Source organism: Synechococcus sp. R55.4 (assembly GCF_047461935.1).
Classification (GTDB): domain Bacteria; phylum Cyanobacteriota; class Cyanobacteriia; order Thermostichales; family Thermostichaceae; genus Thermostichus.
The window spans coordinates 1-54,324 of the sequence record NZ_JANSIF010000015.1 but is presented as its reverse complement, the minus strand read 5'-3'; the positions used below and the strand labels follow the sequence as shown (position 1 = coordinate 54,324).

At 59.6% G+C, this 54,324-nt stretch carries 46 protein-coding genes and 2 tRNA genes; 30 read left to right on the top strand and 18 right to left on the bottom strand.

The genetic code is table 11. From position 1 onward, the window contains the following. Positions 1 to 310 precede the first annotated feature (310 nt). From NW842_RS05425 to NW842_RS05390, 8 genes are all read left to right on the top strand, one after another. On the top strand, positions 311 to 1,261 hold the full coding sequence (locus NW842_RS05425; RefSeq protein ID WP_414417623.1) for a LysR substrate-binding domain-containing protein: 951 nt from the start codon (positions 311 to 313) through the stop codon (positions 1,259 to 1,261). 184 nt (positions 1,262 to 1,445) lie between these two features. Next, on the top strand, positions 1,446 to 2,360 hold the full coding sequence (locus tag NW842_RS05420) for an alpha/beta fold hydrolase (RefSeq protein ID WP_414417622.1): 915 nt from the start codon (positions 1,446 to 1,448) through the stop codon (positions 2,358 to 2,360). Between the two features lie 163 nt (positions 2,361 to 2,523). Further along, positions 2,524 to 3,525, top strand: coding sequence for a zinc-dependent alcohol dehydrogenase family protein (locus tag NW842_RS05415; RefSeq protein ID WP_414357102.1), 1,002 nt, complete (start codon positions 2,524 to 2,526; stop codon positions 3,523 to 3,525). 33 nt (positions 3,526 to 3,558) lie between these two features. Continuing rightward, a complete protein-coding gene (locus NW842_RS05410; RefSeq protein ID WP_414406577.1) occupies positions 3,559 to 4,128 on the top strand; it encodes a hypothetical protein in 570 nt (189 codons plus the stop codon). A 75-nt stretch (positions 4,129 to 4,203) separates the two neighbouring features. Continuing rightward, on the top strand, positions 4,204 to 5,799 hold the full coding sequence (locus NW842_RS05405; RefSeq protein WP_414417625.1) for an AAA family ATPase: 1,596 nt from the start codon (positions 4,204 to 4,206) through the stop codon (positions 5,797 to 5,799). A gap of 46 nt (positions 5,800 to 5,845) precedes the next feature. After that, complete coding sequence (locus NW842_RS05400) at positions 5,846 to 5,977, top strand: hypothetical protein (RefSeq protein ID WP_414349832.1); 132 nt, start codon at positions 5,846 to 5,848, stop codon at positions 5,975 to 5,977. Between the two features lie 139 nt (positions 5,978 to 6,116). Next, positions 6,117 to 6,770, top strand: coding sequence for a Crp/Fnr family transcriptional regulator (locus tag NW842_RS05395; RefSeq protein WP_414417624.1), 654 nt, complete (start codon positions 6,117 to 6,119; stop codon positions 6,768 to 6,770). Between the two features lie 59 nt (positions 6,771 to 6,829). Next, positions 6,830 to 6,902 (top strand) — tRNA-Phe (locus NW842_RS05390). Positions 6,903 to 7,216: 314 nt separating this feature from the next. On the opposite strand, the gene NW842_RS05385 is transcribed toward NW842_RS05390, so the two are convergent. Beyond that, positions 7,217 to 8,326 carry an RpoD/SigA family RNA polymerase sigma factor gene (locus NW842_RS05385; protein WP_414417621.1) on the bottom strand — a complete coding sequence of 370 codons (1,110 nt, stop codon included), beginning with the start codon at positions 8,324 to 8,326 and terminating at the stop codon, positions 7,217 to 7,219. Positions 8,327 to 8,646: 320 nt separating this feature from the next. On the opposite strand from NW842_RS05385, the gene NW842_RS05380 reads away from it, so the two are divergent. Beyond that, on the top strand, positions 8,647 to 8,904 hold the full coding sequence (locus NW842_RS05380) for a helix-turn-helix domain-containing protein (RefSeq protein WP_041436246.1): 258 nt from the start codon (positions 8,647 to 8,649) through the stop codon (positions 8,902 to 8,904). A 324-nt stretch (positions 8,905 to 9,228) separates the two neighbouring features. Further along, positions 9,229 to 9,594, top strand: coding sequence for a hypothetical protein (locus NW842_RS05375; protein ID WP_414374207.1), 366 nt, complete (start codon positions 9,229 to 9,231; stop codon positions 9,592 to 9,594). A gap of 93 nt (positions 9,595 to 9,687) precedes the next feature. Here the strand turns inward: NW842_RS05375 and NW842_RS05370 are convergent, their stop codons facing one another. From NW842_RS05370 to NW842_RS05350, 5 genes are all read right to left on the bottom strand, one after another. Beyond that, on the bottom strand, positions 9,688 to 10,980 hold the full coding sequence (locus NW842_RS05370) for a Glu/Leu/Phe/Val family dehydrogenase (RefSeq protein ID WP_414417620.1): 1,293 nt from the start codon (positions 10,978 to 10,980) through the stop codon (positions 9,688 to 9,690). Positions 10,981 to 11,052: 72 nt separating this feature from the next. Next, entirely contained in the window at positions 11,053 to 11,724 is a 672-nt protein-coding gene (locus tag NW842_RS05365; protein WP_414374204.1) for a diacylglycerol/polyprenol kinase family protein, read from the bottom strand. A 9-nt stretch (positions 11,725 to 11,733) separates the two neighbouring features. Beyond that, complete coding sequence (locus NW842_RS05360) at positions 11,734 to 12,105, bottom strand: c-type cytochrome (RefSeq protein WP_414357447.1); 372 nt, start codon at positions 12,103 to 12,105, stop codon at positions 11,734 to 11,736. Between the two features lie 230 nt (positions 12,106 to 12,335). Further along, on the bottom strand, positions 12,336 to 14,171 hold the full coding sequence (locus NW842_RS05355) for a glycoside hydrolase family 3 N-terminal domain-containing protein (protein WP_414417619.1): 1,836 nt from the start codon (positions 14,169 to 14,171) through the stop codon (positions 12,336 to 12,338). Between the two features lie 147 nt (positions 14,172 to 14,318). Further along, positions 14,319 to 15,734, bottom strand: a complete 1,416-nt coding sequence (locus tag NW842_RS05350; protein WP_414417618.1) for a RecQ family ATP-dependent DNA helicase — start codon at positions 15,732 to 15,734, stop codon at positions 14,319 to 14,321. Between the two features lie 195 nt (positions 15,735 to 15,929). Between NW842_RS05350 and hisB the strand changes: the two genes are divergently transcribed. The 10 genes from hisB to NW842_RS05300 all read left to right on the top strand — a co-directional run bounded on the left by hisB (position 15,930) and on the right by NW842_RS05300 (position 29,837). Then, positions 15,930 to 16,550, top strand: coding sequence for an imidazoleglycerol-phosphate dehydratase HisB (gene hisB / locus NW842_RS05345; protein WP_414357444.1), 621 nt, complete (start codon positions 15,930 to 15,932; stop codon positions 16,548 to 16,550). Positions 16,551 to 16,552: 2 nt separating this feature from the next. Then, positions 16,553 to 18,265, top strand: a complete 1,713-nt coding sequence (locus NW842_RS05340) for an alpha/beta hydrolase (RefSeq protein WP_414417617.1) — start codon at positions 16,553 to 16,555, stop codon at positions 18,263 to 18,265. Positions 18,266 to 18,350: 85 nt separating this feature from the next. Continuing rightward, positions 18,351 to 20,189, top strand: a complete 1,839-nt coding sequence (locus tag NW842_RS05335; RefSeq protein WP_414417616.1) for an ABC transporter permease — start codon at positions 18,351 to 18,353, stop codon at positions 20,187 to 20,189. A gap of 46 nt (positions 20,190 to 20,235) precedes the next feature. Further along, positions 20,236 to 21,159: an ABC transporter permease gene (locus tag NW842_RS05330; RefSeq protein ID WP_414357441.1), complete on the top strand. Its 924-nt coding sequence runs from the start codon at positions 20,236 to 20,238 to the stop codon at positions 21,157 to 21,159. Positions 21,160 to 21,775: 616 nt separating this feature from the next. Next, positions 21,776 to 21,928, top strand: coding sequence for a photosystem II protein Y (locus NW842_RS05325; protein ID WP_414330801.1), 153 nt, complete (start codon positions 21,776 to 21,778; stop codon positions 21,926 to 21,928). Between the two features lie 34 nt (positions 21,929 to 21,962). Then, positions 21,963 to 23,063 (top strand): NAD(P)/FAD-dependent oxidoreductase, encoded by a 1,101-nt coding sequence (locus tag NW842_RS05320; RefSeq protein ID WP_414417615.1) that lies wholly within the window; start codon positions 21,963 to 21,965, stop codon positions 23,061 to 23,063. Between the two features lie 189 nt (positions 23,064 to 23,252). Continuing rightward, complete coding sequence (locus NW842_RS05315; RefSeq protein ID WP_414374196.1) at positions 23,253 to 24,158, top strand: 6-carboxytetrahydropterin synthase; 906 nt, start codon at positions 23,253 to 23,255, stop codon at positions 24,156 to 24,158. Beyond that, on the top strand, positions 24,112 to 25,479 hold the full coding sequence (locus NW842_RS05310) for a DNA double-strand break repair nuclease NurA (protein ID WP_414374194.1): 1,368 nt from the start codon (positions 24,112 to 24,114) through the stop codon (positions 25,477 to 25,479). The genes NW842_RS05315 and NW842_RS05310 overlap by 47 nt, the downstream gene beginning before the upstream one ends. Before the next feature lie 126 nt (positions 25,480 to 25,605). Beyond that, positions 25,606 to 29,028: a maltose alpha-D-glucosyltransferase gene (treS, locus tag NW842_RS05305; protein ID WP_414374192.1), complete on the top strand. Its 3,423-nt coding sequence runs from the start codon at positions 25,606 to 25,608 to the stop codon at positions 29,026 to 29,028. Positions 29,029 to 29,075: 47 nt separating this feature from the next. Then, the gene (locus NW842_RS05300; RefSeq protein ID WP_414374190.1) at positions 29,076 to 29,837 is read left to right on the top strand and encodes an SOS response-associated peptidase; all 762 of its coding nucleotides are present in this window, start codon (positions 29,076 to 29,078) and stop codon (positions 29,835 to 29,837) included. On the opposite strand, the gene dprA is transcribed toward NW842_RS05300, so the two are convergent. Further along, positions 29,776 to 30,933, bottom strand: a complete 1,158-nt coding sequence (gene dprA, locus NW842_RS05295) for a DNA-processing protein DprA (RefSeq protein WP_414374189.1) — start codon at positions 30,931 to 30,933, stop codon at positions 29,776 to 29,778. The two genes, NW842_RS05300 and dprA, sit on opposite strands and share 62 nt — an antisense overlap. Before the next feature lie 138 nt (positions 30,934 to 31,071). Here dprA and NW842_RS05290 point away from each other — a divergent pair, with 138 nt between their 5' ends. Beyond that, a complete protein-coding gene (locus NW842_RS05290) occupies positions 31,072 to 31,263 on the top strand; it encodes a hypothetical protein (protein WP_238376882.1) in 192 nt (63 codons plus the stop codon). Further along, entirely contained in the window at positions 31,256 to 32,710 is a 1,455-nt protein-coding gene (locus NW842_RS05285; protein ID WP_414374188.1) for a sodium:solute symporter family protein, read from the top strand. The genes NW842_RS05290 and NW842_RS05285 overlap by 8 nt, the downstream gene beginning before the upstream one ends. 24 nt (positions 32,711 to 32,734) lie before the next feature. Here the strand turns inward: NW842_RS05285 and NW842_RS05280 are convergent, their stop codons facing one another. Both NW842_RS05280 and clpS read right to left on the bottom strand, forming a co-directional pair. Continuing rightward, positions 32,735 to 33,559, bottom strand: a complete 825-nt coding sequence (locus NW842_RS05280) for a type II CAAX prenyl endopeptidase Rce1 family protein (protein WP_414417614.1) — start codon at positions 33,557 to 33,559, stop codon at positions 32,735 to 32,737. 15 nt (positions 33,560 to 33,574) lie between these two features. Then, positions 33,575 to 33,856 (bottom strand): ATP-dependent Clp protease adapter ClpS, encoded by a 282-nt coding sequence (gene clpS, locus NW842_RS05275; RefSeq protein WP_099812808.1) that lies wholly within the window; start codon positions 33,854 to 33,856, stop codon positions 33,575 to 33,577. A 283-nt stretch (positions 33,857 to 34,139) separates the two neighbouring features. Here clpS and NW842_RS05270 point away from each other — a divergent pair, with 283 nt between their 5' ends. Together NW842_RS05270 and NW842_RS05265 are read left to right on the top strand one after the other, a co-directional pair. Further along, the gene (locus NW842_RS05270) at positions 34,140 to 35,867 is read left to right on the top strand and encodes an alkaline phosphatase D family protein (RefSeq protein ID WP_414417613.1); all 1,728 of its coding nucleotides are present in this window, start codon (positions 34,140 to 34,142) and stop codon (positions 35,865 to 35,867) included. 244 nt (positions 35,868 to 36,111) lie between these two features. Continuing rightward, complete coding sequence (locus NW842_RS05265) at positions 36,112 to 36,471, top strand: hypothetical protein (RefSeq protein ID WP_414407935.1); 360 nt, start codon at positions 36,112 to 36,114, stop codon at positions 36,469 to 36,471. Positions 36,472 to 36,526: 55 nt separating this feature from the next. Here NW842_RS05265 and NW842_RS05260 read toward each other — a convergent pair whose 3' ends face one another. From NW842_RS05260 to NW842_RS05250, 3 genes are all read right to left on the bottom strand, one after another. Further along, positions 36,527 to 38,821, bottom strand: coding sequence for a glycosyltransferase family 2 protein (locus tag NW842_RS05260; protein WP_414417612.1), 2,295 nt, complete (start codon positions 38,819 to 38,821; stop codon positions 36,527 to 36,529). A 49-nt stretch (positions 38,822 to 38,870) separates the two neighbouring features. Continuing rightward, entirely contained in the window at positions 38,871 to 40,808 is a 1,938-nt protein-coding gene (locus tag NW842_RS05255) for a cellulose biosynthesis cyclic di-GMP-binding regulatory protein BcsB (protein WP_414417611.1), read from the bottom strand. A 147-nt stretch (positions 40,809 to 40,955) separates the two neighbouring features. Continuing rightward, entirely contained in the window at positions 40,956 to 41,357 is a 402-nt protein-coding gene (locus NW842_RS05250; protein ID WP_148202691.1) for a cupin domain-containing protein, read from the bottom strand. Between the two features lie 294 nt (positions 41,358 to 41,651). On the opposite strand from NW842_RS05250, the gene NW842_RS05245 reads away from it, so the two are divergent. From NW842_RS05245 to NW842_RS05230, 4 genes are all read left to right on the top strand, one after another. Continuing rightward, positions 41,652 to 43,292, top strand: coding sequence for a hypothetical protein (locus NW842_RS05245; protein ID WP_414417610.1), 1,641 nt, complete (start codon positions 41,652 to 41,654; stop codon positions 43,290 to 43,292). Continuing rightward, complete coding sequence (locus NW842_RS05240) at positions 43,289 to 44,419, top strand: hypothetical protein (protein ID WP_414417609.1); 1,131 nt, start codon at positions 43,289 to 43,291, stop codon at positions 44,417 to 44,419. Before NW842_RS05245 ends, NW842_RS05240 begins: the two co-directional genes overlap by 4 nt. 96 nt (positions 44,420 to 44,515) lie before the next feature. After that, a complete protein-coding gene (locus NW842_RS05235; protein WP_414417608.1) occupies positions 44,516 to 45,373 on the top strand; it encodes a hypothetical protein in 858 nt (285 codons plus the stop codon). Between the two features lie 101 nt (positions 45,374 to 45,474). Further along, complete coding sequence (locus NW842_RS05230; protein ID WP_414332210.1) at positions 45,475 to 46,311, top strand: universal stress protein; 837 nt, start codon at positions 45,475 to 45,477, stop codon at positions 46,309 to 46,311. Positions 46,312 to 46,335: 24 nt separating this feature from the next. Here NW842_RS05230 and NW842_RS05225 read toward each other — a convergent pair whose 3' ends face one another. The 4 genes from NW842_RS05225 to prmA all read right to left on the bottom strand — a co-directional run bounded on the left by NW842_RS05225 (position 46,336) and on the right by prmA (position 50,935). Next, positions 46,336 to 47,856 carry a hypothetical protein gene (locus NW842_RS05225; RefSeq protein WP_414374172.1) on the bottom strand — a complete coding sequence of 507 codons (1,521 nt, stop codon included), beginning with the start codon at positions 47,854 to 47,856 and terminating at the stop codon, positions 46,336 to 46,338. After that, positions 47,850 to 49,148, bottom strand: a complete 1,299-nt coding sequence (gene hisS / locus NW842_RS05220; RefSeq protein WP_414417607.1) for a histidine--tRNA ligase — start codon at positions 49,146 to 49,148, stop codon at positions 47,850 to 47,852. The genes NW842_RS05225 and hisS overlap by 7 nt, the downstream gene beginning before the upstream one ends. A gap of 90 nt (positions 49,149 to 49,238) precedes the next feature. Continuing rightward, positions 49,239 to 50,075 carry a 16S rRNA (uracil(1498)-N(3))-methyltransferase gene (locus NW842_RS05215; RefSeq protein ID WP_414416221.1) on the bottom strand — a complete coding sequence of 279 codons (837 nt, stop codon included), beginning with the start codon at positions 50,073 to 50,075 and terminating at the stop codon, positions 49,239 to 49,241. Beyond that, positions 50,045 to 50,935, bottom strand: coding sequence for a 50S ribosomal protein L11 methyltransferase (prmA, locus tag NW842_RS05210; protein WP_414414144.1), 891 nt, complete (start codon positions 50,933 to 50,935; stop codon positions 50,045 to 50,047). Before prmA ends, NW842_RS05215 begins: the two co-directional genes overlap by 31 nt. Before the next feature lie 473 nt (positions 50,936 to 51,408). Here prmA and NW842_RS05205 point away from each other — a divergent pair, with 473 nt between their 5' ends. Beyond that, complete coding sequence (locus NW842_RS05205) at positions 51,409 to 52,242, top strand: hypothetical protein (protein ID WP_414374166.1); 834 nt, start codon at positions 51,409 to 51,411, stop codon at positions 52,240 to 52,242. Here the strand turns inward: NW842_RS05205 and NW842_RS05200 are convergent. Beyond that, positions 52,239 to 52,988 (bottom strand): phycocyanobilin:ferredoxin oxidoreductase, encoded by a 750-nt coding sequence (locus NW842_RS05200; protein WP_414356673.1) that lies wholly within the window; start codon positions 52,986 to 52,988, stop codon positions 52,239 to 52,241. The genes NW842_RS05205 and NW842_RS05200 overlap by 4 nt on opposite strands. Before the next feature lie 165 nt (positions 52,989 to 53,153). Then, positions 53,154 to 53,240, bottom strand: a tRNA-Ser gene (locus NW842_RS05195). Between the two features lie 151 nt (positions 53,241 to 53,391). On the opposite strand from NW842_RS05195, the gene panB reads away from it, so the two are divergent. Next, a complete protein-coding gene (gene panB, locus NW842_RS05190; RefSeq protein WP_414417606.1) occupies positions 53,392 to 54,177 on the top strand; it encodes a 3-methyl-2-oxobutanoate hydroxymethyltransferase in 786 nt (261 codons plus the stop codon). Positions 54,178 to 54,324: the final 147 nt, after the last annotated feature.

Below are 54,324 nucleotides of genomic sequence, written 5' to 3'. Positions count from 1 at the left end.
GTTTGGAAACAAACAGAATGCTATCGCTGCATAGTTGAACAGTGATGTTCAGCAGTGTTCAGCGTAAATGTATCAGGTAGGTATTGTGGGCATAGCTGCTCCGAATGGCAGAGAAACAGCCCGAAGATTCTGAGCTCTCCTCTCCACTCTTGGCTGGTCACCCCCCAGAGCCGAGCTGCCGGGAAAGGGTTGAGCTGCTCTCTTGGGATTTCTCGCTTGTTTATGATGATCTCGTGTGGGTTTCCAAACGCGGGCTGCTCAGCTTTTCAGGGAAACGTAAGGGATCCCACTGTGGGGTTTGGAGTTCCCTATGGCGGATGAGTTGCCGTTCACTCTAGATCAGCTCCTCATCGTGCGGGCAATTGCCCAGCAGGGTAGTTTTCGCCGTGCTGCCGATAGCCTGTTTGTCTCCCAGCCTGCCGTCAGCTTGCAAGTGCAGAACTTGGAGCGACAGTTGGGAGTGGTGCTGTTCGACCGCAGTGGGCGCAAGGTGGAGCTGACGGATGCCGGGAAAGTGCTGCTGCAGTACAGCGAGCGCATCCTCAAGCTGTGCCGTGAAACCATCGAGGCGCTGGCGGATTTGCAAGAAATGGAGGGGGGGCATCTGGTTTTGGGGGCCAGCCAAACGGTGGGCACCTATGTCATGCCTTCTTTGATCGCCCAATATCACCGCCGCTATCCACAAATTTCCGTACAGCTCTTGGTGCAATCCACGCGGCGAATTGCCCAGAAATTGGTGGACGGCCAGTTGGACGTGGCCATTGTTGGCGGGGAGATCCCCTTTGAGCTGCAGCGGCACTTGAAGGTGATGGCTCTGGCGGAAGATGAATATGTGTTGGTCGGTGCTCCCGGGTGTGCCATCGACTCTCCGGCTCTTGTGGATCTGCTGGCTTTGCCCTTCATCACCTTGGATCCCCAGTCGTCCACCCGGCAAACCATCGATCGGGTGCTGAACCGCCACGGCATCAACCCTGCCCAATTGAACGTGCGGCTGGAACTCAGCTCGATTGAAGCGATCAAAAATGCTGTCCAGGCGGGGTTGGGGGTGGCCTTTCTGTCCATGGTGGCAGTGGGATCCGATGTGGAACAGGGACGGTTCCGGAAGCTGGTGGTGGAAGGGCTGCAGATACGGCGTACCCTCTGGCTGGCTTTTAACCCGGAGCGCTATCAATCGCAGGCAGCCACCCGCTTCCTCCAAGGGCTGCTGACCCGCCAAGACTGGCTGAAAACTCCCCCGCCCCATTTGCAGTTGATCGGCTAAGTTGCGATGCGTTACGGCCTTTTCCGAGTTGATGGGATCTCCAGTAGATTTCCGTGGGTTAAGTGGGATCCCTGTTCAAAGAAATACGAAAGATACATCTGTGTGGGTGCATTTGCTGTAGCCAATGCTGCCTTGGAAAAAGCTGCATCTGCTGAATCTGTCTGAGTCTACTAACCATAAGCCGATGACCACGCAAACGCTGTTGGAACGGCTGCCTTTGGCGCAGCGCTTGGCGGAGTTACAGGCCCGCGTTCAAGGGATCCCGCTGCACAGGGTGGAATTGAAAGGGCTGAGCATCGCAGGGGCAGAGTCCTGTTGGGCTGCCTATCGAGAGTGGGGAAGGGGGATCCCACTGCTGTTTCTGCATGGCTTTATGGCCACTCACGCCAACTGGTGGCCGCTGATGCAAGGGTTGGGAGACGAATATCGCTGCATTGCCTTAGATTTGCTGGGGTTCGGGCAGTCTGGCCAACCGGCCTTGCACTACGACATCGCTGCAGAAGTAGAGTTTGTGCGCGGATTTGTCCAAAGGCTGGGCCTAGCTGCTCCGGTTTTGGTGGGCCATTCCTTTGGGGGATGGGTGGCGGCAGCTTACGCCGTGCGGTATCCGCTGCGGGGGTTGGTTTTGTTGGCTCCTGCCGGGATCCGCGACGACAGCTTTGTGAGACGCTACAACCATTTGCGGCCCTTGCTCTGGGAAAGCGCTTGGGTGGATTGGCTGTTGCGGGCGATCGCTCCGCTGGCCCGCTGGTGGCATTGGGAAGACAAGCTGGCCCAGCTCTTGTGGTTGCGGGGATCCCTGCGTCAGCAGCCGGTCGCTCGGCAATTTCTCCGACAACGTCTGCGCCCACAAGCTGCTGTCGATACGGTTGAACGTTATCTCAACTACATTCAGGCCCCCACCCTGGTGATCGCCGCCGAACAGGACGACACCATTCCCCTCTGGCACTGCCAAACCTACGCAGAAGGGATCCCTGGGGCTCAGCTCAAGATCCTGGCCGGGGCCGGCCACGCCATCCCTGCCTTGCATGGGGAACAGGTGCTGCCCCTGATCCGGGAATTTCTCGACACAGCCCTTTCCGCCCAATGGGGGCTTTGAGCTGGGGGTGTAGCGTAACGCCTGACTCTAGAATGGACGGAGAGCGTCTGCAAGACTCCGCAGTGTTGCAAAGCAACACCGCCAATCTCCTCACCACTGGAACAAACTCTACCTTGCATCCTTTGAGCGGTTCAATCCAACTGGAACTGATCAACTTGAGCGCATGAAAGCCGTAGTCATGAGTGTGCCCGGCGGGCCAGAGGTTCTGCAGCTTCGAGAAGTACCTGAACCTCAGATTCGCGGTGAGCGGGAGCTGCGCATCCGCCTGAGAGCAGCCGGCGTCAACCCCATCGACACCAAGCTGCGGCGACGGGGCACCTTTTATCCAGAAGAGATGCCGGCCATTTTGGGGTGTGACGGTGCCGGCATTGTGGAAGCTGTGGGATCCGGAGTTAGGCACTTTGCGGTGGGAGACGAGGTGTACTTCTGCCACGGGGGTCTGGGCAAGCAGGCGGGGAATTACGCTGAGCTGATCGTGGTGGACGAGCGTTTTGTGGCCCCCAAGCCCAGAACTCTGAGCTTTGCAGAAGCTGCCGCTGCCCCGCTGGTGCTGATCACCGCCTGGGAAGCGCTGTACGACCGGGGACGTCTCCAGGCCGGCCAAAGTGTGCTCATCCACGGGGGAGCGGGTGGAGTTGGCCATGTGGCCATCCAACTGGCCCGTCTACGGGGATCCAAAGTGGCCACCACCGTGAGCACCCCGGAAAAGGCGGAGTTTGTCCGTTCCCTAGGCGCCGGCTTGCCCATCTTCTACCGGCAGACAGACTTTGTGCGCGCCGTTTTGGACTGGACAGGGGGAGAGGGGGTGGATCTTGCCCTAGATACCTTGGGCGGCAAGCTATTGGAGCAGACCTTCCCCGCAGTGCGCGTGTACGGAGATATCGTCACCCTGCTGGCCCCGGCCCCAGAGATCGACTGGCGGGTGGCTCGCGACCGCAACTTGCGGGTGGGATTTGAGCTGATGCTCACCCCGATGCTGAAAAGCCTGACCAACGCCCAACAAAATCAGGCGGAAATCCTCAGGCAATGTGCCCGCCTCATCGACCAAGGCCAACTGCGGATCCAGCTCAGCCACACCTTTCCTCTGGCCGAAGCGGCTGCCGCCCACCGGTTGCTGGAGCAGGGATCCGTTCTGGGCAAAATTGCCTTAACCATCCCCGAGTAGGCATGCTGGAGAAAGCCCGTTGAGGATCTGCCCATGGTTGCTCCTCTCACCCCCCACCTGCTGGAGAACGAGAGCTTCTACGAAAATGCCCTCTGCTGGCTAGGGCGACCCCAGACGGCCTATCGACTGTTGAGCGAAGCAGTTTTTCCTGCCATCTCCTCTTGGGTGCGGGGGGAGGTAGATAGCCACTCTTTTAACCACTGGCAACTGGAGGATGTGCGCACCTTTCTGTATCCGGTGGTGGCTCTGGGGGATCAAGAAACCCTTGTTCTCTCCAGTGAAGCCCTGCTCCTCTGCGGCATCGGCAACTACTACAACCCCTGTGACTTGGCCATTGTGGTGTTTGTGCAGCAGCCCCAAGAGCTGTTCAGCCAACTGATGCAGCGCATTCGCCGGGCCGAAGCCACTATCAGCCGCGGGCCAGACGTGCGCATGCTCTCGGAACAGGTAAACCTGGCCAAGCGCGGACAAGACTACATCAACACCAAATATCTGGTCTGGCCCTACGCCCTTTCCAGCGCTGCTCAAGATACGCTAATTCAGCAGGGGATCAGCCTCATCCGTCTTTCCCCCCAAGAAGCCGCCTTGCCCTTTAAGGAATAGGTGGAGGACAATCTGCTCTGTCGGCGGAAGATAGGGATCCCCGTCCAAGCCCTTTTTCCATCTCTATCGTTTTTCATGGTCGATACCCACCTGCCCCCCTTGATCCAAGCGATGCTGGATCCCGCCTTCTACCCTCATCCGGTACAGGATCCCATTCGGCTTATTCAAACCCACATTTCCTATATTCTGCTGACAGGCGACTATGCCTATAAAGTGAAAAAGCCTTTGGACTTTGGCTTTTTGAACTTCACCACCCTGGAGAGGCGGCGCCACTTTTGCCAAGAAGAGCTGCGCATGAACCAGCGCGGTGCTCCCGGCCTTTATCTGCAAGTGTTGCCCATTGTCCAGACCGATGGCCGATTTCAGTTCAACAGCAGCGGCGAGCCCATAGAATACGCCCTGCAAATGCGGCAATTTCCCCAAGAGCAACTGTTCAGCAACCTGTTTGAGCGGGGAGAGCTAACGCCGTCCTTGATGGAGGAGCTGGGGCGGGTGGTGGCGACGTTTCATGCCCAAACCGAGACCAACGACTACATCCGCAGCTTTGGCCGGCCAGAACGGGTGCGAGAAGCCTTTGACGAGAATTACGCCCAAACCCAGCGCTACGTCGGCGGCCCACAAACAGCTCAGCAATATCGAGAAACCCAAGCCTACACCGATCGCTTTTTTGCTGAGCGGCAGGAGCTGTTTCAACAAAGAATAGAACAAAACCGCATTCGTGAATGCCACGGAGACCTGCACCTAGGCAACATCTGTTTTTGGGAAGGGAAGATCCTGCTTTTTGATTGCATCGAGTTTAATGAAGCCTTCCGCTTTGTGGATGTCATGTACGACATATCCTATGGGGTGATGGATTTGGATGCCCGCCATCGCCCCGATCTGGGAAACGCCTATTTGAACACCTACCTGGAAGAAACCGGAGATTGGGAAGGGTTGAAGATCTTGCCTATTTACCTCAATCGGCAGGCCTACGTGCGGGCCAAGGTCACCTCTTTTTTGCTGGAGGATCCCACGGCAACAGAGGAAGCCAAGGCCACAGCCTTTAGCACCGCCGCCCGCTATTACCGTCTTGCCTGGGAATACACCCTCCCCAAGCGGGGGCAGTTGTTCCTGATGTCGGGATTGTCGGGATCCGGCAAAAGCACGGTAGCCCGCCACTTGGCCCGTCAGCGGGGAGCCATTCACATTCGCTCCGATGCGGTGCGCAAGCATTTGGCCGGGATCCCTCTGCGGCAACGGGGGGGGCCGGAGGTTTATACCCCGGAGATGACCGATAAAACCTACCGCCGCTTGGTGCAGTTGGGAGTAGAGCTGGCCCAGGAAGGCTACACCGTGATTCTGGACGCCAAGTTTGACCGGCAAGCCCTGCGGGGGATGGCCATTGATCAGGCCCAACGCCAAGGGATCCCACTGCGCATCCTCCACTGCTACGCCCCTGAACCTGTTTTGCGGGAGCGCCTACAACGCCGTAGCTCAGCTCCTCAGCCCCTCTTGGCCCCAGCCGGCTGCATCGATGGGGATCAGCAGCCCTCTGCCGACATTGCCGATGCCACCGCCGAGATGCTCTCCCAACAGCAGGCCCACTGGCAGGATTTTTCCGAGTCGGAACGGCCTTTTTTAAAGGTTTTGGATACCAGCCAAGATTGGCCATCTCAACTTCAGCAGGTCTAGATCTCGACTCAAACTGCACAAACTCGAGAAAATTGCTATCAGTAAGATGGATTTTGCCGTTTCTGGGCTAGAGGATGGCAGCAGCTTTTTTGGGCAGGGATCCCTTTCCAAAGTAGAGGTCAAAATTGGGTCTAAAGCTCTGTCCTATTGGTACGCAGTTCGCCTCGGCGGGCCATAGACCTGAGAGAGACGGTAGGCTGAGGGGCATGTTGACGTGTCTGTGCAGGCCCACCCTTTTCCCATCCCACTCGACCAGAACTGACCACGTGCAGGAGGATCCCACGGTGAGCGATGTAACTCCAGATGACCTTCGCCTGATGCTCCTGTTCGAGGGCTTTCCTCCTGAGAGGCTAGAGCCTCTGGCCGGGCAAATGTCGTTGCGCTCCCACCCGGTCAACCAGGCCATCTTGTTACAAAATGACTGGGGTAACGCCGTTTATTTCATCCTGGAAGGGTGGGTCAAGATTCGCACCCATGATCTCGAAGGCCGGGAGATCACCCTCACCATTCTTGGTCCAGGGGAAATCTTCGGGGAAATGGCTGCTTTGGATGAAGCACCTCGCTCTACCGACGTTGTAGCCCTAACAGCCACCAAAGTCAGTTGTCTGTCGGCCCAACACTTCCTGGCTTTTTTGGCTTCTGATCCTCAGGCCGGCATCCGCCTTGCTCAGCTCATGTCGCGCCGCTTACGGCAGATCAACCGTCGTCTGCAGTTGCGCGAGGCCAGCAGTACGGCCCGTGTTGCCGATATCCTGCTGTTCTTGGCCGAATCTCGTGGCCGGGTTAGCCGGAGTGGTGTAGAGATCCCCAACTTGCCCCATCGGGAGCTGAGCAGCCTCAGTGGCCTGGCTCGGGAAACGGTCACTCGCGTTCTGTCTAAGCTGGAGCAAGAGGAGCTGATCCGCCGGGATCGCACTCGAGATGTTCTCTGCATCCCCCAGATGGAGGCTTTGGAGAAATTGATTGGCTAAATTGGGGGCGCCACCAGTTGTCGAAAGCCCTCTCGGCATCGTAAGATAGTAGATCCAGAGCCGGGATAGCTCAGTTGGTAGAGCAGAGGACTGAAAATCCTCGTGTCACCAGTTCAAGTCTGGTTCCTGGCATCTGGTATGAGTATGCTGAGGCGGGCTTGGGTCAACGACCTGAGCCTTTTTACTATGCCGGTGATCAAGGGCAGAAATGCACAAAGGCCAAGGCGCTGGCAGTATCGTGCCTTAACACTGGAGAAAGCAGATCGTCCGAGTTAACAGCCAGAGAAGTTGCCCGCTAAAGTCGTCTTGACCAGATCTGGCCGTGGGGATAAGGGATCCCTTGATCGCCATTTCAAGGAGCTATGGTGTTCAACCCAAGAAGATTGAAAAAAGGCTATCCCTGGGCAGAGGCTGGCCAGGAAATCGGTCTGCCAGGCCTGTAGCCACTAGCGAATGTACTGGGCCAAAGCCCGCGAAGAATAGCCCACCCGCAACTTGCGCAGGGCATCCCGCTCGATCTGACGAATCCGTTCCCGCGTTAGGTTGAAGTGATCCCCCACCTCCCGCAGGGTTCTCGCCTGTTGCCCGTCTAACCCATAGCGCAACTCCAGCACTTGCCTCTCAATCGGCTTCAGGGTTTGCATGGCAGAACGCACATCCTGCTGCATCGATTGCACGAGGATCCCTTGAAAGGGCTGCTCTTGCCGCTCATCTTGCAGCAAATCTCCAAGGCGGCTTTCTCCTTCCTGGCCGACCGGCACATCCAGCGACAGGGGCAAAGCAGCAGCCTGTTGGATCATGCGCAGTTTCTTGACTTTAATGCCCAAGGCTTCTGCCAGCTCCGCTTCGGTGGGCCGCCTCCCCTGCAGCTTCATCAGCTCGCGGTTGGTGCGCTTGAGCAGGCGTACTTTGTCGACCATGTGTACCGGCAGGCGAATCGTCCGCGCTTGGTTGGCAATGCAGCGGGTAATGCCTTGGCGAATCCACCAATGGGCGTAGGTGCTGAAGCGAAACCCCCGTTCGGCGTTGAATTTTTCGGTGGCCCGGATCAACCCGATATTGCCCTCTTGGATCAGATCCAAAAACGGCACCCCCCGATTGAGGTATTTCTTGGCAACGCTGACCACCAGGCGCAGGTTGGCATTGATCAGCTTGCGTTGAGCTTGCTCCCCTTGTCGGATGCGGGAGCGTAGGGTGGATACGGAAATCTGCAGGGCCTCGGCCAAAGCCTCGTCACTGGGATCCTCCCCCCGCCGTTGCCGCCATTCCTGCCGGGCTTGATCGATGAGGAGCTTTTGCTGAATTTTGCGCGACAGCTCGATTTCCTCAGCGTGATCGATGCGGGGCACGCGACCGATGGTATTCAGGTAGTGATCGACAGCGTCCTCGTTCAACCGGGATCCGCCGGCAACCGGCTCTGGATCAACTTCTGCAAGAGCATCTTGGGGGGCAGACTCAGGGTCGAACCAGAGATCGTCGAACTCCTGAGGCGAAGAGACAGAGTGTTCAGGATGAGGACGAGAAAAAACCACAGCCAGGTGAGGAGAGAACTTCATCTCCCAGTCTAAAAAGGTTTCTGCTGCTGCTGCGAGCGAAAATCGATCATGCCCCTCTTTTTTGTCCGGAGATTTTTCCGCTTGGATGCGGGAACAGCAGGGATCCCATCCGTCAAGTCCTTGTAGGCAAGGGGTTGCCCGGCAAAAAGCGGTAAGCGATTTTCGATCTAGACCTTGAGATAAAATTGTTCCTGAGCCAGTCAGCTCAACGGCTGCCGGGTGGGATCCCAGGAAAAGGGAACCTTGCCAGCTCAGGCTACCATGTGAGGATCCCTCAACTTCCTCAGTCTGGAAAAGAATATTTACGGCTTTCTGCTCCTATGGAGTCTAACGACCGGCACCATCCATCGGCCAACTTGATTGGGGAACGGGTGCGCTGGGTACGGGAGAAGCTGCAACTCACCCAAGATCAACTGGCGGGTCGCTTGGCCAAGTACGGTGTGCAGTTGGACTACGTCAAAATTGGCCAGGTGGAAAAGGGAAAACGGCGCGTCATTGACAAAGAACTGGTGGCCTTTGCCAAGGCGTTGGGGGTATCGGTCACTTGGCTGCTGAGCGGAGATGAATCCCACCTGTAGCGGCCTGCGGGAAAGTACATCCGATACAGGGATCCCGAACAAAAGGACGTGAAGATACTTAAATACCTTGTACTCTCGGACGTGATCTCAGTCATTTTCCGTGTAAACACGGTAGGCTGGACTCATGAATAGATTGGCTTGAGGCCAAACCCCAGCTTTTCCTTGACCATCCGCGGGGGTGGGAAAAGCAGAGAGATACAGCGCCGCGCCGGAAGTACGGGTTTTTCCAAGAAGGATCGGGATCACAGGCTTCTTCACCTAAACTTGATATTGTTGACTTGGCGTTAAGCTCCCGCCGTTTATCTGTTTGTGTGAGGTTTGCCGATGCTCTCTTTCTTCTTCAATTCCAACAAGGCCAACAGCCGACAAACCGGAGGCCACCGTCTGCCTGCTGCCAGCAAAACCACAGGCACGCAACGGATCCCCAACTACAGCCGCCTGTCCGCTCCCCATGAAGTGCTCAAGCAGGAAAGGCAGATCAAGCGGGAGCAAGAGTTTACAGAAATGGAGCAAAACATCAATCGCATTCGCTACTTCTACCAAAAAGCAGATATGCCCCTGGAGATGCGACAAATTCTGACCTACCGTAAGCTGATGGAGCTGGACTACTTTACCCCGCAGGCGGCAAAAGAGCTGCTCAAGCAATGGCAGCAGCAGGAAAAGCAGGAGCAAGAACGCCGTCGGGCTTGAGAAAAGGACTACCTCCAGCGGAGTTTGGGCAGCCGAACCCTGGCAAGTGGGCTTGTTGAGCCAAGAGTTCCCGGTCTCCAGGTGGGGGAGCGTCTACGGGTAAAGGCCGCGATCCTGTAGGGCTTGCGCCACTCGGCCTACCCCCAGGGTGTAGGCAGCCAGTCGCAGCGACACTTGCCGCCGTTCTGCCTCCTGCACCACCCGTTCAAAGGCACGTACCATCAGACCTTCCATCTCTTGATTGACCCGCTCCTCATCCCAGAAGACGTAAGAGAGTCCCTGCACCCACTCCAGATAGCTCACCACTACCCCACCGGCATTGGTCAGAATATCCGGCAATACCTGGATCCCTCGCGATTCCAAAATCCGGTCGGCGGCAAGGGTGGTTGGCCCGTTGGCAGCTTCTGCCACAATCCGGGCTTGAATTTGGTGGGCATTGGCTTCGGCAATTTGATTTTCCAGAGCGGCAGGGATCAACACGTCCGCTTTTTGCACCAGTAGGTCGGCGTTGCTGATGGGCTCAGCCTGTGGAAAGCCCGCCATGCGGCCTCCCCGTTCCTTCATGTAAGCTTTGAGGGCGGGGATATCCAGTCCATTAGGATTGTAAAGGCCCCCAGAACTGCCGGAAACCGCCACAATCTTAGCTCCCGCCTCATGCAGCAAGCTGGCCGCTGCTCCACCCACATTGCCAAAACCTTGGATTAACACCGTTGCCCCTGCCAGGGATCCACCATGTCGGGCCAAGGCTTCCCGTACCGTGATCATCACCCCCCGTCCGGTGGCCAGTTCTCGCCCTCGGGATCCCCCAATCGAGAGAGGTTTGCCCGTCACCACTCCCGGCACCGCATGCCCAACATTCATGGAATAGGTATCCATCACCCAGGCCATCTCGCGGGCGGAAGTTCCCATGTCTGGAGCGGGAATGTCCTCTGCAGGGCCGATATCCTTGATCAGCTCGCTGGTGTAACGGCGGGTGATGCGCTCCAGCTCCGAGACCGAATAACGCTTGGGATCGAGGGGGATCCCCCCTTTGGCCCCACCGTAGGGAATGCCCATAAGGGCACATTTCCAGGTCATGAGCATCGCTAAGGCCGATACCTCTTCAAGGGTGACCGCGGGATGGTAGCGGATCCCCCCTTTGTAGGGGCCGAGAACGTTGCAATGCTGCACCCGATGGCCGGCCAGCACTTGGATTTGTCCGTTATCCAGCCGCACGGGGATCGCCACCGTCACCACTTTACGGGGGGTGCTGAGGATTGCCACCCAGCCGGGATCCAGTTTCAGCTCGCGAGCTGCCCAATCTAGGTAGCTGCAGGCCTGGGCAAGGGGACAGATATGGGCGGGAGAGGGAGGGGCAGAAGAGGCCAGCGCAGGACTTGCAGCCATGGTGGAGAAGAAGAAAGGGCTGTTTCCACGCTATACCGCCGGGGACGGGAGAGGAACGTTTTGTAGCAAGCGTTACAAATAATTGAGGATCTGGATCAAGACGAAACAGAGGCCGGCACTGGCCAGGGGCACGGTCAGGTTATCCAACCCCCACCAAGAGAACACCTCCAGTCCCATAGCTATCCCTCCCACCAAAAGGCTCACTCCGAGCAAAGGGAGAGAGAAGCCAAAGTACCCCAGCAGCAGAGCTGCAATCACCAAGCTGCTCACTACCCACATGGTCAGGGATCCCTCCCAGCTTTTTTGAATGGATCCCAGTTGGTAGGGGTGTTTGCCCCAAGTTTTGCCCACCAAGCCCGCCAGGGCGTCGGCCCACGTCATCACCAATATGCCGATCACCGCGAAAACCTGTCGCTGTGGCCGCCAAAACCAAAACAGCAACAGACCAATGCTGATGGCGTAGAAACAGGTGCCAAAGCTGCGGCGACCGACCCCATTTAAGCTGGGCAAGATGGCCACTCGGTAGGAGAGCAGCGCCAAGCCGGCGAACACCAGAGAGAATCCCACCCCCAGCCAGCGGGGCACTTGCAAGGCCCAAGCCAACAAAATGATATTGCCCACGCCGATGTGGATGACCTTACGCACCCATTCCCCGTCCACCTGGCGGGAGCGCAACCATTCCGCAAAAGCGAATACGGAGGCCAGCCAGAGAGCATAGCAAGCAAGCTGCTGAGGCAGGCCCATGAAACGGCCTCAGAGGGTTTTCAAGTAGCTGAGCAAATCCGCCATCTCCTGGGGATCCGGCTGGAACTGGGGCATGGGAGGCGTTTTGCCACCGGTCACTTGCTGAATGATAAACCGATCCGAGCGGCGGCTGCTCACCCCCCGCAGACTGGGCCCTACCCGGCCATCCGCTTCTTCCCCATGACAGGCGGCACAGTTGAGGGCAAACAAGGATGCACCATGGCTAACCTGCCCCTGTAAGCTGAGGACGGCTTCGGTATAGGGATCCAGACGAGCCCCGGCACCCAGCCAAGCCCAAGCGAATATCCCCAGCCCCAGGCTGAGGAGGGCAAGACCCAGCCGAGTTTTTTGAGACCAGACACTTGTAAAGAACTGCTGCAAGGATTTGAGGAAGGGTTGTAAACGTCGTTGGGATGGAGGTTGAAGTCGCTTTTGCTCAAACTCAACCCAACTGCCAGTTGACGACTGGCTGCTGCAGGATTGAGGAGTGTCTGAGAGGGAGGGAGGCACAGACAACGCTGAGAGAAACCGTTTCAACCTTTTACATTTTTTACATTTCAACCAACACGATAACCCAGGAGCCCTTTCCTGCCAATAATCTGTAATGGCATTTACTTTTTCTTAATGGTTGGCTGGGCCACGTGAGACTTTGATCCCTCTGAGGGGGGACGGTTGGGAAAGAGCCGCCCCATCACCTCCGCTTGGGCCCAGGGATCCCGGTTGAGGCTGTGGATGGCATTGGCCCATGGAAAGTGCGCCTGCAGGCGGCGGTAGAGAGATAAATTACCATAAATGACGACCGCTGCCACCCGCTCCCGATGCTGTTGCAGCCAATCCAGCACATAGTTGGGCAAGGGATCCCGAAGGAAACCTTGGAAGATGAATCCTGGGGCGTTGTTTAGGGCAGCTTCCAGCCAAGGTAGGGGGGTAAGAGCATCGCTGAGCACAGGAAGCATGCCTAAGGCAGCCGGAACATGCAGGGCGGGAGATTGCAACTGCACATCGGCAGCACCCAAGGGGGGATCCTGCCAGATCCAGTTCAACCATCCGGGCTCTGCGGGCGGGCTGAGGGGCCGGCCTCCTTCCACGCCACCGCGGGCCATAGCCGCTTGACAGGGGGCGATATCCTTCTCGGCCAAGAGGGATCCCAGCTGTGCGGCTCTGTGCAGAGCAGAGGTCAGGTGGGAGCGCCTGTTGAACAACTTTCCCAACGCCGTTCGCGTCCGCGGAACGGAGTCCTTGTCCTTGGAGATGGGATCCCCCAACAGCAAAGGCTTCAGTTGCTCGGCGGGAGAGCCACGGTTGAGGGCTGGATCCGTGGGATCCTTGGCTCCCATCCATCCGCCAAGGGCGCTGAAGTCGGTTTCTGCCAGGGCCGGCCACACCTGTTGGAGGAGAGCTGAGGCGGCGGGTAGGAGTCGCTGTTTGGCCCGCAGCACCCGCGTCACCGACTGGGCAAGCTGGTCTGTGCTGAGGGATCCCTGTTGCACCGCTTCCAAAACGGCTGCCAAGGATGCCGTTGGATCGGGGGGGGCCAAAATTAGGTCGGCACCGGCCTGGAAAGCCCGCACGGCCAATGAGTTGGGAAAGGACTCCGTCCCGCTAACGCGAACGGCCAGCTCTGCCAGAAAGCCTTGATCGAGGCTATCCACGACGATAAGCCCACCAAACCCCCATTCCTGGCGCAGCAGTTGGGTCAGCCGCCCCGGCAGCAGGGTGATAGGCCAGCGCTCATCCCACTCCGGCAGCACCACGTGGGAAACCAAGATCGCCCCCACCTGCTCCACCAAACCTCGAAAAGGCAGCCAAGGTCCCTCTTGGAGCTGGGCTAGGGTCAGGGTTAATCGGGGGCACCAGGGGATATCTGCTGCCTTCGGCCTACGGCCCGCCAAGGCGGCTGGAACCCGCTCCGCTCCGGCCTGAACCGACTTGAATCCCCCTTTGCCCGGAAAGGAGCTGGCCGTGGTCAGGATCCCTTCTGGAACCGCTTGCTCACATCCGCGCACGAAAGCTCGCGCCAGTTGCAAAGCAGATAGGGGATCCTCCGCCAAAGCCAGCTCCCCCAGTGGCTCTGCCACCGGGTTGAGCAGCCAATTGATGCCGATGGCTGCCGCCTCCCGCGCCGTAATCCGACCCCACTGTTCCGCCCAGCGTTCTGCCTCTGATCCCAGACGGCTCAACCCCAGGGGATGGGGAAAAGAGGTAGCCCCCTGTAGGGCCAGCCCACGACCGGCCTCTGCCGCCACCAAAAGGGGCAGAGCAGCCCATGCCTGCACCTCTTCCACCCGCAACAGGGCTTCTGCTACGTGTCCTTCGGTGATCCAGATGCCCCCGATCCCCACTTCCTGGATCAGTCGCTTGAGGGTGTCTCGACAGCAGGCTGGGGATCCCAGACGGGCCGAGACCGGCACCACCAACAGTTGCGCCACCTGCCGGGCTAGGGACAAGGGTCGATCCAGTTCCTCGAGCGGAGATCCGGAAACACTCATAGGCACAGCCGAAAGTTCGTCAGCAAGGGGAACTGCTCCCTTTGCAGAAACGCAGATCATGATAGCCACTCCTGCCGGTTGCGGCTCGCAGCGGGCTGTTGAGGGCTAACGAGAAAGCCGACAACGGTCACAGGTGCCACAGGGCAGGCCGGGCTGCTCCCCAGGGTAGCCAAAATAGGGCAAGATCGCCTGCCACCGACAGCCGCGGGCGTGGATGAGGGCTTCCATCCCTTGCCAGGGATCCTCTCGTCTTAAAGGCTGCCAACGGCGGTGCAACACCTGAAAGTGAAAGGGATCCGGCCACCGCAAACAGCCCATCTCCTGCAGCAGACCCAAGGCCACCCGTGCCTCTCCAGGCGGCAGGTCGGCGTAGGATCCCTGCTGAGGCAAGGTTTGCAGCAGGTGGCGTGCTCGGGCCTGAAGGCGCTCCTGCTGGGAATAGAAATAGGCTTGGCGCCGGCGATCGCTGGGATCCAGCAGGCCCGTCGGCTCCGAGACCAGCATCAGGGCCCGACAAGGGCCACCATCCCGACCACCTCGCCCCACCTCTTGCAAATAATCCATCAAGCTGGGCGGGGGATGAAAATGCAGCACCCAACGCACGTCCGGCTTGTTGATGCCCATGCCGAAGGCGTTGGTGCAGACCAGAAAGCGCAGTTCCCCCTGCAGCCAGGATCGTTCTAGCCGGCGGCGGGATCGCGCTTCCAGTCCCCCATGGTAGGTGGCGGTTTTCAAGTTCTGTCGGCCCAGCCACTCGGCCAGCTCTTCCCCATCCCGTCGGGTGCGCACATAGACCAGACCCGAGCCGGGATTTTCCCCCAGGAATCGCAGCAGACGGCGACGACGATGCGCCGGGCTCCAGGCTATCGCGACATTGAGGGAGATATTGGCCCGCAGGGGATCGGCGCGAATGCACTCCGGATCCCGCAGCTCTAGGATTTGGCTGAGGCGGCTGCAGGTTTGGGGGTCAGCCGTGGCGGTAAAAGCGGCAATGGGAAAGGAGGACTTCACCGGGGCCAGAGCCGGGCGCAGCAATCCCAGACGGCGGTAGTCGGGCCGGAAGGATCCCCCCCAATGCACCAACGTATGGGCCTCATCCACGATCAGGCCGTTGATGTGCACCTGAGGCTGTTGCAGCCGTTGCCAAACGGGGGGGCTGAATAGAGTCTCCGGCCCCAAATAGAGCAGGCGCAGTCGGTTTTCCTCAAGGGCCTTCAACACCCGCTTGCGCAGGGCCGGATCCAGTTCGCTGTGGAGACAGGCCGCCGGCAGCTTGCGTTTCCAAAGATCCTGAACTTGGTCTTCCATGAGGGCGATTAGGGGTGAAACCACCAGCATCACCCCCCTTTGCAGCAGAGCTGCTAGCTGAAAGCACAGGGATTTGCCAAACCCCGTCGGCAACACCACCAGCGCGTCGCGCTTGTCCAGCAGAGCCTGGATCACCTGATCCTGCGGTGGGCGCAGCGTCTCGTAACCCCAGTGTTGCTTGAGGGCCTGTTGGATTTGCTGCCAATCCTGCAAACGGCAACCCCTTCTTCAACACTCTCTTCCAGCACTCTACGGCAATTCCAAGGGAAAAAAGAGCAGGGCGGAGAAAGGAAAGAGCCTCTCTTCTCGCTCCTCACTGCTTAGGCCGTGTGGTGCCGATGCTCGCAGGCTTGTGCAATTCTAGAGCTGGAGCCTACCTGCTGCTCCACAGCGTTCTCGGCCACTTCCATGACTGCCATCGACTCCTCGCGCCTGCTCCACCCCAGAACTGCCCTTGTTCACCGTCGCACCGGGGAAACGGATGTTCAAATTCGTCTGAACCTGGATGGCAGCGGCCACTACGAGATCGACACCGGGATCCCCTTTTTGGATCACATGCTGGCCCAGCTCAGCACCCACGGGCTGATCGACCTGCAGATCAAGGCCATAGGGGATCTGCACATCGACGATCACCACACCAACGAAGATGTGGGCATCACGCTGGGACAAGCCCTGGCGCAGGCTCTGCAGGATCGGCGTGGCATTCATCGCTTCGGCCATTTTTGGGCACCTTTGGATGAAGCTTTGGTGCAGGTGGTGCTGGATTTCTCCGGGCGTCCTCACCTCAGCTATGGCCTGGAGCTGCCCACGGAGCGCATTGGCCGCTACGAAACCCAGTTGGTGCGGGAGTTTTATCAGGCGGTGGTCAACCACGCCCAGCTCACTTTGCACATTCGCCAGGCTGCCGGCCTCAATGCCCACCATATTGTCGAGGCCAGTTTTAAGGCGTTTGCCCGCGCCCTGCGCATGGCCGTAGAACGGGATCCCCGCCGACAAGAAGGGATCCCTAGCTCCAAGGGGGTTCTGTAGCCGTGCGGTGGCTGCAGGGGGTGTTTGCCTTGGGCCTAGGACTGGCGACAGTTTTGGCTGGGCCGGGCCGGGCGTGGAGCGCAGAGCGCTTGTGGGTGTTTCTGCCGCCTTTGATTGAGTTCTCTTTGCCCGTGGAGGATCTGGCCCGGTTTGCCCACAATGGCGCGGTAAGCCGGCAGTTGGATTTTTATCTGCGGCGGCTCACGCCAGAGCAACAGGTAGCTTTGGCGGATTTGCTGACACGTAATTTTGACCTTGACCAGGTTACGGTCAGCCAGTTTACCTACTCTGCGATTGGCGAAGATCTGCTGCGGCGGTTGACCCTAGTATTGCACGGAGATGGAGAAGCAGAGTTTTATGCATTGCGGGCGGCATTGATCCTGGCGGCAGGGGATCCCGAGGGGCTGACGTTGGTGAATGTGTTGCGCCGCTACCCGCTGGAGAAGTTGCAGATCGATCTGGATATGAGCATTCGCTTGGTGCGAGAGGCCGGTCAACTCTTCCGCCAGCGGGATCTGGTGATCGCAAGGCTGCGAGAAGAGGCCGGGCGGAAAGCTGAGTGGGCATCTTCCAGCGCTTCTCTCAGCATGGCAGCCCAAGACTCAGCTCAACCTCACCTTAGCCCCGAGCAGCCGGGTGAGTTGGAGTGGCAGGTGGAGCGCTTCCAGTTGGTCAACCCTTGGCGCGATACGCCTGTGTCGGTGGAAGTCTATCTGCCGGAGGGGAAGGGGCGTATCCCCTTGGTGGTGATCTCCCACGGCATTGCCTCTGACCGCAATACCTTTGCCTACTTGGCCCGCCATTTGGCTTCTTGGGGGTTTGCGGTGGCGGTGTTGGAGCATCCGGGCACCGATGTGGAGCGGGTGCGCAGCTTTTTGTCAGGGTTTGGCTCTTTGCCGGGGCCCTATGAGTGGGTGGCGCGGCCCCAGGATATTTCTCTGCTGTTGGACGAGCTGGAACTCAGGGCACAGCAAGATCCCAGCCGCTGGGGCAGGCTGGATGTAAAGTCGGCAGGACTGTTCGGCCAGTCTTTGGGGGGATACACGGTGTTGGCGGCAGCAGGGGCTGCGCTCAATCCAGCCCGCTTGCAAGAGAACTGCCAGACATCCCATTCCTTGGAGCTGACCCTGAATGTTTCTCTGTTGTTGCAATGTCGGGCGATAGAGGTGTTCCAGGCTTCCAACCTGGCCGCGCAGGCGGGGCAGTTGGCAGATGCGCGCATTCAGGCGGTGTTTGCCCTCAACCCCCTCACCAGCACGGTGTTTGGCCCAGAAGGGCTAGGCCAAGTGGGGATCCCGGTGATGATAATGTCGGGCAGCGAAGATTACTTTACCCCCGCCCTAGCAGAGCAGATTGAACCCTTTACCTGGCTGGGATCCCAGCAGCGCTATTTGGCGATAGTGGAGGGATCCACCCATTTCACCTTCCTGGGTGGGGGTGGCCAGGGGGCCTTCCCGGTGCCGCAGGAGTTGATCGGGCCAGATCCCCAGTCAGCTCGCCCCTTGCTCAAGGGCTTGGCCACTGCTTTTTTCAAAACCTACCTGGCGGCGGGATCCGACTCCGGCGGGTTTTCTGAGTATTCGACTTATCTCAACTCTGCCTACGCCGAATCCCTGACCCCAGCACCTCTACGCACCACTTTGATTCGAGACTTGAGGCCAGAACGGATCCAACTGGCCTCGTTCGCGACGGCGGTGCGGAGCACTTTCCCGTGAGAAGTGTCTTGAGCTGAGGAGCTGAGAAGAGGGCTGGCTGCTATCTTTTCGGATTATTCCCTTTGGTTTTGCTGAATCTCTGCCCATGCTGCTGTTGCTGACCAATCTGAGCGCCGTTTTGCTGTTTTTGCTCTGCCCCTGGTGGGTGCTGAGGCGGGAGTTCGGCGGCACAGGGGTGCTGGCAGGAACCTTTGGCCTCATCGACCCGCAGCAGTTGGGAATCCCGGAGACTTTGGCGGTGGGTTGGATCCCAGGGTTGAGCTGGGCCTGGGTGCTGTTGGCGCTGTTGTCGTGTCTGGCTCTGGGGATCAAGGAGCGGCAAGTGCGGGCCCGCTGGCTGTACAGCTTGGGAGTGGTCGGTCTGGTTCTATTTGGGCTGGGCTTGCTCTGGTTTTATGGGGCAGTGGGGGCGGTGAATGGGGCGGCCCTGGCGGAGGGGATCCCGCCGGCTCGGTTGCCGTTGCGGCGGTTCAGCCCTTCTTTGGCTGGCTATGCCAGCTTTGCCTATGCCCTGCTGCTGTTGCTGCTGGGGCGGCTGCAGTTGCCGGGGGGAAAAGCCTTTTTGGTGCGGCGGCGGCAGATCATCGTCCCCCTGACTGCCTTGGGGGCGGCGGTGGCAGCAGGGGCGGTGGTGGTGGGGTTGCTGCGGCCCGGCCTGGGCTCCTCGCCCGATTCGCCTTTTTTTGTAAAGCTAAGCACCAAACTGGACTTGATCACCTACACCTTTCAGGTGCTGTTTAGCCCCATCACTCATCTGCCCGGGTTGTTCCAGAGTTTGCTGCTGGCCACTCCTCTGATTTTTACGGGGTTGGCGGTGGCCTTTGGCTTTCACGCGAGCTTGTTCAACATCGGCGCGCCGGGACAACTGACGATGGGAGCCATTGCCACCATGCTGGTGGGGGTATACCTGCCGGGGCCAGGTTGGCTGACTTTGCCCCTCTCGGTTTTGGCGGCGGCTGCCGGTGGAGCCCTTTGGGGTGGGATCCCCGGTTGGCTCAAGGCCCGCTTCGGCACCCACGAGGTCATCAACACGATCATGATGAACTACATTGCCGCCTCAATCTTCTTGTTTTTAATTTCGGCCAACCAGTACCGTTTTTTCGGCTATCCGGTCACTTTGCCCTTCAAGGCCCCCGGCCCAGAAGCCCGTAGCTACGAAATTCGCCCCGAATCGCGGCTGCCCTCGCTGCTGGAGTTGCTGGGGCTACAGGGATCCGGCCCCGGGACGCTGTCTTGGGCTTGGCCCTTGGCCCTGTTGGCCGGGGTGGGGTTTTACCTGCTCTGCAGAGGCTGGCCCCTGCAAAGACGATGCATCGGATCCCTGGCGGCAGGGCTGGGGGGATATCTGCTGGGGGGCATCTTGCCCGGTTGGCCGGTGGAGGTGCCCACAGGGTTGGCCGCCATCCGCTTGAACGGGGCCTTTTTGATTGCGCTGCTGGCGGTGGCAGTGGTGAATGTCTATCTGTGGGGAACCTTGGAGGGCTATGAGCTGCGGGCCATGGGCTTTTCTCCCAGAGCGGCAGAATATGCCGGGGTGGACTTGGGCCAAAAGCAAATCTGGGCCATGGCCATCTCCGGCGCCTTGGCGGGGCTGGCTGCAACCCACTATGTTCTGGGGGCCGGCCTCGAAGAATACCGCCTCAAGCAATCCTTGCCTGCCCAGGTCGGTTTTGATGGCATTGCGGTGGCCCTGATGGGGCAAAACTCTCCTCTGGGCATCGTCCTCACAGCACTGCTGTTTGGGGTACTCTTGACGGGGGGGCTGCGGCTCAATCTGGAATTGGGGATCAGCCGAGAATTGGTGACCGCTCTACAAGCTTTGATCGTCTTGTTCATTGCAGCAGGTGGCCTGTTGCCCGGCTATTTCACGGATCCCTTGCAGGCAGCCCAGGTAGAAATGGACTGCGATGAACGCTCAACTTGAGTACCCCTGAGCGGAGATCTCGCTTGCGCTGGCGTTGCAGAGCACTATGGCAACTCTGTTTTGGGCTTTGATCCCGGCTACCCTGCGCTCCACCACCCCTCTGTTGCTCACGGCCTTGGGGGGCATGTACTCGGAACGCAGTGGCGTGGTCAATATTGCCCTGGAAGGGATCATCTTGTTTGGGGCTTTGGCGGCGGCAGTGACCACCCAACGCCTGGAGGCTCCCCTTCTGGCCCAGACTCCAGCAGCTCAGGTGGGTTGGATCCCTTGGGTGGGTTTGTTGGCCGGCGCCTTAGGGGGGGTGGCCATTGCCTTTGTGCATGCGCTGATGTGCATCCGCTACAGAGCCGATCAAATTGTCAGCGGCACCGCCATCAACCTGTTGGCCATGAGCGTGCCTTCGCTGGTGCTGCAATCCTTCTACGGCAACACCACCAACTCTCAGGAAATTGTCAATCGGCTGCCGTTATGGCATGGGTTTAGCCCCTTGGTGTACCTGGCCTTTCTGTTGGTGCCGATCTCCTGGTGGTTGCTGTTCAAAACGCCCTGGGGCTTGCGGCTGCGAGCGGTGGGAGAGCATCCTCAGGCTGCTGCCACCATGGGGGTGGATGTCCTGGGTATGCGCTACGCGGCGGTGCTGCTCTCCGGCTTGTTGGGGGGCCTGGCGGGGGCTTATCTTTCCATCGGCTTTTTGAACCAGTTTGTCCGCAACATGTCAGCAGGAAAGGGCTTTATCGCCTTGGCAGCGATGATCTTCGGCAAGTGGCATCCCTTCGGGATCTTGGGCGCAACGCTGTTGTTTGGAGCCACCGACGCCCTGGCCATCCAACTGCAGGGAGGAGATGTGATGCCGCCCGTGTTGATCCAGGCTTTGCCCTTTGTGTTGACGATGGGGGTTCTATCGGGAGTGCTGAGCCGCACCCGCCAAACCCGCCCGCCGGCTGCCCTGGGCAAAATCTACAGCAACTGAAAGAGAGCCGAGAGACAACCCTTTCTAGCGCACAGTCATGATGGTCATCTCGATTCAAACTAGGACACTGCACCCACACCTAAAACGTTGGTCGCGTCGGCGTTGCGGAACAGTAATGCACTCGGCCAAAGGCTTTCCTCAATGGCCCAGGCATCTCACCCTAGACTGAACACCGCAGTCTAGAAATGGTCTAGAAACAGCTTAGAAACCCTCGGAAAGGCAGAGGGGCGCCAAGATGGGCTCCGGGGAACTCCCCAAAACAGGGATCCTCTCATGGGCAGCAATATCAAACTGGCTCGGTTGCTGGCTTTGGCGGCAGTTAGCGGTTGATCGGGGTCGATTGTACGCCCCTGCTGGGTACGCTAGTTCTGGACGCGATTCTCGGTGTGGGCCTGTTGGCTCCCGCCTCAGCAGTCCAGATGGGGCAAAGTCTGTCCGGTAGGGATCCCCATTTAGGTTTATTCTGGACTTAGCCATCTTTCCAGAGTTGCACCTCAGCTTGTGCGGGATCCAGAGTCGAAAATGGTTTCACCCTATCGGGATTCCGGCAGTTGCCAACCCTGGAGGCTCTTGTTCCGAGCAGTCGGTAAATCTATGTTAGGGGGGGATGAAAACCATGGACATTGATCTTCGTCCGCTGATCGTTTTGTCGCCCATTGTTTTGGTGGTTGCCTGGGCTGCTTACAACATCATCAAGGCTGCCATCAAGGGGGAGGCCAAGCTCTTCGGCGAAAGAGGCAACAACCCCTTTGGCAGAGGGGGGAGCTGAACGTGCGGATCCGCTCACAGCCGGCAGGCTCAGTATGCTAGGTGAGGAGACCCAGGCAGCGGTAACGCCCTCCGAGGGGACAAGCCCAAAATCCGCTGATGTGATTGTTATTGGGGCCGGAGTGGCCGGCTTGGTGTGTGCAAGGCAACTGCTGCGGCCAGGGCTCCAGGTTCTGGTGCTGGAAAAATCGGCAGGCTTGGGCGGGCGCATGGCCACCCGTCGAGTTGAACATGCTGGACAAACGGTGCCGGTGGATCATGGAGCTCAATACCTGACCGCCGACTCGGATGGCTTTCATCGCTGGGTGAAGGAGCTGCTGGGCCTGGGGCTGCTGACGGAATGGACACGCTCGCTGCATGTGCTGGATCGAGAAGGGCTGCGCCCGGAGGATCCCAACGATGAAAAACCGCGCTATGTCTGCCCCCAGGGCATGACAATGCTGGCCAAACACCTGGCTGCCCCGCTGTCGGTACACACCCAAACTCGTGTGGTCAGCCTCAAACCTTTGGCAACAAGCTGGCAATTGAGGGCGGAGAACGGCCAATGCTACGAGGCTGCTGCCTTGGTGGCGACAATCCCGGCCCCCCAGTTGCTGCCTTTGCTCCGCGAAGGGATCCCCCCGGCTGAAAACCTGTTGCCTCTGCTGGAATCCGCCCAGTATCAACCCTGCCTTGCGGTTTTGGCGGGCTACTCCGAGAACATACCGCCACCGCCCTGGAAGGGGATCAAGTGCTTGGAAGATCCGATGTTGGCCTGGCTGGGACTGGACAGCAGCAAGCGCCTACAGCCACTCTCGCCCGTGGTGGTCTTGCATGGGGGGGCGGAGTGGTCATCTCTGTACCTGGAGGCCAGCCCACCTGAGCTGGAAAAGGCCGGTCGAGAATTGCTGGCCCACGCGGCCCAACGGCTGGATCCCTGGCTGGCTTCGCCACAATGGATGCAGGTGCACCGTTGGCGCTACGCATTGCCTTTGGAAACCACGGGATTGGCCAGCCTAAGCACCCGTATTCCCGCCGCTGAGGGATTGCCTTTGGTTTGTGCCGGCGATTGGTGCGCCGGGGGTCGCATAGAGGGGGCTTGGCTCTCAGGGCAAGACGCTGCCAAAACCCTGCTTGGAATGCTTTCCGGGAAATGAGGGGATGCAGAGGGTATGCACGGGCCGACTCGGTCGGCAGGGGAAATGCCTGGCCTGGCGCAGGACGGAGATGACGGCAAGACCACTGGGAGGGCAGGCTGAGGGCCGCCGAGAATTTCCACCCTCTGGGCCGGGGAGTGTGCCAAGCTGAAAGGGTGGATCCCCTGGCAGGTACTCTCCTCTCCATTTATGCCCAGAACCTGCACAATCTACCGTCGGGCGCAATTTGCCGCCAGCCACCGGTACTGGTTGCCCGAGCTCTCAGAAGCCGAGAACTTGGCCCGCTTTGGCCCCAATGCCCGTTTTCCCGGCCACGGCCACAACTACGTGCTGGAGGTGGGCATGAGTGGCGAGGTGGATGACTACGGGATGGTGCTCAACCTCTCGGATGTAAAGCAAGTGATCCGGCAGCGGGTGATTCAAGATCTCAACTTTGCCTATCTGAATCAAGCTTGGCCGGAATTTGCCCAAACCTTGCCCACCACCGAGTTTATCGCCTACGCGATTTGGCAACGCCTGGCCGAGGCTCTGCCCCTGACCAGCGTCCGTCTGTACGAGGATCCCGAACTTTGGGCCGATTACCGAGGAGAAGCCATGCAAGCCTACCTGACGGTTGCCACCCATTTCAGCGCTGCCCACCGTTTGGCTCTGGATCACCTGAGTTTTGAAGAAAACAGCGCCATCTACGGCCTCTGTGCCCGTCCCCACGGCCACGGCCACAACTACGGCCTGGAGATCACCGTCAAGGGATCCATCCATCCGCGCACGGGGATGATCGTGGACTTGGCAGCCTTGCAGCAGGTGATCGACGAGTGGGTGGTGAAGCCTCTGGATCACACCTTTTTGAACAAAGACATCCCCTACTTTGCCCAGGTGGTGCCCACCGCCGAAAACATTGCCCTCTACATCCAGCGGCTGCTGACTCTGCCCATTCGGGAGCTAGGGGTGCAGTTGCACCGGGTTCGCCTGCAGGAGAGCCCCAACAACAGCAGCGAGGTCTATGGGGAGTTTCCGCTGGAAGAGCTGCTCAACTCCTCAGAAGGACAAGATGTGGCTCCCCCCGCTTCTGGCAGCCCTATTGCCACGCAACGCTGATGTGACCACCATGCTGGATCTGGTTAAGCTGAGCGGGCAAATTCCTGCCTTCACCCGGCACTTGCAACAGGAGTCGAAAGCCGGCCAAGAACGCCTGCGCCAAGCCTGGCAAGTTTTCGAGCGCTGGCAGCAGGAGCCGCAGGTTTGGCAGTCCCGCTGGGCCGAGTGGGGATCCCATCTGTCGTTTGTTTGCGCCAGCCCTGCCGAGCCGCCGGAAGCTTGGGGATCCCTGCCCAAGGTTGAACCTCTGCAGGGGCGACACACGGTGGTGGCCACGGATGGATCCCAGATTTTGCCCAGCCATCACGAGATTGCCTATTGCTCGCTGATCAATGTTGGGCGCGTGGTTCTCCACTACGGCACCCAGGAGTGGCCGCTGTTGGACAGCCAGCCCCTGCTGCTGTATGGAGATGAATCCTTTGCCCGGCACTCAGACTCCTCTTCCCCGGAGCGGAGGGCAGAAGGGTTGCCGAGCGCCCCCCTTAACCGGCGAGACTCTCGCCCACGGCGCACCCCAGGTGAACGCAACCCCGGCAGCGGAACGGAGCCTTCGTTGGGGCCGGAAGAGGTGCTGGCCTTACGACGCTCCCGAGCAGAACTGGAGGAGCTGGCGCAGTTGGCCCTGTCGGTGCCCCGTCGCCGCATCACGCTGGCGCTCTTGGATGGATCCCTGATCCCCTGGGGACTGGAACCTCTGTCCCAGCCGGCCCGGCGCCCCTGGTTGGATCCCATTCTGGCGACCTTGGAGCAGTTGCGGGCGGCCCGCATCCCTCTCGTGGGCTACATCAGCGCCTCTCGCAGCAGCGAAACCCTTAACTACCTGCGCCTGGGGCTGTGCCCCTACCTGGGCTGTGAATGTTATCGCTACTGCCTTGCCGACAAAACCCCCCCTTGCCATCCCTTCGCCCCCCTGGCAGACCGCGTCTTTTGGGGATCCCTGCTGCAGCCGGGAGAGCGCAGCCCCCTTTGGCGCTGCGGAGCCAGCGTGCTGGACGCCTTCGGGGAACACCACGTCCACTGTTGTTACCTCAATGTTGGCGAGGGATCCCTGGGCGAACCCGAGGTTGCCCGCCTGGAGTTTCCCGCTTGGGTGGCCCAGGATGCGGAGTTGCTGCAGCGGGCCTTGGCAGGCGTGCTGAGCCAAGTGCACAAAGGCTTTGGCTACCCCATCGCCTTGGCAGAAGCCCATCATTTGGCGGTGGTGAGGAGCGGGGATCGGCAGCGGTTCTTTGCCCTGATCGAGCAGGAGCTGATCCGCACCGGCCTGCGCCACGTAGCCGTCTCTCGCAAGGAAGCCCAGAAGCGGAGTGGCATTGCCTGAGCCCGAGAAAGCCCGCACTGACCCTGGGGATCCCTGGCACCCAAGAAAAGGCTGTAGCCTATTGAGGGGATCCCCATTCAACGGTTAGGGTTGCCAAGGTGTCCCAATCCTGTCTCTGTTGCCAGCATGATGATCCGAACCTCTCTGCGCAGCATCATCTCCCCCCTCACCCACAACCCCCTCTGGTACAAAGACGCGATCATCTACGAGCTACCGGTGCGGGCTTTTGCCGACAGCGATGGCGACGGCGTGGGAGACTTCCAGGGCCTGACGGAAAAGCTGGACTACCTGCAGGATCTGGGCATCACGGCCATTTGGCTGCTGCCCTTTTTCCCCTCGCCCCTGCGGGATGACGGCTACGACGTCTCCGATTTCACCAACGTTAACCCCACCTTGGGCACCCTAGAAGACTTCAAAATCTTTCTGGATGCCGCCCATCAACGGGGGATCCGCGTCATCATCGAGCTGATCCTCAACCACACCTCAGATCAGCACCCGTGGTTTCAGCGGGCTCGGCGGGCTGCTCCCGGCACCCCAGAGCGAGACTTTTACGTTTGGAGCGATACGCCCGAAAAGTACAAAGAAGCCCGCATCATCTTTCAAGACTTTGAAACTTCCAACTGGGCCTGGGATCCGGTGGCCAAAGCCTACTATTGGCATCGCTTCTACTCCCACCAGCCGGATCTCAACTACGATAACCCCGCCGTGCAGAAAGCCATCTTTGAGGTGGTGGACTTCTGGCTGAGCATGGGGGTGGATGGCCTACGGCTGGATGCCGTGCCCTATCTCTACGAGCGGGAAGGCACCAACTGCGAGAACCTGCCGGAAACCCATGCCTTCCTCAAGGCCCTGCGCCAACACATCGACCGCAACTATCCCGACCGCATGTTGCTGGCCGAGGCCAACCAATGGCCGGAAGATGCCGTGGCCTACTTCGGCGACGGGGACGAATGCCACATGGACTTTCACTTCCCCCTCATGCCGCGGCTGTTCATGGCCATCCAGATGGAGGATCGCTTCCCCATCATTGACATCCTGCAGCAAACCCCGCCCATCCCCGAAACCTGCCAATGGGCCATCTTCCTGCGCAACCACGACGAGCTCACCTTGGAGATGGTCACCGACGAAGAGCGGGACTACATGTACCAGGTGTACGCCAAGGATCCCAATGCGCGGGTGAACCTGGGCATCCGTCGGCGCTTGGCCCCCCTGCTGGGCAACAGCCGCCGCCGCATCGAGCTGATGAACAGCCTGCTGTTTTCCCTGCCCGGCACCCCGGTCATCTACTACGGGGACGAGATCGGCATGGGAGACAACATCTACCTGGGGGATCGCAATAGCGTGCGCACCCCCATGCAGTGGAGCGCCGACCGCAACGCCGGCTTTTCGCGGGCCAACCCGCAAAAGCTTTATCTGCCCATCGTCATCGACGCCGAGTACCACTACGAAGCTGTCAATGTGGAGGCGCAGCGAAACAACCCCCATTCCCTGTGGTGGACCATGAAGCGGCTCATCGCCGTGCGCAAGCGATTCCAAGCTTTTGGCCGCGGCTCCTTTGAGCTGCTCCACCCGGAAAATCGCAAGGTGCTTGCCTTTATGCGGGCCTTTGGCGATGAGCGCATCTTGGTGGTGGCCAACCTCTCCCGCTATGTGCAGTGCGTGGAGCTGGACTTGGCGGAGTGGGAAGGACTAATTCCGGTGGAGATCTTCGGGCGCACCGAGTTTCCCCCCATCGGACAACTGCCCTATTTTTTGACTCTAGGCCCCCATTCTTTCTATTGGTTCTCCCTTGAGCCCCAAACGGAGCGGATCCACCCCAGCCACAGCAAGCCGGAAGAGCTGGATCGTCTGCCCACCCTGATCCCCTCAAGCGGCACTTGGGAAAGCCTCTTTCAAGGGGAAAGCCAAAAGCAGGTGGAGGCGCTTTTGGGGGACTATCTCTACCGTTGTCGCTGGTTCGGCTCCAAAGCCCGCCAGATCCAGTCGGCCCAGATCTTGGATGCCATTCCCTGCAACCGGGAGGCAGATCCCCCCTTTCGGGGCCAGATCATTCTTCTGCAAACTGAGTTCACTCAGGGGGAAGCGGAAGTCTACTCCCTTCCGGTAGGCTACGCCACTCAGGAGATGGCTCTGCACCTGCGCAGGGAGATGCCGCAAGCGGTCATTGCCCCTGTGCAAGTGGCCGGGGATCCGCCGGGGGTTCTTTTCGACGCTTTGGCGGATAAAACCTTTTTGTCCCTAGCCTTGCAGATCATCGCCCAGCAGGGGCGCCTGCGCCACAGCTCCGGGGAGCTCTGGGCCACCACCTCTGGCGCTTTTGAGTATGACCCCAGCCTGGAACCCCGTATCCTCAAGGCCGAGCAGAGCAATACCTCTGTGGTCTACGGCAACCGGTACATCCTCAAGGTCTACCGCAAGGTGGCCGAAGGGGTGAATCCCGAGCTGGAGATTGGCCGCTACCTGCTGGAGCACCATCCCCAAGTGCGGGTGCCGCGGCTGCTGGGATCCCTGGAGTATCGCCGTCGTCGCGGGGCCCGTGGGTTTGATCCCGCCGATCAGCCCATTACCCTGGCCATTTTGCAGGAGTACATCCCCAACGAGGGAGATGCCTGGCACTACACCCTGGACAGCCTGGGGCAATTTTTTGAGGCGGTGCTGGTTCACTACCAAGAGGTGGATCCCGTGCCCGTGCCGCAGGGATCCTTCTTGGAGCTTTCCCAACAGCCCTTGCCGGAGCTGGCCTACGCCACCATCGGCAGCTACCTAGAATCGGTGCGGATCTTGGCCAAGCGCACCGCCGAGCTGCACATCGCCCTGGCTGCCGATACGGAGAACAAAGACTTTGCCCCAGAGCCTTTCTCCAGCCTGTACCAGCGCTCCGTTTACCAGTCCATGCGCAACTTGGTGGGGCAGGTGTTTCCGCTGCTGTTCGCGTCAGCGGGACGGAGTCCTTATAAGCAGCTCCCCAAGCTGCCGGAAGCAGAGGCCAACTTGGCTCGGGCTGTTTGCGACCAAGAAGGGGAAATCATGAGCCGCTTCCGCCTGATCCTGGAGCGGAAGATCACCGCCCTGCGTACCCGCTGCCACGGGGATTATCACCTGGGCCAGGTGCTGTTTACCGGCAAAGACTTTGTCATCATCGACTTTGAAGGGGAGCCGGCCCGCTCTTTGGGCGAACGGCGTCTCAAGCGTTGCCCCTTACGGGATGTGGCGGGGATGCTGCGATCCTTCCACTATGCTGTCCACACAGCTTTGCGCCAGCAACTGGAGAGCGGCTTGGTCTGCGCCGACCACTGCCCCGACATGATGCGGTGGGCCCAGTTTTGGCACCGCTGGGTCTGCGCGGGCTTTTTGGCCGAATATCTGCAGGTGGCTTCCCAAGCGGCTTTTTTGCCCCGCAGCCTGCAAGAGATAGAGGTGTTGTTGGACGCCTATCTGCTGGAAAAAGCCATTTACGAGCTGGGCTATGAGTTGAACCACCGCCCCGAGTGGGTGGAGATTCCCCTGCGCGGGATCTTGCAACTGCTGGGCATTTCCACCAAGGTTTAGGGGATCCTGTCGGCAGGCCATTTGGGGTGAGCGACTGGGGGACAAACATGTGTGGACGGTTTAGCCTGGCAGTGGCCCCAGAAGTGCTGATGCAGCATTTCGGCTTGCCGGTGGCAGCAGAAGAAAGGGCAGTTGTCTCCCGGTACAACATCGCCCCTTCTCAGCCCGTGCTGGCGATGATTGAGCTGGGATCCCTTCAGCGCAAGGCAACCCATTTTCGCTGGGGCCTGATCCCCGCTTGGAGCCAAGCCGCCAAGGCCGGGTTGATCAATGCTCGTTCTGAAACGGTGGCCGAGAAGCCTTCTTTCCGCGAAGCTTTCCGCCGTCGTCGCTGCCTGATCCCGGCAGATGGCTTCTACGAGTGGGCCGACCAGGGTACAGGCAAGAAGGGCAGACAACCCTACTGGTTTCACCTGGTGGATCGACCGGTATTTGCCTTTGCCGGGATTTGGGAACGCTGGCGCAGCCCAGAGGGAGTGGAGGTGGAAACCTGTGCCATCCTCAACACCGCTGCCAACCGCCTGATGCGGCTTTTTCACGAGCGGATGCCCGTGATTTTGACGGAAAACGACTACGACCTTTGGCTGGATCCCCAGGTGCAGGATCCCAAGCTGCTGTTGCCCCTGCTTCGCCCCTACCCGGCAGAGGCCATGGTGGCTTATCCGGTCAGCACCCATGTGAACAATCCCCGCCACGAGGATCCCACTTGCCGCGCTCCCACAGGAGAGGCAGTGCGGGGGGCCGACTTCAGCGCGCTCGACGATAGCGCATCCCCGGCAGTTGCACGAGCCAGCCTTCCAATTCCATAAAGAGCAGGGTGCTGGAGAGGGTGGTGATGTCCATCTGGGTGGCCTGGGCCAAGGCATCGATGCTGAGGATCTCGGTTCCAATGGTTTGCCATAGGATTTGCTGCCGGGGATCGGTGGGGGCAGTGGGTTGGGGTTCTGTCTTGGGCGGGGATCCCTGAACTAAGCCCAAGTCTTTCAACAGCTCCTCGATCCCCAGGATCATGCCGGCGCCGTCGCGGATGAGCTGCAGGCAACCACGGGCTGCTGCCGTGTCGATGTTCCCCGGCAGGGCATACACTTCCCGACCGTAGTGGTTGGCCAGGTGAGCAGTAATTAGCGCTCCCGAGGTTTCCGGAGCCTCCATCACCAAAGTGGCGCGGCAGAGGCCGGCAATGATGCGGTTGCGCTGGGGAAAATGCTCCTTGGCCGGTGGCGTGCCGGGGGGATATTCGCTGAGGATGGCCCCTTGGGCCAGGATGCGCCGGTAGAGAGCTTGATGGTGAGCTGGGTAAACTTTGTCCACCCCCGTTCCCACCACGGCCACCGTCTGGCCGCCGGCATCCAGACAGGCCTGGTGGGCAATGCCGTCGATCCCCGTTGCCAGCCCCGAGACCACCACACAGCCAGCTTCCGCCAGGGCAGCGCTGACTTTCTGGGTCCACTGTCGACCGTAGGCCGTAGGGGCGCGGGTGCCGACGATGGCAATAGCCGGCTGTTGCCAATTGGGACATTCTCCTAGGGCATAGAGAATGGGCGGGGGATCTGGCACCTCCCACAGCAGCGGCGGATAGTCCGGATCTGCAGGCGTGAGAAAGGGGATCCCCGCTTTGAGGGTTTCCTCCAGGATCTGCTCGGGATCAAGGCCAGGACGGGCAGAGACAATAGCCTGGGCCAGGGTGGGGCCAATGCCTTCCACCTGCTGCAGGGCCGGGGCATCCGCTTGCCAAGCCCGCTCCAGGGATCCAAAAAACTCCGCCAGCCGCTTGAGCCGGTGGGGGCCAATCCCTTTGATGCGGGCCCAAGCTAGCCAGTAGGGCCGCTCTCGTTCTTCATGGCCTGGCCCACGGGAAGGCTCCCTCTTGCCAACAGGATCTGAAGGGGAAAGGGGAAAAGACAATTTAGCTCTGCGCAGTAGTGGCTGTATCTTAAATGATTGGCAAAAGGAACGCTTGGCAAAAAAGCAGGAGATGGGTAGATGTCAGGGTTGGATCCCGCCGGTAACCTTCAAGGATCAAGGCAGCTGCGGTTTGGGCGGATGCGCCAAGCTTGGGTGTGGGGGGCCTATCCCCTGCTGTGGCTGTTGACCTGGGTGGGATCCCGCTCGGCCCAGCCCCAGTTTTTGGGGATCCCGGCCTGGTATTGGCTGGCGGGATTGGCTGTCCTGCTGTTGGTACCTCTTAACTTCTACATTGTGCGCGTTTGCTGGCCGAGAGGCGGAGATGAGTAACACGGTTTTGAGTCTGGGTGTGGTGGGGGCATACTTGCTGCTGCTGGCAGCCATCGGCTTCTGGAGCTATCGCCACAGCGGCCAGGATCCGGTGAGCTATTTTTTGGCAGGGCGGGGGTTGGGATCCCTGGCTCTAACCTTGACGACGCTGGCGACGCTGCTCAGTGCCTTTACCTTCATTGGGGTGCCGGCAGATGCCTATACCCATGGCCTGGGAATCTTCCTGGGGGTGGGGGTGACCACCGCCCTCATTTCGGGGCTGTTTTTGTGGGTGGGCTACCGGGTATGGCTAGCAGCCCAACACTTTGGCTTCATCACCCCTTCGGAGTTCTTCGGCCATCGTTTTCAAAGCCCCCTGTTGGCGTTGTTGTATTGCCTGAGCGCTTTGGTGTTTACAGCCCCCTACATCAGCATCCAGATCATTGGCGGGGCCCGAACCCTAGCGGCTGTCTTGGGGGAGGGGATCCCCTACTGGCCCTTGGCGGTGGTGGTGGCGCTGGTGATCTTGGGGTATGTGCTCTTTGGCGGATCCCAGGCGGTGGTCTGGACGGACGTGGTGCAGGGGATCATCCTGATTTTGGGGATGGGGGTGGCCTTTGTTGCCCTAGCCTTGGGGGTGGGCCAGGAGGCTGCCGGGCAGTTGGATCCCTGGCTGAGCTTGCCCGGCCCCAATGGGCGCTGGAGCTGGCAGGGGCTATTTGGCAACCAGTTGCTGTTTTTCATGGCCACGCCCCTTTTCCCGCAATTTTTCCAGCGCTTCTACATGGCCAAAAGTGCCCGGCCCTTCCAGACCCTGATGGTAGTCTGGCCGCTGCTGATTCTGCTGGTCTTTTTCCCAGCAGCTCTTCTTGGGGTTTGGGGCCGCCTGGCTTTTCCCAGCCTGGAGAAAACGGATCAGATTATGCCCATGATGTTGCAAACCCTGCCCAGCGGCGTAGCAGCGGTGGTGATTACGGCGGCCCTGGCTGCTCTCATGTCTACAGCTGACTCCCAGCTTCTCACCGCCAGCTCCCTAGTGACGCGGGATCTGGTGGTTACCTTCTTCAGGCGCCAGCTTTCCCCCCACCAAGAAGAGTTGCTAGGCCGCTGGGTGGTGCTGGGGATCGGCCTAGCTTCCTTTGTGATTGCTCTTAACCCGCCGGGGCTGATTGTGGAGATTGCCACCTGGAGCTTTCAGGGCAACGCCATGCTGTTCCCTGTCTTAATTGCTGGCCTGTACTGGAAGCGGGCTACCCGCGCTGGGGCTGTAGCCGGGGCCCTCGTCTCCAGTGGCCTGACTTTAGGTTGGCTGTCGGGTCTGTTGCCGCGGGCTTGGACAGGGGGCTGGTTACCCGTAATCCCGGCAGTGGTGATCGGCAGTGGGGTGTTAATTGGCGTAAGCTTGCTTACCCAGCCGCCCAAGGAGCAGGTGACCGCCTACTACGAGGAAGGGCCTTGGGGAGAGTAGGTTATTCTTTATCGATCAGCTCAATCAACGCTTTTCCAGGTCTGCCGGTAGCCAGCCAGCTTGAGCCAGGCCGTTGAGAAATGCGAAAGTCCCTCCTAGAAAAAGCAAGCCCATCAGGCCCGCCAAGGGGTTGCCACCAATCCCCGTTAGCCACGCTGGCGCCCTGCCGGTGTAGTCTATCCAGGCCAAGTTGTTGACCCAGGCCATGCCCCATACCCAACCCGCGTGCAGCCCTAGGCTAAGGCCCAGCTTGTTTTGGTTCCAGACCCTCGCCTGCACCAGCAGCAGCCCCATCAGCCACAGTCCGGGAAATTGCGGCCAGGTGGCGAGAATCTCAGGCAAAGGCTTCAGGAAATGGGCCATAGCAAACAGGAAGCTGGATCCCCACACCGCAGTGCTGCAACCGTAGTCCAGCAGCATCTCCTGCAGCAGCCAGCCGCGAAAAAACAGCTCCTCCGCCAGCGCCACCCCCAAGCCCAAAAGCAACCCCAGCAACCCATAGACCAGCAGGGATCCCCCTCCTACCGCCCTCCAACTCAGCCAACCCAGGGATCCCTCCAGGCCAAACAGCAGGAAAAGCCCGCCCACACCTATCCCCAGGCCCCAGAGGATCCCGCCCCGACAGGCCCAACTGCTATCTAGCCCATAGGCAGCAAATCCAGATCCCCACAGCCCCAGCCAGACCAGCAGCAAGGCATACAGGGGCAGCCACAGGTAGGCTCGCGCTTCCGGAAAAAACCACCCCCCCAGCCCGACCCACGGCAGCCAGGCTAGGAGGGGGATCCCCAAAAACAGCAACAGCCGCAGCGGCAAGGGCAAAGCCTTGAGTTTTGCAATCAGCAGGCCCACCCCAACCGCTCCTGCTTAGCGTTCCGGCTCAATGGAGCTGGTGAGGCCGTGCTGACGCAACTGCTCACAGTAAAACTCCGCGTGCTCCCGCGGCACCACGATCACCACAGCAACACCGTTGTTGTGGGCTTCCAGCATGATCTCAGTGGCTTGCGGCGGCATCATCGCCGGGATCACCTTCACCAGCACCTGCACCACGTACTCCATGGTGTTGACATCGTCGTTGTGCAGCAACACCCGGTACATGGGCATGTGCTTCGGGGTTACAGAAGGCTTGACCAGGGTCTCTGTAGCCACAACGATCCCTCCTTCGGCAGGGTCAAAAGAAGTCTAAGGAACGCAAAACCGCAAAAATGGGGCAAAAGCAGGAAAAACTGTAATGAAATTTTAGCCTTCTCAGCAAGCTCTGTGAAAAGGCCGTGGGGAACCTGGGCGCAGGGGTCAGAGCCGTTAAACCAACCCTAACCCAACCTTCACCTGCCCACAACCTCAGCTTGAGGGCAAAGGTGCTTGACTAAAAAGGCGATTGGCCTCTGCTGCGGATCCCTTTACATTTGCCTGTGTCCCTGAGGTGGGTCTCATGAGTTCCCTGCGTTCCCGTCGCTTTTTCCTGCAACTGCTTATGTTTGGAGGTGGGGCAGCCGCCCTGGCTGCCTGTGGGGGCACCTCCAGTTCCTCCATTCCCCCCCTGGGAGAGCCCGGGTTCCCTCAAGGGGTATTTGCCGGGGATCCCACCGCAGAAGGGGCGGTGCTTTCCACGCGGGTGATCCCGGCCAGTGCAACAGACACGGTTGCGGTGACGTTGCAGGTGGCTGAGAATTCCGAGTTCAACCCCATTTCGCAACAAGTTTCGCTTACTGCTCGCCGTGTGGCGGGCCGCAACTACCGCACCGAACCGGGCGACTACATTGCCCGCGCCGTCGTCACTGGGCTAAGGCCAGCGCAACGCCATTTCTACCGTTTTGTCAGCGAAGGCTTCACCAGTCCCGTGGGACAGTTCCGCACCCTGCCGGCTCCTGGGGATGGGCGGCCTGTTCGTTTTCTGCACATTAGCTGCGCCAACGAGCCCCCCTTTCCTATTGGGGCAGCCATGTTGGCAGAAGTCAGCCGCGGCGACATTGATTTCATTTCCTTTAACGGCGATACCGTCTACGCCGATCGCTTCTGGCTGGGGTTAGATCCCATCGGCAATCTGGAGTTCTACCGCAGCCTCTATCGGGATCAGCGGGATCCCAACTATGCCGGGCGGGAGTTCGCGCAACTGTTTGGCCGGACTTCCTTTGTTGTCAACTGGGACGATCACGAGGTAATTGACAACTACAGCGGCCAGAAAGCTCGCGGCGGCCGGGCCACTCAGCTGAACGACACCACCGGGCAAACCCGGGATGTGGAAGATCTCAAGGTGCTGGGCTACCAGGCTTTTTTTGAGTACAACCCCATCACCCCCAACCTGACGGACGTAGCGGGTGTGGATAGCCGGGATCGGCTGTTTCGCAGCTTCCGCTACGGGGCCAATGCCGAAGTCTTCATCCTGGATCTGCGCCAGTACCGGGATTTGGCCGCCGTGACCCCCATTTTGCCCATTTTGCCTCCCGGCCTGACCCGGCAGCGCTTTTTGGAGCTGGCTGGCATTCGTCTTACGCCCGAACAGGAAACCCTTTTCTTCGGCCCACCCGGCTCCGAGCAAGCCCTGTTTAACCTGCTGCGCCGCACGCCGCGCACGCTGTTGGGCAATCCGCAGAAGCAGTGGCTGTTCAACGGCCTGCGCAACTCCACCGCCACCTACAAGTTCATCGTCAGCGAGTTTCCCATCACGGTGACCTACTTCCGCTCCAACGATGTTTGGGAAGGCTACTGGCTGGAGCGGCAGGAAGTCATTGACTTTATTGAGAGCAACAACATCCGCAACGTGGTGTTCCTGACGGGCAACAACCACGCCGGCTTCATCGGCCAGGTCAACCCCGGCAGCAGCAACCCTATCTGGGAGGTGTGGACCGGCCCCACCGGGCGGAGCGTTACGGCCCTGAGCATTGACGAGCTGGGCAATCAACTGGGGATCCCCAATGCCAGCCGCCTGTATTACCGGATTGTGAACGGCTTTTTGGCACCGGTGAACCCGACCAATCCGCAAGTGAGCGGGATCCCAGGGGTAACCACAGGCAACCTGCGCTTTTTGGAGCTGTCGGTGCCCAACTACAACGTTATTGAAGTGTCCGGCAGCCGCTGCACCATTCAAATCAAAGGCCCTACCGGCAGTGTTTTGACGGATCCCTTAGGGCGAAGGGGGGAACTGAATTTGCCGCAATGAGAAGTCGGCCAGACCGATGCGGGAGCTTCGCCGGATTTCTGGTCAGAATTGAGGGATCCCTGCTCTACTCGGGATCCCTTTTTTTGTAACTCTTTTTCGCGATTTTCAGCATGAGATTCTTAAGATCCTTAACGTGATCTGAATCATTCGGGAGAAACGGATCTGGGTGCTAGAGTGTGGGCGTTGAGGTGGATCCCTGTAGAAAATCTATTCTTTCTCCGTTTTTCAGTAGGAGGGCAGTCTTATGGCTTCGGTGCGGGGCTGGTTGATGGCAAGCTTAATAGGGGCAGCCACGGTTGTTGGGGGCGCTGCCGCTTGGGCTCAGAGCCGTAGTTTGTGGCTTTTTAATGGACAATCGACCGTAGTTACAGGCTACTTCTACCGAGGTGAAAACATCTGGGCGCAGTGCGACCAGGATTGCTTCGATGTGGATCTGGTGCTTTACGATGCCAGCGGTCAGGTGGTGGCTGCAGACGAACTGTTGGACGATTTCCCCATCGTGCAGGCGCCCTACGAGGGCAACTTTTCTGTCAAGGTGATCATGGCTAGCTGTCTCCACCCCAGTGGTTGTGCTGTGATCGTAGACTCGGACTACAGCTTCTAGAAGGGTGCTGGCTGTCCTCACTTCGCTGCTACTGCTTAGGAACTCAGTCCGTAGCCTAGGCTGCTTTGTGAGCAGCTTCCTGGACTTTGGCGTGGGTAAACTTGCTTAGCCCGTGGATGGTCTTTTCCCAGTAGAAGGGCTTGGTGAAAAGCTGCCACAGAGCCATGTAAGCTGCCATAGAGTGCAGTTGCCAGTAGATGGGGTTGAGCAGGGCATAGAAAGCCAGATCGTAGTAACCGCGGCGGAAGACCGCGACCAGGTTCAGGTAAATCCCAATGGCGTTGCCCACCAGGAGGTTAAACAAGCCCAGATAAACCAGCCAACTGGGAAATAGGTTTTGTAGCCAATGGGCGCGGGTGAGCAGCCAGTAAATAAACAGCAGCCACATGATGGGGCTGGTGAGAAAGGTAAAGAAGCTGCCGCCAATAAAAAACTGGTAAGACAGCCAGTTCTTCAGGCCCAGCTTGCGCAACGAGCGCAGGGGGTTGCGGTTGTGCACCAGCCAAGTTTGCATGTAGCCCTTGATCCAGCGGGAGCGCTGCCGGATCCAGTTTTTAACAGCGCAGTTGGCCTCTTCATAAGTGGTGGAGTTGATCACCCCCACCGTATAGCCGTGCTGGCTGGCGCGGATGCCTAGATCTGCGTCTTCGGTGACGTTAAAGGGATCCCATCCCTGCAGCTCCCGCAGGCGGTCAGTGCGAAAGTGGTTGCTGGTGCCGCCCAGGGGGATGGGCATTCTGAGAGTTTCCAAACCCGGCAGAAGGTAATCAAACCAATAGGAATACTCCAAGGTGAACATGCGGGTGAGGAAGTTCTCGTTGCGGTTGAAGTAGTTGAGGGCAGCCTGGACGCAGACCAAGCTGGGATCCCCTTTTCGGAAGGCAATGACTGCTTTTTTGAGTTGGTCTGGATCCGGAATATCTTCAGCGTCGTAGATGGTGAGATATTCGCCACGGGCAAAGGCCAGGCCGTAGTTGCAGGCTTTGGGTTTGGTCTTGGGCTTGCTATCCGGTACCAGCAGCAGGCGCACGTAGCGGGGGGGCTTGGCAGCTCGAGCTGCCTCAATGGTGTCTCGGTCGTTTTCCTCCAACAGAATAAGCACATCCAACCGCTCGTGGGGGTAATCCAGCTTAGAGAGAGACTTGATCAAAATTGGCATCACTTCCGGTTCTTTGTAGACCGGCACCAGGATGGTATAGATAGGCAAGTCGCGATCATCCAAAGCGGCTACTTCCTCATCGGTAATCTGGTGGAAGCGATCGGCGGATCCCACTAGGCTGAGCAGCAGTTTGAACAGGATCGAAGCGACGTAAAAAAGATTGATCAGCAGCACCAAAATGGTCAGAGTCGTCCAGGGAGCAGTGGCCAATCCCCAAAGCAACAGCAGCAGCAGGCCATAGCCCACCGCAATCTGGGAGGGGGTAAACACCCGCGAGGCCGATTCTTCTGGCAGGCGGGCCATGAGCTTGTACACCGCTTCTTGGCTAAACTGGGAGCCCTGATCCTGGCTGAGAAGCTGCGTGATATCCTGCTCGGTGCCCAGAACTTTTTCAATCCGCAAGCCTGGCCGCCAAGCGTAGAGGATCTCATCCACCACCCAGTCCAGGGGGTCGTTCACCATCACCGTGAGAGTGTTCTGATCCGTCCAGGCCAAGGGATAGAACAGGTGACGCATCATCACCTCAGGATCAAACTGTTTGCTCAAAGCTGGATCTCGATGAAGCAGCCCTGTCCCTATCAATTCAGACACTGTCGGATACCCTAACAACTGAGTGAGAATGCTCAGGTACTCCGGCGTGGAAAGGTAGCTGAGCCGGGTCAAAAGCTGACCTAGGCTGGATCCGGTGCGGCGACGAATGGCCAGAAGATCCTGCCATTGTTCCAGAGTAAGCCGACTGCCTACCAGCTCTGCCGTCAGCTTGCGTTCAATGAGGACGGTCAGAATCTGTTTTTCGGTGGCCGGGATCTCCCAAATCCGATCGGCTTCGGGGCAGAGGCGCTTGACATTTTGCCAGACAATGGGATGGCCCGGCTCCTCGGTAGCAACCACTACGGTTCGCGGGTCGAGCCAGCCACAGGGCAGAAAGCGCACCGGCACCAGATCGATAGGCTCGATCAGCCAAGGCAGCTCTAGGTCGAGGGGATGCTCGAGCAACCAGCTCCTCAGCTTGGGCCGATCCAAGATCTGACAGCAGAGGCGAGCAAACTGACGGGGGTGCATTGCCCTCAAGCTCCAGAGGGCCCGCGGCAGGGAACAATCAGCTTGTTTTTGATAGCGATAAGCCTTTGCCAACTGCTCCTGGGTTAGACAGCCTGTGCGCACCAACCAGTATTCGATAAGCGTTAACATAAGCTCAAAATCAGATTAATTCTAGGCGAATCTTAGGTTCTCGCTTGGCTTAAGAGGGGGTTGGCGGCTCAGGTTGCCGGGCCAAACGTCGATAGGTGTCCCATGCCCCCACAGCCAGCAGGATGGCCAGCAAAAGCACCAGCCAAAAGCGGTATTGCCACAACAAAAGCTGCCAACTGAAGCGACCGGGGTAGCGCACTCGATAGCCTGCCGGCGTGAGATCCCAGCTCTGTACTTGGGTGAGATCGGGGGCAGCGGCATAGGCGGTGAGCACGTTTCCCTGTAGCTGGTTGGCCAGGCGGGTGCGCGGATCGGCAAGGCCGCGGCTGAGGCGCTCTGCCAAAGCCGGGTCAGATCCCCACCAGGAAAGCCAAAGGTTCGGCTTACCTTTCAGGAGAAAGTACTGCAAAAGGCCGAGGTTTTCTTGAGGCTGAGCGGCCAAGGCCACCTGCTGGTTCAGGGGATTGATGATTTCAAACTGGGATCCCAGCCGGATGGGGCTATTAAGCTCCACCTGATCTGGCCCAGCCACGATCACCTGCCAGGCAAAGTTCCCCGTCTCCAGGTTGGCTTCCTCTTTGGGCAAAACCTCAAGGGTGGGCAGCAGGGGTCGGGCAGCCAGCCGGCTGAGGGCACCGACCAGGTAGGCGGCAGCCGGCAGCAGTTGGGGATCCCCTACCCACACTTGGCCGGATCCTCGAAGCACCGCCGGGATCTCCTGCAGCTCGCCAGTGGGGGCTTGGTAGCCGCTCCAGATAAAGCCAGAGCTATCCGAGCGCACTTGCAAAGTCAGCGGGGTCAGGGATCCCTGGCAATTACCGGGGCTGGCGCCATAGTCAAAGCGGAGCTCCAGTTGATTAAAGCGGCGCAGCAGGCGGGTGGGCAGGGTCACAGTTTCGTTGAGCTGGGTGCGCCCGGTTAGGTTGTAGGTGCGCAACAGAACGCCATTCAAGAACACGTAGCCGGTGAGGCGATCCCCCACTCGGCCATCCACCGGGTTCATAATGACGTCTAGTTGCGCCGCCAGATCCCGCGGCCGCCCCCCCAATTGGGACAGGCTGAAGTTGAAGACCAAAGACTGGCTGCCAAACCCCCGCAACATGGGATCCACGATCCCCAGCTCTCGCAGGCTGAGGCGGTTGGCCCTGAGCGCTCTCTCCAGATCCGCCACCCTTGTCACCTGGATGCCGCGGCTGACCAGCCCCGCCCGCTTCCATTCTTCATAGAGAGCAAGAATAGCTTCCCGGCGGGCGGCCACTCGCAGGCGGGATCCCTCTGGGGTAATTTGATGCTGCAAGTGGGGGGTGAAATTGGCCGGCTCTAAGATCACCTGTGCCCCCTGCTTCGGACGGTTGCTCCACAGGATGGGCGTTTGCGGAAACAGGTGAGAAAGGAGGCTGTACAGCCACAGAGCTGCTTCCGCCGTCTCAGAGGAAGGATTGGCCGGCACTACCAAAGTAACCTGAGGATACAGCCGGCCCAGAAAACCGGCCACCGTGGCATCAGGAACGAGGGGCGCCAGCTCAAAGAAACTGTCCCGCCCTACCGTCAGCAGCAAATTGCCGGTATTCAAGTCGGCGCAAATATCGTCGCTGATGCTCAGGAAAGGCTGCACCGACAAGGTGATAAAGCGCTCGCCAGCGGCCAAGCTGGGGATGGGCACTCGCACCACCGGCTCCTGCCGCAGATCTTGCACCAGGAAGATACCCGCCAGCTCGTCATTGATCAGCACCCGCACCGTGGACGTAGGTTTCAACACCGGCGAGGGATCCAGGCGCAACTGCACAAAGCTGGCCTCGGGGTCAAGGCCGTTCAGGGGGGCAGGGATCCCGATATCTAGACGCGGGTTAGCTCCTTGCAGCAGCACCGAGCGGTCGTAGCCCAGCCTTTGCAGAGAAATGACTTCCGCTGCGTGGACAGCCGTCGGCCCGCAACACCAAAGCAAACCGGCAACCCACAAAGCCCACTGCCTTGCCTTCTGCGTCACCTTGACCCCCTCTTGCTTATCCCTCACTTGTCTAGTGCAGGCAAGCCCCTTGGCCTACCTGACCCAGGTTTGCCCGACATGCAGAAATCTGTAAGCTTTCGGGGTCTGTACGCACAAATCGTGGATTCGGATGCCCAGGGGATCCCTTTACTGGCGGGCGTAGTCGTCCTCAAAGCGCACGATGTCGTCTTCCCCGAGGTATTCCCCGTTTTGCACCTCGATCAACACCAAGGGAAGGGTGCCGGGGTTTTCCAGGCGGTGCTTGGTGCAGGGGGGAATGTAAGTGGACTCGTTGGAGCTCAGCAGCATCACCTCTTCTCCACGGGTCACTTTCGCTGTGCCCCTGACCACGATCCAGTGCTCGCTGCGGTGGTAGTGCATCTGCAGGCTGAGCCGATGGCCAGGCTTCACCTCGATGCGCTTGATCTTGTACATCGGGCCTTCATCCAAAACCCAGAAGGATCCCCAGGGACGGGTCTCTGCTTGAGAGGGTACCAGCTCAAGCGCTGGAACTGCTGCTTCATTCACGTCCCGCACAGCCTGCAACATAAGATCATGTCCTTGCAAAGTCGTCCCCATCCTCTCTCAGAATCCGAGAACCCCTCATCGACAATCTGGCTGAATTGGCCTACGCCAAAACTCGTAGATAAAGTCTCTCAAGACAGGGAATGCTAGTCTATCCCTGTGTCCAGTGCCTAGACACGTCAGCCCATCCCCACGCCCTACTTGAGACATGTTCTCATTAACACTAAATAGCTCTTGAGGCTCGATTGGCGATTTAACCAGTTACCCTCCAATTAATCTCCAATTAATTCTAAATTCTTGAAGCTACTGAAGTAACCCATGTTTCTCACCAAGCTCAGGGCTTTCTTGCGGCTCTTCGGGTCTACCGGGATCCTGTTTCTGCTGCTGGCTAGCCTTCTGTGGGGTTTGAAGGAAGGCTGGAGCTGGGTGAGCTTGGAGATGCAGTTTCTTGGCTATAAGGGATCCGTAGCCGCCCTGGGGCCGGATCCGCGCCTGCCCATTGTCGGCACCACTTTCCCCCCCTCCCTGGTGCTGGCCACGGCCATTCTGGGACGATCCCCGCTGTTGCTGCAGACCATCTTGGGCTCTCTGGTGCTGGGCTGGGTGTGGCGGCAGTTACGCCGTTTGCCGGTGGAGGTGGGATGGTGCTGGCTGTGGGGTTTGTTGATGGTGGTGCAGCCGACTTTGATCTTGATGCTGCTGCGCAGCCCTGTTTGGACAGCCACAGCAGGGTTGGTGGGGGTGAACATGGCCCTGCTGTTTCCCTTGAGTAAAGAGGAGCAGGCCAGGGCAGAGACTGGGGCGGATTCTGGCGAGCTGCCCATTGCGCTACGGCTACTGCTCATTGGGCTGGCGCTGGGGCCTCTGATGGTGCTGCGTTGGGAAAGTGGGTGGCTGCTGCCCTGGGTGGCAGGGGTGCTGCTGTTGGCTTTTCGCAAACAGTCCTGGGGTTTTCGGCTGGCTTCGCTGCTGGTGGCAGGGTTTATCAGCCTGGCCCTGATGTTGAGCTGGCTGTACGTGAACTGGCTGTCGGCAGGGGATCCCTGGGCTTTCACCTACCAGGTGGGCAGCGGTCTGCGGCTGCCGCAATTGCGGGAAGACTTGCAGCAGGCGGGTGGCTGGCGGGGGGTGCTGGAGGCTGGGAAATGGCTGGCGGTGCTGGCCCCTGCCTATCTGCTGTTGGGGCTGGGATCCCTGCTGGGCCGAGGCCCGGGTCGCTGGGTATGGGCTCTGGTCTGGGGGATGCCGCTGGTCATCCTGCTGGCTTCTCTAGGGCAGGGGCTGTTTTTGCGGGAGCTGAGCCGCTTTGGCCTTTTCTGGGTGCCGCTGCCTTTGCTGATGGGCGCCTACTTGTGTCGCGGAGCCGGCCCCGGCTGGGCTAAGCGCCTGTTGATCACTGCCCTCTTGGGGTTGAACTGCCTCACTGCCGGTTATGGGGTGAGCCAAGAGCCGGGTTTCCTCATGCCCCTGGTGGCCGAGGAGCGGGATCTCTGGGAGCGGCTGGTGGCAGGGGTAGTGCCCCTTAGTGGCGAGTTGGAAGCTGCCCAAAACCTGTATGAAGTAACCTCTGCTGGGCAAGCCCTAGAAGACTGGCGGAGGCTGCGGCAGGAAAAGCGCCAGGTTGGGCAGTATCTCTATCGCCACCTGTTGCCCGGGCGAAAAGTGCTGGTGGACGACGACATCCACTTTGAGGCTATCTTTTGGGCAAGGGATCCCCGCTCTTTCCTTACTCCTCACCAGTACGAGTTTGCCCTGGCCCTTCAGCATCCCCAGGAAAGGGTGGACTACCTCTTGGTAGCGGGGCTGGCGGATCCCTTGCGGAGCGCCGATCGCATCCTGCAATTTTGGCCTGAGCTCAATTTTGAGGGGCTGCCGGGCTTCAGGGAGGTTTATAGCTCCCCCCAAGTGCGGCTGTGGGCTCGCCAACACCAAGAGGAACCGCAGGAGGAGAGGAGATGAAAAGGAGACGATCCTGGCAGCGGCGACAGGTGCTGCAAGCGGGCGGAGCGCTGCTGGCTGCCTATGGGGTTGCCGGCTGTGGCCAGGAGTTTTTGAGTCAGCAGGGGAGTCGCAGCCCGGAAAATGCCGAGACGGGAAGCATGAACTTGTCAGAGCTGCTGGCCCGCTGGCAGGTGGGCATTGGCGAGGATCCCGGTCGCTTCCTCTGGGAAATCGAGTCGGATCCGCAGGTGGCGGCAGTGGCGCAGGGGTGGGATCCCCATTTCCTGAGCGGCTGGCTGAACAGCTTTGATCACCGCCAGGGGGATCTCTCCTTTTGGCGCAACTGGCACCAGGCCGGGCTTTTGCGGCAGTGGTTTGAGCGGGGCTATACCCTCCACATCATCACCTGGGAAGACGACACCCACCGCCCCTGCGGCGATTACCACATCTCCAAGCAGTTTGTCCAGGATGTAGCCGAATTGGCCGGCTATATCGCTCAAGCCAACCCCCAAGGCCGCCCTACCTATTGGAGCCTGGCCACGGAGTTTTCCTATTGGCGGATCCCAGCAGATACCTACAACGCCGACACTGCTTTCTACTACCAAGCCCTAATGCGCAATGTCCTCACAGCCCGCCAAGCCATCAAGGAGCGGCTGCCGGCAGCCGAAGTAGCCCTGTGCTGGGGGGGCTGGATTGCCACCTTTGACGACCCTTCCCGGGGGGCAGGCCGCAGCATGGTGGAGCCCTTTGCCGAGACCCTGAGCCGGATGGACGGGATCGCCTTCCAGTCGATGCGCCAGCGGCGGCCAGGGGAGTTTAACCCAGAGCTGAACGGCCCGGATCCCGGTAACCCGGAGCAGATCCGCCTCTGTTGCCGCCTGTTTTCCCCCATCCACTCCAACCTGATGTTGGCCCACTACGAGCCATCGATTAAGGACAAGCACCCCAGCGGCGGACGGGCCGACACTGTCCATACAGACTTTCAGCTCATGAGCCAGCCGGAGTGGCTGCGGGAAGTGTCTCAACTGGGGCTGCGGCGCTTTTCCCTCATGCACTACGGCCTCTACAAAGGGGATCCCTATGGGGCGCTGACCGCCGCTCGCCAATTCCGGGCACAGGTGGGCCTACCGGCTGCCACCTCATAGTTAGCAGTCGTTCCAAAGCCGGTTTTGTCCCGGATCTTGGCCCAGAGCTTGATCCTGGGGATACAATCCCCCTGAAACTGCCGGGATCCCCCTGCCATGAAGAAGCCTAGATTTCCATGGGCAAGCCTGCTGGTGAGTCTGGTGGTCAGCACAATGCCGCCGGAGCTGCCGGCCTGGGCAGGCTGCGGCTTTCCCCGCGGTGCCGGCAAGACTTTCTTTTCGCTGCAGCCGGAGGTCTATCGGCCTCGCACCCGCTTTGATCAGGGGGGACGCCTGCAGCCGGCCCTTTCGGAGTACGGAGAAACCCGCCTCAACCTTTTCGCCGAGACTGGCCTTAGCGATCAGCTCACTCTCAACCTCAACACCAGCTACGTTTTCATCGAAAATCGCTTTGCCAGCGGGGCTGACACCGTTACCCAGCGCAACCAGGGCCTGCGGGATCTGGAACTGGGCCTGCGCCATACTTGGGGGAACGGGGATCCCTTCTTCTCGGCTCAGCTAACGGCCTTGATCCCGCCCGGATATGCCACCCAAGACATTCCCCTGCCCTTGGGGTACGGCGTCTTCGGCTATGATCTCAAAGTTGGGGCGGCAGCCAATACCCAGTTGGGATCCCTGCCTGCCTTTTTCGACTCCTGCCTCACGTTCCGAGATTACTTGGGCTATCCCGGGGATCGGGTCAAGGCCAACCTGACCTTCGGGGCAGACCTGACTCCTGAGCTGCAGGCCATCCTGGCCCTGGATGGGGATTTTACGTTGGGCAACGGCGCGCCTTTGTTGTTCGGGGATTTGGCCGTTCAGGATCCCGACTACGACAACCTCAAGCTTTCGGGCCAGCTCAACTGGCGGCTGGAGGGAGGGTTAACGCTGGGCTTGGGGGGGTTTCAGTTCCTGGCCGGTCGCAACACCAATGCCGGCGGCGGCTTTACCGGCTATGTGTGGCTAAGTTACTGAAACCCAACAAAATGTTGCAGGATATCCCCTACGGTAACAGGGATCCGCAGGGGCAGATCTAGGATGAGTCTTGGCAAACTACGGCCCGGAGAACGGATCCCATGTCTCGATTTGAGAACCTCATTGCCGCCATCGATGGCAGCGGCCCCACTGAGCAAATGGTGCATACCCTTCTGTCTCTGCCGGCCTTTGCCCAGTGCCACGTGACATTGCTGCATGCGGTGCCTTCCCAGACCTCTGCCGAGGAGATGCGGGCTGCCTGGCAAAAGGGGCAGGAACTGCTGGCCCAAACCCTGCAGACTTTCCCCCCCCGCCCAGGGCTAAAGATCAGCACGCAACTGGTGGAAGGGGATCCCAAGGTGGTGGTGCTGCAGGTGGCCGAGTCCCTGCCCAATCCGCTGATTGTGATGGGATCCCGGGGGCGCAACCGCATCATGGCCATTTTGCAGAACTCGGTGAGCCAATATGTGTTCCAGCTCGCCTCCTGCCCAATGCTGCTGGTCAAAGACGACGCCTACGTCAAATACCCCAGCCATGTCATGGTGGCCCTCAACAACTCCCCCGCTGCCCAGGCCGCCTTTGCCACGGCCCTTGACTTGATCTCCGGCATTCAAGGGGCCCAGATCTTCCTGGCCTCTGTGCAGTTGGATGCCGACAACCCAGGTAGAGATGAGGCTCTAGATCGGGCAATCGACATCCTCAAAAACCGGCAAATCGGCCACCAGGTGTTGACGGCTGTCGGGGATCCGGCTACGGAGATTGTCCGCCTGGCTGAAGAAAGCAAGGCCGATCTGCTGGTGATGGGATCCCCGGATCGCCGGCCCAGCATTGCCCGCAGCATCCCCGACCTGGATCGGCTGCTGGGGCGTTCCATCTCCGACTATGTGCGGGTGCACATCGGCTGCCCAGTGCTGATGGTGCGCTCCGTCCAAGACTAAACAGGACTCAAGAGCGAGGGATCCCTAAGGCAAGATAGAGCGGTGCTCTGTAACTCGGTCGCTCTGCTGCTGGCGATCCGGGCTGACGGCCCAAGCTTCAAAGATCAGCTCGGGGACGCCTGGGGGAATGGTCATGCGGGTTAAAGCTTGCCACTGCCCCTGATCGTCGCGGGAGAAGTCCAGCAACCAGCGGGGGCCATCCACCAACGAGCGGGTGCGGCCATGCTTGACCCAAAACTTGATCCAATAAGGTGGCTGGGAGGCGGCGCCGGCGGCGGAGGCAGGGGCCAAGGCCGGCAAACGCAGCACCACATCGAAATTGTCGCCCGCTCGCAATTGCTCAGGCACCAGCAGTTGTGGCGCCGGGCACACTTCTGGCGGCGGGGGCGAGTTTTTGGTGTCCTTGCTGGTGGCAGGCAGGGCGAATGCAGGCGGAGGTGGGGTGGCCGGGCTCCCTGCTGGGGCTGGCAGGGCGGCATCCTCGCCCATTGGCTCAGCTTGGGGGGGTGAGGGAAGAGGGGAAATCGGCGCCGCAGGCTGGGGGTTAGGTTCGGGTGCGGCCTTAGCAGAGGGCTCTGCCGGCTGAGTCGAGCCGGGATCCCCTCCAGCAGGAGCACTGTGCTGCCAGATGCGCAGCAGCTTTTGCAAGGTTCGTTCGGGAGAGAGCAGGGTTGCGGTCGAGGCAGGACTGGCAGCATCGGCCAGCCTCTCTTCCTCTTGCTGCTGCGGGAGGGGGATCCCTGCGCCAAGAAGTCCTGCCTCTTGGCTGCGACAGCGAATGGAAAAGGGGATGGTCAGGGTCTGAGGCGACGGCTCTGGATCCCACCAGGAGGAGGGAGTAAGGGCCAGTTCTCCCCGTAAAGGACGGGCCCACACTTGGCTGGGCAGGGTGATGGGGATGCTGAACACCGCCGTCCGCGCCCCCGCCGGGAGTTGAATTTGCCGTTGTCCCTGGAAAAGCGGCCTCTCCTCCCCTTCTGGCCAAACCTGTACCCGCAGCTCGCCGCTGCAGCCGATCCGCCCCGTCAACACCAGCACCTCCTCCGGGGATCCCTCCAATTCACTGTGCATTAGGGAAAACAGCTCTGGCGGGATGGCGACCTCTTTTTTCTGGGGGGGCTCAAACCCGGCCTCTTCAGCCACCGGGGCAGGGATCCCTCGTTCCGGCTCCAGAGGGGCAGGCACAACCTGAAAACGGAGACAATTGTCCAACTCGGTTTCACCGAACAGTTCTGCGATCAAGTCGGCATCTCGGCAGTGCAATTCCCAAAACCCAGGGGTGAGGCGGCTGGCAGGCAAAATAATGCCGATCCCTTCATCGTTGGTGCGCACAGAACGGGTTTGGACTTGTGGGGGAGTCGGGGCGGTGTCAGGGCCCTGATTCTGCGACGACAGAGGACGCTGCCGGACTTCCACCGTGATGGTGAAGTGGGGCTGAGGCGAACGGGCAACAATGGTGTAGGTATCTTCTTCCAGAACTGCGCCCTCGGCTGGTACCGGCTGCCAGTCTTCTTGGCCGTCGCGCCGAACCCAAAAATTCAACATGGCTCCATCACCTTAGGTGCTCCGCACTGCTGACCCGAATGGGATGCCAGATACTTAACCAGATCGGCTTGCAAAAGGGTTTGCTGTTGCCCTGTAGGCAGGTGCTTAAGCTGTACCTCTCCGGCTGCAGCTTCCGCATCCCCTAGCACAACAGCCCAAGTTGCGCCGCTGCGGCTGGCCCGTTTGAACTGCTTGCCAAAGGCGCTGCCGCTCAGATCCAGCTCGGTGCAGAAACCGGCTCGGCGCAGCGCTTGAGCGATCCGGAGGGATTGGGCCTCAGCCTTCGCCCCACGGGAGATCACGTAAACCTCGACCGATGTTGGCGGGATCTCCCCTTGCTTCTTTTGCAACAGCAGCACCAGCCGCTCCATGCCGATGGCCCAGCCCACCGCTGGGGTTGAAGGCCCGCCCAGCTCTTCCACCAAGCCGTCGTAGCGACCGCCCCCACAGACGGTACTCTGGGATCCCAAGTCAGGTGAGACGATCTCAAAGGCGGTGTCGGTGTAGTAGTCCAGGCCCCGCACCAAGTAGGGATCCAACTGGTAGGGAATGTCCAACATCTGCAGGTGATCTTGCACCTGCTCGAAGAAAGCCCGCGATTCTGGGCTGAGGTAATCCGGCAGCTTGGGGGCCCCCTCGGCAATCTCGCGGGTGCGGGGATCCTTGCTGTCTAGAATGCGCAGCGGGTTGCGGGTGAGGCGCTCTTGGGAGTCGGGATCCAGCTTTTCCCGCAAGGGGGTGAGGTAGTCCACCAGGGCCTGGCGATAGGCCCGCCGGTCCTGCGGATCCCCCAAGGAGTTGAGCCGCAAGCTCAGGTTCTCCGCCCCCACCGCCTGCAACAGCTCCCAGGCCAAGGCGATGACTTCCGCATCGGCGCGGGGATCCCGGCTGCCCAGCAGCTCTACCCCCAACTGGTGAAACTGGCGTTGCCGCCCCGCCTGGGGACGCTCATAGCGAAACATCGGCCCACAATACCAGAGGCGTTGCACATCTCCAGCCGTTTGCAGCCCGTGCTGGATGTAGGCCCGCACCACACCTGCTGTGTTCTCTGGGCGCAGGCTCACCTCTTGCTCGCCACGGGTGCTGAAGGAGTACATCTCCTTGCCCACCACGTCGGTGGCACTGCCAATGCTGCGGGCAAAGAGCTCCGTCAACTCCAGGATGGGGGTGCGAATTTCTTGGTAGTTGGCCCGTCCCAGGATCTCTCGGGCGCTGGCTTCCACCTGCTGCCAGAGCCGCACCTCCTGCGGCAGAATATCTCGGGTGCCCCGCACCGCCTGGATCATCTCCATTCTCGTTCTCCCTCGCTAGGGTGGCCTTGGCCGCGCCCGAAACCACGGCCTGCTGTAAAGGACTCCGTCCCGCTGACGCAAACGGCCTAGTTATTGATTATCGGCGACAACACTCCCCGTCGCTAGCGGAGCCAAATGACCCCGATCCAAGCTCGAGTCCAACCAGGAGTAGGTGGCAGCAATTTGGCTGGTGGCAACAACAGCGGCGGTGGTGGCTCGCAAGATGGTAGGGCCAAGGGAGACGCACACGCCCCCATATTCCTCAGCTTGCCGACGTTCGGCAACCGTCCAGCCCCCCTCTGGGCCAATGGCTATGGCCAAGGCCGGGATCTGCAGCTTTGGCAGGGCTTGCACCAGCGGGGGCGCTTTGTGCCGAGCCACGGCTATACCCCACCAAAAGGACTCCGTCCGAGTAGCGCGAACGGCTTGTAGCTCCGCCAGCCAACTTGTCCAAGGGGTAGGGGGATCGACCTGAGGCCAGCGCAACCGCTCACATTGTTCTGCGGCCTCCCGCACAATTTTTTGCCAGCGTTCCTGCCGCCCAGATCCCGGTTCCAACACGGTGCGCTCCGTCAGCAGGGGAGTAATGCGCGCCGCCCCCAGCTCGGTAACCTGGCGGAGCACCTCGTCAAACCCCTGCCCTTTGACCACCGCCAAGCCCAGATGCAAAGAAACAGGCAATTCCCGCGGCAGCACCTCCACCTCGCCCACAACTCGGGATCCCTGGGCTTGCCAACGGGCCGCCCACAGCTTGCCTGAGCCGTCCAAAACCAAAAAGAGATCCCCCGGCCTGAGGCGGCGCACCCGCTGCAAGTAGTGCTGTTGCAGACCAGTTAAATGGAGAACACCGCTGGGATCCCGCTGCGCTGGGTCAATCGCCAATCGGGGCAAAGCGCTCAGGTCATGCGTGCGTTCAGACAACACCATTCCCCCCGTCGCCAGAGGGCTGCCACCACCCATTCGTTGGCCTCCAGCATCTCCGCCACCAACTTGGCCTGCTCGATGAGGATGCCGCTGAGGATCAGCCATCCCCCCTCCTTCACCACCAGCCGAAACTCCGGGATCATATCCAGGATCACATCTGCCAGGATGTTGCACACCAGCCCATCCACCATTTCGGGAATATGCTCCAGGCTGCCCTGAGCGACCACAATGCGATCCGTCAGGCCGTTGAGATCGCGGTTGTGCATCGTGGCTTGCACCGCCAGGGGGTCGATGTCCACCGCAAACACCCGCTTCACCCCCAACAGGGCCGCCGCCAACGACAGAATCCCGGATCCACAGCCCACATCGGCCACAGTCACTCCCTCGGCACCCCCGCCGCCCTCCAGGCGCATCTCCAGCGACTCCAGACAGAGCTGAGTGGTGGGGTGAGTGCCCGTGCCGAAGGCCATACCGGGATCCAGCCGCAACAGGTGCCGACCGGGGTGAGGGGGCGGATCCAGCCAGGCCGGACAAATGAGCAACTTGTCCCCGACCCATTGGGGCTGCCAGTGCTGCTTCCAACTGCTGCTCCAATCTTCCGCCTCTATGCGTTCCCAGCGCAGCTTGGGAACCCGCTGACCGGCAATGAGGGCATCCTGCTGCAGGCGCAGGGAGAGGGCTGCCAAATCCAAGAGGCTGACGTGAGGCCAAGGCAGATAGGCGTGAATGCAAATCTGATCTTCGCCGTGGGCTTGGCTGGTCATGCCCCGACAGCCAAAATTCTCCAGCCGCCAAAAGATCAGGTCTTCTTGGGCAGGGGAGGCGATGAGACTGAGATCCCACCAAGCACCAGCGGGGTCCAGCGCTTGTGCGGGCGAAAACGGAGTGGGATTGGCAACAGTTCTGCTCACAGGGATCCCTTCACAAACCTAGGGAAAAACCAAAGTGATGGCCAACAAGATAGCGCTTCATGTCACCCAGCCGGCCAGCACTCAATGCGGCACTTTATATCAAAAATTGCAGCATATCAAAAATTGCAGCGCTCTGCTCAATTCATAGTTTAGGCTTATTCTGGCTATTCTGGGATTGAAAGGCTCACAGCGTCGGTTCAGCAGCGAAAAAAGGGGGGGAGCCCCCCTAATTGGGGGATGACCCTCAGCGGCTCTTTGGATGACCAGCTCAGCCCTGTGAGATAGATTAAGTCCAAAAGCATTGAACAAGAATTGGATGCAGCGTTGACATTCGTTCCGAGCCTCAGTGATTTTGCGGATAGATGGGGTTTGGCTAGGGCGTACTGAGCAACGATGGAGAAGGAGCAACGCAGGTGGCGAGGTCGATGTCAATTGAGCAGTCAGGGCAGCAGCCGAAGGTAGCTCCTTGGGGGATTACCAGAGGGGAAAGGGCTGCCCATGAAGATCTTCAGCCGCTCAAAGTCAGCACCCGCAAGAACTCCGTCCCGCTGACGCGATCCGCTCTGATGCGGCGTTTTAACCAGAGCTTTCCGCCTTTTTACAGCCAGTTTGTCAGCAGCGAGGTGCAGGCCCAAAATCTGCGCTTGGCCTACGCCCTCTACCAAACCCGCAAGGCGGTGGTACAGATGCAGGACGAAGGTCGCAAGACGGTGGTTTGCCTGGCCTACCGCAACCGACCTTCTCTGCTCAGCGATCTGTTTGGGGTGTTCACTGCTTTTAATCTCTCGGTGCATGGCATTCATCTCTATGGGCAGATCTACTCACCGCACCTGGTGTTTATCCGCACCATTGTCTCCCGCGATGGCCACAGCCTTTCTTCCCAAACCAAGCTCAGCCTAGAACGGGCTATTCACGAATGCCTGGCGGGTGTGTTTCGCGTTCATGAAACCTTGGCGCTGGAGTTTGATCTCAAGGCCGGACTAAAAGACGTGCAGGTTTCTTTTTATTTTGACCCGGTGTTTCATTTGCCCACACTTTTGGTGGATGTGGACAACCAGCCGGGCGTGTTCTACCGGGTGATGACGGTTCTTGCGCAGGAGGATTTGACCGTTGTTAACCTCAATTTGATGCTCCGCCGCAAGCAAACGCGCTTCATTTTTTACTTGCTAGGGCCGGATTCAACTCCAACCATGCCGGAGTTCTTAGGGCAAAAATTGGCGTTGAGCATCCAGCAGCGGCTGCAAGGGGATCCCGTCTAGATCTGCACAGGACTGGGAGGCAAATCGAAAAGGACGGTGTTCATGTAGCGCTCTGCCCAGGCGGGACCGAAGGCTTTTTCCAAAACGCGGCGGGTGCGGTCGTTCTGCTGTTGCTGGCTGCAATAGCGCTGCTGCCCCTGGTAGTGGGCCAAAATTTGGTCGGGATCCGTCTGCGGGGGAATCTGTTGCGCCAACCGACAGTGAATTTCCAAGTAACGGCGGGCAAAGTGCAAAAAGCGGTCGGCCTCTGCTTCGTCGGCAGGACGGACGAACAGGCAGTAGGGAGAAAAAATCGTGCCCCACTCCGGCAACCGGCGCCGATGCTGGAAAGGGGCCAGATGGGATCCCAACGCTTCCAGCTCTTGGATATAGAGATCGGGCAAGCTGGGGGTCACCGGCGAGAGATCGACAATGGCGGCGCTCACCTGTCCGCGACCGACCACAATGTCGCAACCGAACAGCGGCAGCGGGTACTGCGGCTGCGGAAACATAACGCAATGGAGAATGTCCAGGCTTTGCCCGGCCTGGGCCAGCTCCAGGTGCAGTTTGCGAAAGGGATCCCCTTGGTAGCAGCGGTTTTCAATTTGCAATTTCTCACCCTCTAGGCGGCCTTCCACGTAGCCCAGATCTTCAGGCAGAGGATAGGGGGCTAGGGTGAGGGTAGATCCCCAAACGTTCAGGATTGCCTCAGATAAGCCCTGAATGAGCGGATGCAGTTGGGCAGAGAGAGCAGGAGCGGTGAACATAAGACTCTAGAAGAAAGGCCAAGAACCCCATCCAACCTTGACCTTGGCTCCATGCCAAAGTGTTATGGGGGAACCGCACCGCTGATGCGAAGGGCTTGGGTGGGATCCCCAAAAATCCCAGAGGCCCTAGCTGGGCAAGGCGTTCTAAAACTGTATGCCTGAAGACGGAAGGGGTGGGATTCGAACCCACGGTGACCTTGCAGTCACAACGCTTTTCGAGAGCGTCACAATCAACCACTCTGTCACCCTTCCAGTCAGCTGTGGGGCTTTACCATCTTAACGGCAAACCGAGTCTCCTGCTTCTTCCCAGCCTCAAAGCCAAGCTTGCTTCCCCCACGGGATGCGGTTGATGGGAAAGTGCTCCGCACCGCTGGCGGGAACGCCCAGATGAGATCATAGGGATATGGCTGCTCTATCCATTCACCACTTTCGCCAGGCCAAACAGGCGGGTCAACCTTTGGTGGCCCTCACGGCTGCCGACTACGCCACCGCTCAGATTTTGGATCAGGCTGGGATCGACTTGATCCTGGTGGGCGACAGCTTGGCCATGACCCACTTGGGGTATACCAGCACCCTGCCCCTGACGCTGGAACAGATGCTCCATCACGCCCAGGCGGTGCGCCGCGGGGTAGAACGGGCCTTTTTGGTGGCCGACTTGCCCTTCTTGACTTATCAAGTCCACAAAGAACAAGCTCTCCTCTCAGCAGGGCGGTTGATGAAGGAGGCAGGAGTCAACGGGGTCAAGCTGGAGGGGGGCTACCCCGACATGGTGGAAACGGTGGCCTTTCTGGTGCAGCGGGGGATCCCGGTTTTGGGTCATATCGGCCTCACTCCGCAGGCCAAACATCAACTGGGAGGCTATCGCCAGCAGGGAAAAACCACTCCGGAGGCGGAGCGTCTGCGACAAGAGGCCCTCAGCCTGGAACAAGCAGGGGCATTTGCCCTGGTTTTGGAGCACATGCCGGCGGAATTGGCTGCCCAAATCTCGGCCCAAGTGGGGATCCCAACCTTGGGCATTGGGGCCGGGCCGGCTTGCGATGGTCAGATTTTGGTCACCCACGATCTGCTGGGGCTGAGCGAGCGGATTCCCCCTTTTGCCAAGCCCTATACCAACTTGAGGCAGGCAATCCGAGAAGCGGTGGAAGCTTTCGCCGACGACGTTCGCCAAAAAGTATTTCCCCCCCGCTGAAGGGATCCCTTACCCATTCAAAGCTTGGGCAGAGCATGACTCTAGTCAATAATAAGCTCAACTATACTGAAATGTATAATATGTTCAGTACGGATTACTACCAGTTGATCTTTCTGTTTACTTTCGAGTCTGCCAACATGGTAGCCA

Excerpts from the sequence above, each read along its gene's own strand:
- NW842_RS05425 (WP_414417623.1), top strand. The coding sequence starts at position 311 with ATGGCGGATGAGTTGCCGTTCACTCTAGATCAGCTCCTCATCGTGCGG.
- NW842_RS05420 (WP_414417622.1), top strand. The coding sequence starts at position 1,446 with ATGACCACGCAAACGCTGTTGGAACGGCTGCCTTTGGCGCAGCGCTTG.
- NW842_RS05415 (WP_414357102.1), top strand. The coding sequence starts at position 2,524 with ATGAAAGCCGTAGTCATGAGTGTGCCCGGCGGGCCAGAGGTTCTGCAG.
- NW842_RS05410 (WP_414406577.1), top strand. The coding sequence starts at position 3,559 with ATGGTTGCTCCTCTCACCCCCCACCTGCTGGAGAACGAGAGCTTCTAC.
- NW842_RS05405 (WP_414417625.1), top strand. The coding sequence starts at position 4,204 with ATGGTCGATACCCACCTGCCCCCCTTGATCCAAGCGATGCTGGATCCC.
- NW842_RS05400 (WP_414349832.1), top strand. The coding sequence starts at position 5,846 with ATGGATTTTGCCGTTTCTGGGCTAGAGGATGGCAGCAGCTTTTTTGGG.
- NW842_RS05395 (WP_414417624.1), top strand. The coding sequence starts at position 6,117 with ATGCTCCTGTTCGAGGGCTTTCCTCCTGAGAGGCTAGAGCCTCTGGCC.
- NW842_RS05385 (WP_414417621.1), bottom strand. The coding sequence starts at position 8,326 with ATGAAGTTCTCTCCTCACCTGGCTGTGGTTTTTTCTCGTCCTCATCCT.
- NW842_RS05380 (WP_041436246.1), top strand. The coding sequence starts at position 8,647 with ATGGAGTCTAACGACCGGCACCATCCATCGGCCAACTTGATTGGGGAA.
- NW842_RS05375 (WP_414374207.1), top strand. The coding sequence starts at position 9,229 with ATGCTCTCTTTCTTCTTCAATTCCAACAAGGCCAACAGCCGACAAACC.
- NW842_RS05370 (WP_414417620.1), bottom strand. The coding sequence starts at position 10,980 with ATGGCTGCAAGTCCTGCGCTGGCCTCTTCTGCCCCTCCCTCTCCCGCC.
- NW842_RS05365 (WP_414374204.1), bottom strand. The coding sequence starts at position 11,724 with ATGGGCCTGCCTCAGCAGCTTGCTTGCTATGCTCTCTGGCTGGCCTCC.
- hisB (WP_414357444.1), top strand. The coding sequence starts at position 15,930 with ATGACTGCCATCGACTCCTCGCGCCTGCTCCACCCCAGAACTGCCCTT.
- NW842_RS05335 (WP_414417616.1), top strand. The coding sequence starts at position 18,351 with ATGCTGCTGTTGCTGACCAATCTGAGCGCCGTTTTGCTGTTTTTGCTC.
- NW842_RS05330 (WP_414357441.1), top strand. The coding sequence starts at position 20,236 with ATGGCAACTCTGTTTTGGGCTTTGATCCCGGCTACCCTGCGCTCCACC.
- NW842_RS05325 (WP_414330801.1), top strand. The coding sequence starts at position 21,776 with ATGGACATTGATCTTCGTCCGCTGATCGTTTTGTCGCCCATTGTTTTG.
- NW842_RS05320 (WP_414417615.1), top strand. The coding sequence starts at position 21,963 with ATGCTAGGTGAGGAGACCCAGGCAGCGGTAACGCCCTCCGAGGGGACA.
- NW842_RS05315 (WP_414374196.1), top strand. The coding sequence starts at position 23,253 with ATGCCCAGAACCTGCACAATCTACCGTCGGGCGCAATTTGCCGCCAGC.
- NW842_RS05310 (WP_414374194.1), top strand. The coding sequence starts at position 24,112 with ATGTGGCTCCCCCCGCTTCTGGCAGCCCTATTGCCACGCAACGCTGAT.
- treS (WP_414374192.1), top strand. The coding sequence starts at position 25,606 with ATGATGATCCGAACCTCTCTGCGCAGCATCATCTCCCCCCTCACCCAC.
- NW842_RS05300 (WP_414374190.1), top strand. The coding sequence starts at position 29,076 with ATGTGTGGACGGTTTAGCCTGGCAGTGGCCCCAGAAGTGCTGATGCAG.
- NW842_RS05290 (WP_238376882.1), top strand. The coding sequence starts at position 31,072 with ATGCGCCAAGCTTGGGTGTGGGGGGCCTATCCCCTGCTGTGGCTGTTG.
- NW842_RS05285 (WP_414374188.1), top strand. The coding sequence starts at position 31,256 with ATGAGTAACACGGTTTTGAGTCTGGGTGTGGTGGGGGCATACTTGCTG.
- NW842_RS05270 (WP_414417613.1), top strand. The coding sequence starts at position 34,140 with ATGAGTTCCCTGCGTTCCCGTCGCTTTTTCCTGCAACTGCTTATGTTT.
- NW842_RS05265 (WP_414407935.1), top strand. The coding sequence starts at position 36,112 with ATGGCTTCGGTGCGGGGCTGGTTGATGGCAAGCTTAATAGGGGCAGCC.
- NW842_RS05260 (WP_414417612.1), bottom strand. The coding sequence starts at position 38,821 with ATGTTAACGCTTATCGAATACTGGTTGGTGCGCACAGGCTGTCTAACC.
- NW842_RS05250 (WP_148202691.1), bottom strand. The coding sequence starts at position 41,357 with ATGTTGCAGGCTGTGCGGGACGTGAATGAAGCAGCAGTTCCAGCGCTT.
- NW842_RS05245 (WP_414417610.1), top strand. The coding sequence starts at position 41,652 with ATGTTTCTCACCAAGCTCAGGGCTTTCTTGCGGCTCTTCGGGTCTACC.
- NW842_RS05240 (WP_414417609.1), top strand. The coding sequence starts at position 43,289 with ATGAAAAGGAGACGATCCTGGCAGCGGCGACAGGTGCTGCAAGCGGGC.
- NW842_RS05235 (WP_414417608.1), top strand. The coding sequence starts at position 44,516 with ATGAAGAAGCCTAGATTTCCATGGGCAAGCCTGCTGGTGAGTCTGGTG.
- NW842_RS05230 (WP_414332210.1), top strand. The coding sequence starts at position 45,475 with ATGTCTCGATTTGAGAACCTCATTGCCGCCATCGATGGCAGCGGCCCC.
- NW842_RS05225 (WP_414374172.1), bottom strand. The coding sequence starts at position 47,856 with ATGTTGAATTTTTGGGTTCGGCGCGACGGCCAAGAAGACTGGCAGCCG.
- hisS (WP_414417607.1), bottom strand. The coding sequence starts at position 49,148 with ATGGAGATGATCCAGGCGGTGCGGGGCACCCGAGATATTCTGCCGCAG.
- NW842_RS05215 (WP_414416221.1), bottom strand. The coding sequence starts at position 50,075 with ATGGTGTTGTCTGAACGCACGCATGACCTGAGCGCTTTGCCCCGATTG.
- NW842_RS05205 (WP_414374166.1), top strand. The coding sequence starts at position 51,409 with ATGTCAATTGAGCAGTCAGGGCAGCAGCCGAAGGTAGCTCCTTGGGGG.
- NW842_RS05200 (WP_414356673.1), bottom strand. The coding sequence starts at position 52,988 with ATGTTCACCGCTCCTGCTCTCTCTGCCCAACTGCATCCGCTCATTCAG.
- panB (WP_414417606.1), top strand. The coding sequence starts at position 53,392 with ATGGCTGCTCTATCCATTCACCACTTTCGCCAGGCCAAACAGGCGGGT.